Origin of the sequence: Vibrio sinaloensis (assembly GCF_000808535.1) — a bacterium.
GTDB lineage: Bacteria > Pseudomonadota > Gammaproteobacteria > Enterobacterales > Vibrionaceae > Vibrio > Vibrio sinaloensis_D.
Genome location: NZ_JWLV01000021.1, coordinates 1 through 48059 on the forward strand (window position 1 = coordinate 1; position 48059 = coordinate 48059).

General features: G+C 46.3%; 42 protein-coding genes and 11 tRNA genes. 42 read left to right on the plus strand and 11 right to left on the minus strand.

The genetic code is table 11. The features are described from left to right. Positions 1-295: 295 nt before the first annotated feature. The 8 genes from secE to rpoC all read left to right on the plus strand — a co-directional run bounded on the left by secE (position 296) and on the right by rpoC (position 12296). Positions 296-676, plus strand: coding sequence for a preprotein translocase subunit SecE (gene secE / locus RJ47_RS12745; protein WP_038140692.1), 381 nt, complete (start codon positions 296-298; stop codon positions 674-676). 13 nt (positions 677-689) lie between these two features. Further along, positions 690-1238 carry a transcription termination/antitermination protein NusG gene (gene nusG / locus RJ47_RS12750; protein WP_008078233.1) on the plus strand — a complete coding sequence of 183 codons (549 nt, stop codon included), beginning with the start codon at positions 690-692 and terminating at the stop codon, positions 1236-1238. A 144-nt stretch (positions 1239-1382) separates the two neighbouring features. Further along, entirely contained in the window at positions 1383-1811 is a 429-nt protein-coding gene (rplK, locus tag RJ47_RS12755; protein WP_008078231.1) for a 50S ribosomal protein L11, read from the plus strand. Positions 1812-1815: 4 nt separating this feature from the next. Further along, a complete protein-coding gene (rplA, locus tag RJ47_RS12760; protein ID WP_038140688.1) occupies positions 1816-2520 on the plus strand; it encodes a 50S ribosomal protein L1 in 705 nt (234 codons plus the stop codon). Between the two features lie 301 nt (positions 2521-2821). Next, positions 2822-3316 carry a 50S ribosomal protein L10 gene (rplJ, locus tag RJ47_RS12765; protein ID WP_005476296.1) on the plus strand — a complete coding sequence of 165 codons (495 nt, stop codon included), beginning with the start codon at positions 2822-2824 and terminating at the stop codon, positions 3314-3316. 57 nt (positions 3317-3373) lie between these two features. Then, positions 3374-3742, plus strand: a complete 369-nt coding sequence (gene rplL, locus RJ47_RS12770; RefSeq protein ID WP_005476299.1) for a 50S ribosomal protein L7/L12 — start codon at positions 3374-3376, stop codon at positions 3740-3742. A gap of 231 nt (positions 3743-3973) precedes the next feature. Continuing rightward, positions 3974-8002, plus strand: coding sequence for a DNA-directed RNA polymerase subunit beta (gene rpoB, locus RJ47_RS12775; RefSeq protein WP_038140685.1), 4029 nt, complete (start codon positions 3974-3976; stop codon positions 8000-8002). A 91-nt stretch (positions 8003-8093) separates the two neighbouring features. Further along, positions 8094-12296: a DNA-directed RNA polymerase subunit beta' gene (gene rpoC / locus RJ47_RS12780; RefSeq protein WP_005476288.1), complete on the plus strand. Its 4203-nt coding sequence runs from the start codon at positions 8094-8096 to the stop codon at positions 12294-12296. Between the two features lie 149 nt (positions 12297-12445). On the opposite strand, the gene RJ47_RS12785 is transcribed toward rpoC, so the two are convergent. Next, entirely contained in the window at positions 12446-12940 is a 495-nt protein-coding gene (locus RJ47_RS12785) for an Rsd/AlgQ family anti-sigma factor (protein WP_039484236.1), read from the minus strand. 179 nt (positions 12941-13119) lie between these two features. On the opposite strand from RJ47_RS12785, the gene nudC reads away from it, so the two are divergent. The 4 genes from nudC (at position 13120) to RJ47_RS12805 (ending at position 17051) form a co-directional block, all read left to right on the plus strand. Beyond that, complete coding sequence (gene nudC / locus RJ47_RS12790; protein ID WP_039484237.1) at positions 13120-13908, plus strand: NAD(+) diphosphatase; 789 nt, start codon at positions 13120-13122, stop codon at positions 13906-13908. Positions 13909-14168: 260 nt separating this feature from the next. Continuing rightward, positions 14169-15236, plus strand: a complete 1068-nt coding sequence (gene hemE, locus RJ47_RS12795; protein WP_039484240.1) for a uroporphyrinogen decarboxylase — start codon at positions 14169-14171, stop codon at positions 15234-15236. 106 nt (positions 15237-15342) lie between these two features. Then, entirely contained in the window at positions 15343-15978 is a 636-nt protein-coding gene (locus tag RJ47_RS12800; RefSeq protein WP_039484242.1) for a TetR/AcrR family transcriptional regulator, read from the plus strand. Between the two features lie 104 nt (positions 15979-16082). Further along, a complete protein-coding gene (locus RJ47_RS12805; RefSeq protein ID WP_039484244.1) occupies positions 16083-17051 on the plus strand; it encodes an acetyltransferase in 969 nt (322 codons plus the stop codon). A gap of 5 nt (positions 17052-17056) precedes the next feature. Here the strand turns inward: RJ47_RS12805 and RJ47_RS12810 are convergent, their stop codons facing one another. From RJ47_RS12810 to rsgA, 7 genes are all read right to left on the minus strand, one after another. Next, entirely contained in the window at positions 17057-18133 is a 1077-nt protein-coding gene (locus RJ47_RS12810; protein WP_419831539.1) for a murein hydrolase activator EnvC family protein, read from the minus strand. A 258-nt stretch (positions 18134-18391) separates the two neighbouring features. After that, positions 18392-19924: a 2,3-bisphosphoglycerate-independent phosphoglycerate mutase gene (gpmM, locus tag RJ47_RS12815; protein WP_038140675.1), complete on the minus strand. Its 1533-nt coding sequence runs from the start codon at positions 19922-19924 to the stop codon at positions 18392-18394. 237 nt (positions 19925-20161) lie between these two features. Continuing rightward, positions 20162-21049, minus strand: a complete 888-nt coding sequence (locus RJ47_RS12820) for a DMT family transporter (RefSeq protein WP_039484249.1) — start codon at positions 21047-21049, stop codon at positions 20162-20164. A gap of 74 nt (positions 21050-21123) precedes the next feature. Then, complete coding sequence (locus RJ47_RS12825; protein ID WP_038140670.1) at positions 21124-23004, minus strand: methyl-accepting chemotaxis protein; 1881 nt, start codon at positions 23002-23004, stop codon at positions 21124-21126. Positions 23005-23269: 265 nt separating this feature from the next. Next, complete coding sequence (locus tag RJ47_RS12830) at positions 23270-24685, minus strand: SLC13 family permease (protein WP_039484252.1); 1416 nt, start codon at positions 24683-24685, stop codon at positions 23270-23272. A gap of 174 nt (positions 24686-24859) precedes the next feature. Then, positions 24860-25726 (minus strand): archaetidylserine decarboxylase, encoded by an 867-nt coding sequence (asd, locus tag RJ47_RS12835; protein ID WP_039484254.1) that lies wholly within the window; start codon positions 25724-25726, stop codon positions 24860-24862. A gap of 110 nt (positions 25727-25836) precedes the next feature. Beyond that, positions 25837-26892: a small ribosomal subunit biogenesis GTPase RsgA gene (gene rsgA / locus RJ47_RS12840; RefSeq protein WP_039484257.1), complete on the minus strand. Its 1056-nt coding sequence runs from the start codon at positions 26890-26892 to the stop codon at positions 25837-25839. A gap of 114 nt (positions 26893-27006) precedes the next feature. Between rsgA and orn the strand changes: the two genes are divergently transcribed. From orn to RJ47_RS12900, 12 genes are all read left to right on the plus strand, one after another. Further along, a complete protein-coding gene (gene orn / locus RJ47_RS12845) occupies positions 27007-27552 on the plus strand; it encodes an oligoribonuclease (protein ID WP_005476290.1) in 546 nt (181 codons plus the stop codon). A 178-nt stretch (positions 27553-27730) separates the two neighbouring features. Further along, positions 27731-27806: transfer RNA gene (locus RJ47_RS12850), tRNA-Gly, on the plus strand. A gap of 41 nt (positions 27807-27847) precedes the next feature. Continuing rightward, positions 27848-27924 (plus strand) — tRNA-Met (locus RJ47_RS12855). Positions 27925-27944: 20 nt separating this feature from the next. Next, positions 27945-28020 (plus strand) — tRNA-Gly (locus tag RJ47_RS12860). 38 nt (positions 28021-28058) lie between these two features. Then, positions 28059-28135, plus strand: a tRNA-Met gene (locus RJ47_RS12865). Between the two features lie 30 nt (positions 28136-28165). Next, positions 28166-28241 (plus strand) — tRNA-Gly (locus tag RJ47_RS12870). Between the two features lie 41 nt (positions 28242-28282). After that, positions 28283-28359: transfer RNA gene (locus RJ47_RS12875), tRNA-Met, on the plus strand. A gap of 18 nt (positions 28360-28377) precedes the next feature. Next, positions 28378-28453: transfer RNA gene (locus RJ47_RS12880), tRNA-Gly, on the plus strand. Between the two features lie 39 nt (positions 28454-28492). Next, positions 28493-28569, plus strand: a tRNA-Met gene (locus RJ47_RS12885). 18 nt (positions 28570-28587) lie between these two features. After that, a tRNA-Gly gene (locus RJ47_RS12890) sits at positions 28588-28663 on the plus strand. 36 nt (positions 28664-28699) lie between these two features. Continuing rightward, a tRNA-Gly gene (locus tag RJ47_RS12895) sits at positions 28700-28775 on the plus strand. A 165-nt stretch (positions 28776-28940) separates the two neighbouring features. Further along, positions 28941-29016, plus strand: a tRNA-Gly gene (locus RJ47_RS12900). Positions 29017-29625: 609 nt separating this feature from the next. Here RJ47_RS12900 and queG read toward each other — a convergent pair. Continuing rightward, positions 29626-30744 (minus strand): tRNA epoxyqueuosine(34) reductase QueG, encoded by a 1119-nt coding sequence (gene queG, locus RJ47_RS12905; RefSeq protein WP_039484260.1) that lies wholly within the window; start codon positions 30742-30744, stop codon positions 29626-29628. A 201-nt stretch (positions 30745-30945) separates the two neighbouring features. On the opposite strand from queG, the gene tsaE reads away from it, so the two are divergent. The 9 genes from tsaE (at position 30946) to RJ47_RS12950 (ending at position 40296) form a co-directional block, all read left to right on the plus strand. After that, positions 30946-31410 (plus strand): tRNA (adenosine(37)-N6)-threonylcarbamoyltransferase complex ATPase subunit type 1 TsaE, encoded by a 465-nt coding sequence (gene tsaE, locus RJ47_RS12910; RefSeq protein WP_039484262.1) that lies wholly within the window; start codon positions 30946-30948, stop codon positions 31408-31410. Then, on the plus strand, positions 31404-33128 hold the full coding sequence (locus tag RJ47_RS12915) for a LysM peptidoglycan-binding domain-containing protein (protein ID WP_039484265.1): 1725 nt from the start codon (positions 31404-31406) through the stop codon (positions 33126-33128). Before tsaE ends, RJ47_RS12915 begins: the two co-directional genes overlap by 7 nt. Positions 33129-33140: 12 nt before the next feature. Continuing rightward, the gene (mutL, locus tag RJ47_RS12920) at positions 33141-35099 is read left to right on the plus strand and encodes a DNA mismatch repair endonuclease MutL (protein WP_039484269.1); all 1959 of its coding nucleotides are present in this window, start codon (positions 33141-33143) and stop codon (positions 35097-35099) included. After that, positions 35096-36046, plus strand: coding sequence for a tRNA (adenosine(37)-N6)-dimethylallyltransferase MiaA (gene miaA, locus RJ47_RS12925; protein WP_039484272.1), 951 nt, complete (start codon positions 35096-35098; stop codon positions 36044-36046). The genes mutL and miaA overlap by 4 nt, the downstream gene beginning before the upstream one ends. Before the next feature lie 188 nt (positions 36047-36234). Then, positions 36235-36501 (plus strand): RNA chaperone Hfq, encoded by a 267-nt coding sequence (gene hfq, locus RJ47_RS12930; RefSeq protein ID WP_005476744.1) that lies wholly within the window; start codon positions 36235-36237, stop codon positions 36499-36501. Between the two features lie 44 nt (positions 36502-36545). Next, positions 36546-37835 carry a ribosome rescue GTPase HflX gene (gene hflX / locus RJ47_RS12935; RefSeq protein WP_005476746.1) on the plus strand — a complete coding sequence of 430 codons (1290 nt, stop codon included), beginning with the start codon at positions 36546-36548 and terminating at the stop codon, positions 37833-37835. A gap of 45 nt (positions 37836-37880) precedes the next feature. Beyond that, positions 37881-39071: an FtsH protease activity modulator HflK gene (gene hflK, locus RJ47_RS12940; protein WP_038192838.1), complete on the plus strand. Its 1191-nt coding sequence runs from the start codon at positions 37881-37883 to the stop codon at positions 39069-39071. Between the two features lie 2 nt (positions 39072-39073). Further along, positions 39074-40048: a protease modulator HflC gene (gene hflC / locus RJ47_RS12945; protein ID WP_038141563.1), complete on the plus strand. Its 975-nt coding sequence runs from the start codon at positions 39074-39076 to the stop codon at positions 40046-40048. A gap of 62 nt (positions 40049-40110) precedes the next feature. Beyond that, positions 40111-40296, plus strand: coding sequence for a DUF2065 domain-containing protein (locus RJ47_RS12950; protein WP_005476758.1), 186 nt, complete (start codon positions 40111-40113; stop codon positions 40294-40296). A gap of 6 nt (positions 40297-40302) precedes the next feature. Here the strand turns inward: RJ47_RS12950 and RJ47_RS12955 are convergent, their stop codons facing one another. Beyond that, the gene (locus RJ47_RS12955) at positions 40303-40530 is read right to left on the minus strand and encodes a SlyX family protein (protein ID WP_005476762.1); all 228 of its coding nucleotides are present in this window, start codon (positions 40528-40530) and stop codon (positions 40303-40305) included. Between the two features lie 2 nt (positions 40531-40532). Continuing rightward, positions 40533-41513: a WD40 repeat domain-containing protein gene (locus tag RJ47_RS12960; RefSeq protein ID WP_038141566.1), complete on the minus strand. Its 981-nt coding sequence runs from the start codon at positions 41511-41513 to the stop codon at positions 40533-40535. Between the two features lie 131 nt (positions 41514-41644). On the opposite strand from RJ47_RS12960, the gene fkpA reads away from it, so the two are divergent. The 9 genes from fkpA to RJ47_RS20865 all read left to right on the plus strand — a co-directional run. Beyond that, positions 41645-42433, plus strand: a complete 789-nt coding sequence (fkpA, locus tag RJ47_RS12965) for an FKBP-type peptidyl-prolyl cis-trans isomerase (protein WP_038217550.1) — start codon at positions 41645-41647, stop codon at positions 42431-42433. 183 nt (positions 42434-42616) lie between these two features. After that, positions 42617-43339, plus strand: coding sequence for a helix-turn-helix transcriptional regulator (locus RJ47_RS12970; RefSeq protein WP_038141572.1), 723 nt, complete (start codon positions 42617-42619; stop codon positions 43337-43339). Beyond that, positions 43336-43731, plus strand: coding sequence for a sulfurtransferase complex subunit TusD (tusD, locus tag RJ47_RS12975; RefSeq protein ID WP_039484277.1), 396 nt, complete (start codon positions 43336-43338; stop codon positions 43729-43731). Before RJ47_RS12970 ends, tusD begins: the two co-directional genes overlap by 4 nt. Then, a complete protein-coding gene (gene tusC / locus RJ47_RS12980) occupies positions 43728-44084 on the plus strand; it encodes a sulfurtransferase complex subunit TusC (protein WP_038192846.1) in 357 nt (118 codons plus the stop codon). Before tusD ends, tusC begins: the two co-directional genes overlap by 4 nt. Positions 44085-44093: 9 nt before the next feature. Beyond that, a complete protein-coding gene (tusB, locus tag RJ47_RS12985; RefSeq protein WP_038141583.1) occupies positions 44094-44369 on the plus strand; it encodes a sulfurtransferase complex subunit TusB in 276 nt (91 codons plus the stop codon). A gap of 176 nt (positions 44370-44545) precedes the next feature. After that, a complete protein-coding gene (gene rpsL, locus RJ47_RS12990; RefSeq protein WP_004399892.1) occupies positions 44546-44920 on the plus strand; it encodes a 30S ribosomal protein S12 in 375 nt (124 codons plus the stop codon). Positions 44921-45020: 100 nt separating this feature from the next. Further along, positions 45021-45491, plus strand: coding sequence for a 30S ribosomal protein S7 (gene rpsG, locus RJ47_RS12995; protein ID WP_004415829.1), 471 nt, complete (start codon positions 45021-45023; stop codon positions 45489-45491). Positions 45492-45647: 156 nt separating this feature from the next. Then, entirely contained in the window at positions 45648-47747 is a 2100-nt protein-coding gene (gene fusA / locus RJ47_RS13000) for an elongation factor G (RefSeq protein WP_038141586.1), read from the plus strand. A gap of 154 nt (positions 47748-47901) precedes the next feature. After that, positions 47902-48059 (plus strand): GTP-binding protein (locus RJ47_RS20865; RefSeq protein WP_231565951.1); only part of this gene is annotated, 158 nt, incomplete at its 3' end.

A 48059-nucleotide genomic window follows, 5' to 3' on the forward strand; every position in this document is an offset into this window, starting at 1 on the left:
GCTAAGATCTTCGACTAATTCTTTACGAATAGCTGAAGTCTTCGGAAAAATCTTTGAATAAGATTTGACGAACCAGTAGCAAAAAGGGCATCATTTGATGCCCTTTTTCTGCACTAAATATAATGTTTGCCGATTTCTTGTCCAAGCAAGCATTAAGCAGGATTTTTTGGTCGTGATGTTATGTCTCGATCAATGAAAAGAGTACGTCAATCGATTACGATTGTCGTTTCATGGATTTGCCCTGCAACAGCGGGGTTGTTTTCGTCTATATTAAGACTTGTGACAGGTTGGTTTTATGAAAGCTAATAATGCTGAAACTCCTGATAGCTCAAATGGCGCAGATATCTTCAAGTGGATTGTCACTTTTGCTCTGCTAGCTGCCGCTGTTGTGGGTAATTACCTGTATGGTGAAATGTCTGTAGTGGTTCGCGCTGCAGGCGTTGTTGTACTTATTGCTGCGGCACTAGGTGTTGCTGCTACAACAACTAAAGGTAAAGCTGCGATCGATTTTGCTAAAGAATCTCGTATGGAAGTTCGCAAAGTGGTTTGGCCAACGCGTCAAGAAACTATGCAAACAACTTTGATCGTTTTAGCTGTAAGTATTGTAATGGCTCTAGCGCTATGGGGCATTGACGGCATTATGGTTCGTCTTGTCGCTTTAGCGACTGGGGTATAGAGGGTTTTTATACATGAGTGAAGCTCCAAAAAAACGCTGGTATGTGGTTCAAGCCTTCTCTGGATTTGAAGGTCGTGTAGCTCAATCTCTTCGCGAGCATATCAAAATGCATAGCATGGAAGAGCTATTTGGTGAAGTTTTAGTCCCTACTGAAGAAGTAGTGGAAATGCGCGCAGGTCAACGTCGTAAATCTGAGCGTAAATTCTTCCCAGGTTACGTCCTAGTTCAGATGATCATGAACGATGAATCATGGCACCTAGTACGCAGTGTGCCGCGTGTCATGGGCTTCATTGGTGGTACCTCTGACCGTCCAGCTCCTATCACTGATAAAGAAGCTGACGCTATTCTTAACCGTCTTGAGAAAGCGAGTGAAGCTCCTCGTCCACGTACTATGTACGAAGCGGGTGAAGTGGTACGTGTTACAGATGGTCCATTTGCTGACTTCAACGGTACTGTTGAAGAAGTGGATTACGAGAAGAGCCGCCTGAAAGTGTCTGTGTCGATCTTTGGTCGTGCAACACCAGTTGAGCTTGAATTTGGTCAGGTTGAAAAACTTGATTAAATAACGACCTTTTTAGGGTTGTATAAGGCGCGAATTATGACTATAATTTCGCGCCTTTTTACTTCTGATGAAGTAAAAAGAATTTTACGTAAACGGGGAGCTGATCAGTCGATTGGCGTTTGAACCCAAAACTTAGGAATTATCATGGCTAAGAAAGTTGAAGCTTACATCAAGCTACAAGTTGCAGCTGGTATGGCGAACCCAAGTCCACCAGTTGGTCCTGCACTAGGTCAACACGGTGTTAACATCATGGAATTCTGTAAAGCGTTCAACGCGAAAACAGAATCTATCGAGAAAGGTCTACCTACTCCAGTTGTTATCACAGTATACAACGACCGTTCTTTCACGTTCGTAACTAAGACTCCACCTGCTGCTGTTCTTCTTAAGAAAGCTGCTGGCGTTAAGTCTGGTTCAGGCCGTCCAAACACTGAAAAAGTGGGTACTGTAACTGACGCTCAAATCCAAGAAATCGCAGAAACTAAAGCTGCTGATATGACTGGTGCTGACATCGAAGCAATGAAGCGTTCAATCGCTGGTACTGCTCGTTCAATGGGCCTAGTGGTAGAGGGTTAATAAGATGGCTAAACTAACTAAGCGCATGCGCGTAATCCGCGAAAAAGTTGACGTAACTAAAGAATACGAAATCAACGAAGCTGTAGCTCTTCTTCAAGAACTAGCGACTGCTAAATTCGTTGAGTCTGTAGACGTTGCTGTTAACCTAGGCATCGATGCTCGTAAATCTGACCAGAACGTACGTGGTGCAACTGTACTACCTCACGGTACTGGCCGCGAAATCCGCGTTGCAGTGTTCACTCAAGGTGCAAACGCTGAAGCAGCTAAAGAAGCTGGCGCAGACATCGTTGGTATGGAAGATCTTGCTGAGCAAGTGAAGAAAGGCGAAATGAACTTCGACGTAGTTGTTGCTTCTCCAGATGCAATGCGCGTTGTAGGTCAACTAGGTACTATCCTAGGTCCTCGCGGTCTAATGCCAAACCCTAAAGTTGGTACTGTAACTCCTAACGTTGCTGAAGCGGTTAAGAACGCTAAAGCTGGTCAGGTTCGTTACCGTAACGACAAAAACGGCATCATCCACACTACTATCGGTAAAGCAAACTTCTCTGCTGAGCAGATCAAAGAGAACCTAGAAGCTCTTCTAGTTGCTCTGAAGAAAGCTAAGCCATCTTCAGCGAAAGGTACTTTCCTGAAGAAAGTAAGCATCTCTACTACAATGGGTGCTGGTGTTGCTGTTGATCAGGGTAGCCTGAACACTCAAGCAAGCTAATAAATTTGCTTAGGCGCAAAATTAGTGTATAATTCTGCGCCTAATATTTGTGGTTGGGGCTGAACTTTGGTTCATTAAATTCTTTTTGAATTTAGTCTGAATTATGACCCAGTCTCCGTCCAAGACCGTAGGTGTTTGAATTTGTTTTACAAGTTTAAACTTAATATTTCCTACGTAGATGGTGCCCGAACTGACAGAAAGCTCTATGTAAATAGTTAACTTTCTTCTGGGAAGCACCTAAATAACTCTCACTGTCGTGATGATAGTGAGCGGTGTAACGACAACCAGGAGTAAATCCAAGATGGCTTTAAACCTTCAAGACAAAAAAGCAATTGTTGCTGAAGTCAACGAAGCTGCCAGTGGTGCACTTTCTGCAGTTGTAGCTGATTCTCGTGGCGTAGAAGTAGGCGCTATGACTTCACTACGTAAACAAGCTCGTGAAGCTGGTGTTTACGTACGTGTTGTTCGTAACACGCTTATGCGTCGTGCGGTTGCAGGTACAGACTACGAATGTCTAACTGAGACATTTACTGGTCCTACTCTAATCGCATTCTCTAACGAGCACCCAGGTGCTGCAGCGCGTCTTTTCAAAGACTTCGCTAAAGAGAACAAAGACTTCGAGATCAAAGCTGCTGCATTTGAAGGCGCGCTAACTGACGCTGAAGTACTAGCGACACTACCAACTTACGACGAAGCTATCGCACGCCTAATGATGTGCATGAAAGAAGCTTCTGCAGGCAAGCTGGTACGTACTATCGCTGCACTACGCGACCAAAAAGAAGAAGCTGCTGCTTAAGCCTTGCTTTTCACTGGTTGCTATTTAAACTTATTGTTGATTTAAAAGAGAATTGTTATGTCTATCACTAACGAGCAAATCCTAGACGCAGTTGCAGAAATGTCTGTAATGCAAGTTGTTGAACTAATCGAAGCAATGGAAGAGAAATTCGGTGTTTCTGCTGCTGCTGCTGTTGTAGCTGGCGGCGCTGCTGCAGGCGAAGCTGCTGCTGAGCAAACTGAATTCGACGTAATCCTAGAATCTGCTGGCGGTAACAAAGTTGCTGTAATCAAAGCAGTACGTGGCGCAACTGGCCTAGGTCTTAAAGAAGCTAAAGCTCTAGTAGACGGTGCTCCAGCACCTCTTAAAGAAGGCATCGAGAAAGACGAAGCTGAAGCTCTTAAAGCTCAGCTAGAAGAAGCTGGCGCAACTGTTGTTGTTAAGTAATTATTACTTAAGCTTCTTAGCCTAACGGCTATGGCTGGTGGTTTTATAACCACCGGCCTTTTTGCGCTGTAGGGGTTAGGTGATTTTTCCGCTGTTTAGGCGCCTACCTCCAAGCAAAAAACATTTCATTATCTCTTAACGAAATGTCACTACAGTTAAACAGTTGTTCAGTCACTGTCTCATAACGATTGGAGACAGTTTGGGTCACTTATCAGCGAGCTGAGGAACCCCATGGTTTACTCTTATACCGAGAAAAAGCGCATCCGTAAGGACTTTGGTACTCGTCCACAAGTTTTGGACATTCCATACCTGCTATCGATCCAGCTCGATTCGTTCGAAAAATTCATCGAACAGGATCCTGAAGGTCAATACGGTCTTGAAGCTGCTTTCCGTTCTGTATTTCCAATTCAGAGCTACAACGGCAATTCCGAGCTGCAATACGTTAGCTACCGTCTTGGTGAGCCAGTTTTTGATGTTAAAGAATGTCAAATCCGCGGCGTAACTTATTCAAAACCTCTACGCGTTAAACTACGCCTAGTTATCTTTGATAAAGACGCGCCAGCAGGTACTGTAAAAGATATTAAAGAACAAGAAGTCTACATGGGCGAAATTCCGCTTATGACAGACAATGGTACCTTCGTAATCAATGGTACCGAGAGGGTTATCGTATCCCAGCTGCACAGAAGCCCTGGCGTATTCTTCGACAGCGATAAGGGTAAGACCCACTCATCAGGTAAAGTTCTTTATAACGCACGTGTTATTCCTTACCGTGGTTCATGGCTTGATTTCGAGTTTGATCCTAAGGATAACCTATACGTACGTATCGACCGCCGTCGTAAGCTACCAGCATCTATCATTCTTCGCGCACTAGGTAAGACGACAGAAGAGATCCTGGACATCTTCTTTGAGAAGGTGAACTTCGAAGTTAAAGATCAAACTCTACTTATGGAGCTTGTTCCTGATCGTCTACGTGGTGAAACTGCGTCATTCGATATCGAAGCAAACGGCAAAGTTTACGTTGAAACTGGTCGTCGTGTAACTGCACGCCACATCCGTCAGCTTGAAAAAGATGGCGTTGATCATATCGAAGTACCTGTTGAGTACATCGTAGGCAAAGTTGCATCGAAAGATTACATCAACGAAGCGACTGGCGAGATCATTGTTGGTGCAAACCAAGAGATCAGTCTTGAAGCACTAGCGAACCTTTCGCAAGCTGGCCATAAAGCACTAGAAGTTCTATTTACGAACGATCTAGACCACGGTCCATTCATGTCAGAAACGCTACGTATCGACAGCACTGTTGATCGTATTTCTGCACTGGTAGAAATCTACCGCATGATGCGCCCTGGCGAGCCACCAACGAAAGAAGCTGCTGAAGCACTATTCGAAAGCCTATTCTTCTCTGAAGAGCGTTATGATCTATCGACTGTTGGTCGTATGAAGTTCAACAGCTCTATCGAACGTGAAGATGCCCAAGAGCAAGGCACACTTGACGAGCAAGATATCGTTGAAGTGATGAAGAAGCTTATCGCTATCCGTAACGGCATCGGTGAAGTGGACGATATCGACCACCTAGGTAACCGTCGTATCCGTAGCGTTGGCGAAATGGCAGAAAACCAATTCCGCGTAGGTCTAGTACGTGTTGAGCGTGCTGTTAAAGAGCGTCTAAGCCTTGGTGACCTTGATGCAATCATGCCTCAAGATCTTATCAACGCTAAGCCTATCTCTGCTGCGGTTAAAGAATTCTTTGGCTCTTCACAGCTGTCTCAGTTCATGGACCAAAACAACCCGTTATCAGAAGTTACGCACAAGCGTCGTATCTCTGCATTGGGTCCTGGCGGTCTAACTCGTGAACGTGCTGGCTTCGAAGTACGTGACGTACACGTAACACACTACGGTCGTCTATGTCCTATCGAAACGCCTGAAGGTCCAAACATCGGTCTGATCAACTCTCTATCTGCGTTTGCGCGTTGTAACGAGTACGGTTTCCTAGAGACTCCATACCGTCGCGTAGTAGATGGCGTAGTAACAGACGAAGTAGATTACCTATCTGCTATTCAAGAAGGTCAGTACGTTATCGCTCAGGCGAACACGGTTCTGACTGAAGAAGGCACATTTGCTGAAGAGCTAATCACTGCTCGTCAGAAAGGTGAATCTGGCCTACACCCACGCGAACATGTTGACTACATGGACGTTGCAACTAACCAGGTTGTATCTATCGCTGCATCGCTTATCCCGTTCCTAGAACACGATGATGCGAACCGTGCATTGATGGGTGCGAACATGCAACGTCAGGCTGTTCCAACACTTAAGGCTGACAAGCCTCTCGTTGGTACTGGTATCGAGCGTAACATCGCCGTTGACTCTGGTGTTACAGCGGTAGCGAAACGTGGTGGTGTAATCCAGTCTGTAGATGCTTCTCGTATCGTTGTTAAAGTTAACGAAGACGAGCTGATCCCTGGTGAAGCGGGTATCGATATCTACAACCTAACTAAATACACTCGTTCTAACCAAAACACGTGTATCAACCAGCGTCCATGTGTGATGCCGGGTGAACCAGTAGCACGTGGCGACGTTCTTGCTGATGGTCCTTCAACAGACCTTGGTGAGCTAGCGCTTGGTCAGAACATGCGTATCGCATTCATGCCTTGGAATGGTTACAACTTCGAAGACTCGATCTTAGTATCTGAGCGCGTAGTTCAAGAAGACCGTTTCACTACGATCCACATCCAAGAGCTATCTTGTGTGGCGCGTGATACTAAGCTTGGTGCTGAAGAAATCACAGCTGACATTCCAAACGTAGGTGAGTCTGCTCTGTCTAAACTAGACGAGTCAGGTATCGTTTACATCGGTGCGGAAGTGAAAGGCGGTGACATCCTTGTAGGTAAAGTAACGCCTAAAGGTGAAACTCAGCTAACGCCTGAAGAGAAGCTACTACGTGCTATCTTCGGTGAGAAAGCGTCAGACGTTAAAGATACGTCTCTACGCGTACCAAACTCTGTATCAGGTACGATCATCGACGTTCAAGTATTTACTCGTGACGGTGTTGAAAAAGACAAACGTGCACTTGAAATTGAACAGATGCAGCTTAAAGAAGCGAAGAAAGACCTTACTGAAGAATTCCAGATTCTTGAGGGGGGCCTTCTAAACCGTGTTAAAGCTGTACTCATCGACGGTGGTTACACTGAAGCGAAACTAGACGCTATTGATCGTAAGAAGTGGCTAGAGCTAACGCTTGAAGACGATGCACAACAATCACAGCTTGAGCAACTTGCTGAGCAGTGGGATGAGCTAAAAGCTGACTTCGATAAGAAGTTTGAAACTAAGCGTCGTAAGATCACACAAGGTGATGATCTAGCACCTGGCGTATTGAAGATCGTTAAGGTTTACCTAGCGGTTAAACGTCGTATCCAGCCTGGTGATAAGATGGCGGGTCGTCACGGTAACAAGGGTGTAATCTCTAAGATCAACCCTGTTGAAGACATGCCTTACGATGAGAAAGGTCAGCCGGTTGACATCGTACTAAACCCACTGGGTGTACCATCGCGTATGAACATCGGTCAGATCCTAGAAGTACACTTAGGTCTGGCAGCGAAAGGTATCGGTGACAAGATCAACCAGATGGTGAAAGAGCAGCAAGAGCTTGCTAAGTTCCGTGACTTCCTACAGAAGGTTTACGATCTTGGTGAAACTCGTCAGAAAGTAGACGTAGCGTCTCTATCTGATGATGAAGTTCGTACGCTGATCAAGAACCTACGTGGTGGTCTACCGATCGCGACTCCAGTATTTGACGGTGCTTCTGAGCAATCAATCAAAGAGCTTCTGAAACTGGGTGATCTTCCAGAATCAGGTCAGCTTAAGCTGTTTGATGGTCGCACTGGTGACGAGTTTGAGCGTCCAGTAACTGTTGGTTACATGTACATGCTGAAACTGAACCACCTTGTTGATGACAAGATGCACGCTCGTTCAACTGGTTCGTACAGCCTAGTAACTCAGCAGCCACTTGGTGGTAAAGCTCAGTTCGGTGGTCAGCGTTTCGGTGAGATGGAAGTATGGGCACTAGAAGCATACGGTGCTGCTTACACGCTTCAAGAAATGCTAACGGTTAAGTCGGATGACGTTAACGGCCGTACTAAGATGTACAAGAACATCGTAGATGGTAACCACAGCATGGAACCTGGCATGCCTGAATCGTTCAACGTATTGTTGAAAGAGATTCGCTCGCTAGGTATCAACATCGAGCTAGAAGACGAAGAGTAATCCCTTCTTTCTAAATAGAAAAAGAGATTATTTGGTAGAAGGTGCTCACTTTTGCGGGTGAGCTCCTTTTAACTCCTTACAGGAGCTGATTGTGAAAGACTTATTAAACTTTCTAAAAGCGCAGCATAAGACCGAAGAATTTGATGCAATCAAAATCGGTCTATCTTCACCAGACATGATCCGTTCATGGTCTTTCGGTGAAGTTAAAAAACCTGAAACGATCAACTATCGTACGTTCAAGCCTGAGCGTGATGGTCTGTTCTGTGCGCGTATCTTTGGTCCAGTAAAAGACTACGAATGTCTTTGTGGCAAATACAAGCGTCTGAAACACCGTGGCGTTATCTGTGAGAAGTGTGGCGTTGAAGTTACACAAACTAAAGTTCGTCGTGACCGCATGGGCCACATCGAGCTTGCATCACCAGTTGCTCACATCTGGTTCCTAAAATCACTACCGTCTCGTATCGGTCTACTAATGGATATCCCTCTACGTGATATCGAACGTGTTCTTTACTTCGAAATGTACGTAGTAACTGAACCAGGTATGACGGATCTAGAAAAATCTCAGATGCTTACTGAAGAAGAGTATCTGGATCGTCTAGAAGAGTGGGGTGATGAATTCACGGCTAAGATGGGTGCGGAAGCGATCAAAGACCTACTTGCGTCTATGGATCTTCCAGCTGAAATCGAAGAAATGCGTGAAGAGCTTCAGTCTACTAACTCAGAGACTAAGCGTAAGAAGATCACTAAGCGTCTGAAGCTAGTTGAAGCGTTCGTTCAATCTGGTAACAACCCAGAGTGGATGATCCTAACTGTGCTTCCGGTACTTCCGCCAGATCTACGTCCTCTAGTTCCACTAGACGGCGGTCGCTTCGCGACTTCTGATCTGAACGACCTATACCGTCGCGTAATCAACCGTAACAACCGTTTGAAGCGTCTTCTAGAGCTAGCGGCTCCGGACATCATCGTACGTAACGAAAAACGTATGCTGCAAGAGTCTGTTGATGCACTTCTAGATAACGGTCGTCGCGGTCGTGCGATCACAGGTTCGAACAAACGTCCTCTGAAATCTCTTGCTGATATGATCAAGGGTAAGCAAGGTCGTTTCCGTCAGAACCTTCTAGGTAAGCGTGTAGACTACTCTGGCCGTTCTGTAATCACAGTAGGTCCATACCTTCGTCTACACCAGTGTGGTCTTCCTAAGAAGATGGCACTTGAGCTATTCAAACCATTTATCTACAGCAAGCTAGAGACTCGTGGTCTTGCGACGACAATCAAAGCGGCTAAGAAGATGGTAGAGCGTGAAGAAGCGGTTGTTTGGGATATCCTAGACGAAGTAATCCGTGAACACCCAGTACTATTGAACCGTGCACCTACACTTCACCGTCTAGGTATTCAGGCGTTCGAACCAGTACTGATCGAAGGTAAAGCGATCCAGCTACACCCACTAGTGTGTGCGGCATACAACGCCGACTTCGATGGTGACCAAATGGCGGTTCACGTGCCTCTAACTCTAGAAGCACAGCTTGAAGCTCGTACACTGATGATGTCGACAAACAACATTCTGTCGCCAGCGTCAGGTGATCCGATCATCGTACCTTCTCAGGACGTTGTATTGGGTCTTTACTACATGACTCGTGACAAGATCAACGTGAAAGGCGAAGGTATGTACCTTGCTAGCCCAGCTGAGGCTGAGAAGGCATACCGTACTAAGACTGCTGAGCTACACGCTCGCGTTAAAGTTCGTATCACTGAGACTGTTAAAGACGAAGATGGCAACAGCACTACAGAGACTAAGCTAGTTGATACAACTATCGGTCGTGCAATGCTATGGCAAATCGTGCCAGCTGGTCTTCCGTACAGCATCGTTAACCAAAAGCTAGGTAAGAAGCAAATCTCTAACCTACTTAACGAGGCGTACCGTAAGTTAGGTCTTAAGGACACAGTAATCTTCGCTGACCAAATCATGTACACAGGTTTCGCTTACGCGGCACTTTCTGGTGTCTCTGTTGGTATCGACGACATGGTTGTACCTGCAGCTAAGTACACTGAGATCGAAGAAGCGGAAGCAGAAGTTCGCGAAATTCAAGAGCAGTACCAATCTGGTCTTGTAACTGCGGGTGAGCGCTACAACAAAGTGATCGATATTTGGGCATCGACCAACGATCGCGTAGCGAAAGCGATGATGGAGAACCTATCTTCTGAAACTGTTGTTAACCGCGACGGTGATGAAGAGCAGCAAGAGTCATTCAACAGCATCTACATGATGGCTGACTCGGGTGCTCGTGGTTCTGCAGCTCAGATTCGTCAGCTAGCAGGTATGCGTGGTCTGATGGCGCGTCCAGATGGTTCAATCATCGAAACGCCGATCACTGCGAACTTTAAAGAAGGTCTAAACGTCCTTCAGTACTTTATCTCAACGCACGGTGCTCGTAAGGGTCTTGCGGATACGGCACTGAAAACAGCGAACTCGGGTTACCTGACTCGTCGTCTAGTAGACGTTGCTCAAGACGTTGTAGTTACAGAGCACGACTGTGGCACTCACGAAGGCGTTCACATGATGCCTCACATCGAGGGTGGTGATGTTAAGGTTGCTCTTACTGAACTTGCTCTTGGTCGTGTAGTTGCTGAAGACGTTCTTAAGCCAGGTACTGAAGATGTTCTGATCCCACGTAATACTCTAATTGATGAGAAGTGGTGTCAGATCATGGAAGAGAACTCTGTAGACAGCATGAAAGTGCGCTCAGTTGTAACATGTGACACTGACTTCGGTTGTTGTGCACAGTGTTACGGCCGTGACCTAGCACGTGGTCACCTAGTGAACCAAGGTGAAGCAGTCGGTGTTATCGCTGCTCAGTCTATCGGTGAACCAGGTACACAGCTAACGATGCGTACGTTCCACATCGGTGGTGCAGCATCTACTGCAGCAGCAGAGAACAGCATCCAAGCTAAGAACACAGGTACTGTTAAACTTCACAACGCGAAGTTTGTAACGAACAAAGACGGTAAGCTTGTTATCACTTCTCGTGCATCTGAACTAACCATCATTGATGAGTTCGGCCGTACGAAAGAGAAACACAAACTGCCTTACGGTTCTCTACTGACTAAAGGCGACAACGACGCAGTTGAAGCTGGTGAAACAGTAGCTAACTGGGAAGCGCACACTATGCCAATCATCACTGAAGTGGCAGGTCGCATCCAGTTCGTAGACATGATCGATGGCGTAACAGTTTCTCGCCAAACAGATGACCTAACAGGTCTATCTTCAAGCGAAGTCACTGACGCAGCAGCTCGTCCATCTGCAGGTAAAGATATGCGTCCAGCTATCAAACTTGTTGATGCAGCAGGCAACGACGTAATGATTCCTGGTACTGAAATGCCAGCTCACTACTTCCTACCTGGTAAAGCGATCGTGAACATCGAAGACGGCGCAGAAGTAGGTGTGGGTGATACACTTGCACGTATTCCTCAGAAGTCTGGCGGTAACAAAGATATCACCGGTGGTCTTCCACGCGTTGCGGACCTATTCGAAGCACGTAAGCCAAAAGAGCCTGCGATTCTTGCTGAGAAGACGGGTACTGTTAGCTTCGGTAAAGAGACCAAAGGTAAGCGTCGTCTAGTTATCACTCAAGAGAGTGGTGAAGCGTACGAAGAGATGATTCCTAAGCATCGTCAGCTTAACGTTTTCGAAGGTGAAAAAGTTGAGTGTGGTGATGTAATTGCAGATGGTCCAGAGTCTCCACATGACATTCTACGTCTACGTGGTGTACACGCTGTGACTGAATACATCGCGAACGAAGTTCAAGAAGTATACCGTCTGCAAGGCGTTAAGATTAACGATAAGCACATTGAGACTATCGTTCGTCAGATGCTACGTAAGTGTACAATCACATTTGCTGGTGATTCTGAGTTCCTAGCAGGTGAGCAGGTTGAATACGCGAACGTTAAAGTTGCTAACCGTCAACTAGAAGCAGAAGGCAAAGAGCCAGCACGCTTCGAACGTGAACTACTAGGTATCACGAAGGCGTCTCTAGCGACTGAATCGTTCATCTCTGCAGCATCGTTCCAGGAGACAACTCGCGTACTAACAGAAGCCGCGGTTTCTGGTAAGCGTGATGAGCTACGTGGTCTGAAAGAAAACGTAATTGTTGGTCGTCTAATCCCAGCAGGTACAGGTTTCGCATACCACCAAGAGCGTCAAGCTAAGCGTGTAGAAGAGCAAGAAGGTCCTTCAGCTGAACAAGCGACAGACAACCTTGCAGCACTGCTTAACGCAGGTTTCTCATCTGACGAGTAATCGCAGATAAAGAAATGACAAAAGGCACCTTCGGGTGCCTTTTTTGTGTCTATATCATGGGACTTTTGTTGCTGATAGCAGTGCCTGGAGGAAAGCATGGGGTCAACGTGTTTACGTTAACCCGTCGTGATGGCAAGTTATTTTCCTGGTTATGCGCCCGGTGGGATGGCTAAGCTGTCAGCGATCAACTGAATTAAGCTGTCTTCTACCTCAAAACGCATTTCTAACACTTCACCAACTGAGGACATGTCGGCTTCGAAGTCAGGCAGTTCATCTTCTGCGCTGACATTAACGTACTTGTCGTTGAATTCCAAAAGTGGGTCGGTAGTGAGTACAATCTTGGCGTAGGCGGCATCAATCTCGTTGTTTGTCTTAAAGCCGGTAGCTTGCCACTTTTCCATCACCATGTCGTAAATTTTGAAATGGCCTTCGGAGATGTAGTCGACAACGTGATCGCAAAAAGAGCTAATTTGCTTAGGAGAAGGGAGTTCAGCCACGTTACTGTGCCCATTGACGGGCTGGAGAGAACCGAGTTTACAGTATTCAACAATCAGTGATTGTCGAGTTTCTAGCCAATGGTCAATGACTTCACTTGAGCCACCCCACTGTTCTTGTGTTCTTTTTAGTTTATTTAGCATGACCATGCCCTCATGATCGGATCACACTCCGGTGATCATTACGCTTTGTAGTAACAAAGCTGTTCTAGAGATACAACCTCTTGTCCTTACTAGAATTTATAGCCAGAAAATTGCCTTACTACAAACTCTGGTATGAATTTAGATTGCCAGTAAAATGGTTTGACTGCAAGTGAAGAGGATGGACAATGTTAAATAAAGGTGACATCAACCCTATGCATAACTGTTACTGGTGTGTTGTGTCTGGGAGTGACATTTGGTTGTTAGACGGAAGATTACCCAAAGGCAGCAGCCATGAATTAGATCTACCTCTAGAGCTTGCCACTGAAGTGGGCGTCTATAAAGGGATACCAGTGATGTGGCTTAATGAAGCGGATTTGAGCTGCGACTATGTGCTAACGTCACTGCGAGATTGTTTGCATTTTCCTGAGCCCTTGTTTTTGCTGATGAGCAAAGCCATTCAATATGGCCATATGAACCAATCAATGCGCTTTTGTCCCCAATGTGGAGGCCGTAATCACCTCAATCACAATCAACTGGCCATGCAATGTGGTGATTGTCGGACATTGCATTATCCAAGAATTTTTCCATGCATCATCGTTGCTGTCCGTAAAGACAGCCAACTGCTGCTTGCCCAACATCCAAGGCATCGTAATGGTATGTATACCGTCATTGCGGGCTTCTTGGAGGTAGGAGAAACCCTAGAGCAATGTGTTGCCCGCGAAGTCAAAGAAGAAACCGGTATTGAGGTGACCAACATTCGCTACGTTGGCAGTCAGCCATGGGCGTTTCCATCCAGTATGATGATGGGATTTCTTGCCGATTATCAATCTGGCACGTTAAAGCCGGATTATAGTGAGCTGAGTGACGCTCGTTGGTTCCACCCTAACGATATGCCGCCAGTCGCCCCCAAAGGGACGATTGCTCGTGAACTTATTGAAACGACATGCCAGCTAATAAATGACTTAGAGTCTTGAAAAATAGGCAAAAAAAACCCTCCGAGAAGGAGGGGGTAAGTAAGATGTCGTTATGAGATGCCAAGCACTGAGTGCTCGGTTTATAATTGTAGTTTTCGCTAGCAAACAAATTTTTAACACCCTTACTGAATGGGTGCAAATTAAGCACTGATTTTATAGTTAATAACTTGATCTAGGTTGCAAAGCACACAGCTTTTGCGAGCCAAACAGTGTTAGAATAACGGCCACAAAAAGTGAGTCTAAAGAATCGGATATACGGAATGACAGAATTAAAAAATGATCGTTACCTGCGCGCTCTGCTCAAGCAGCCAGTCGATTACACACCAGTATGGATGATGCGCCAAGCAGGTCGATACCTTCCAGAATATAAAGCAACGCGTGCTGAAGCCGGTGATTTTATGTCACTGTGTAAAAACGCTGAGCTCGCGTCAGAGGTAACTCTTCAGCCACTGCGTCGTTTTCCTTTGGATGCTGCGATTCTATTCTCTGATATTCTAACTATCCCAGATGCAATGGGCCTTGAACTTCGTTTCGCTGCCGGTGAAGGTCCAGTATTCGACAAGCCAATTACCTGCAAAGCGGACGTAGAAAAGATCGGTATTCCCGATCCTGAAGGTGAACTGAAGTACGTAATGAACGCTGTGCGTCAGATCCGTAAAGATCTGAACGGTGGTGTCCCATTGATCGGTTTCTCTGGCAGCCCATGGACGCTCGCGACTTACATGGTTGAAGGTGGTAGCTCTAAGGCCTTCACTAAGATCAAAAAGATGATGTACGCTGAGCCACAAACGCTACATCTGTTGCTTGATAAGTTAGCAGATAGCGTGATTGAGTACTTAAACGCGCAGATCAAAGCGGGTGCGCAATCTGTGATGGTATTTGATACTTGGGGTGGCGTGCTGACTCCTCGTGACTACAACCTATTCTCGCTGCAATACATGCACAAGATTGTCGACGGTCTAATCCGTGAAAACGACGGTCGTCGTGTTCCTGTTACCCTATTCACTAAGAATGGTGGCATGTGGCTGGAGCAGATTGCAGCAACGGGCTGTGATGCGGTAGGTCTAGACTGGACTATCAACATTGCAGACGCAAAAGCGCGTATCGGCGATAAAGTGGCTCTACAAGGTAATATGGACCCATCAATGCTTTACGCTTCACCAGAGCGTATCCGTGAAGAAGTCGCGGGTATTCTAGAAGGCTTTGGTGATGCAGGTACTGGTCACGTGTTCAACCTAGGTCACGGTATCCATTTGGATGTGCCGCCAGAAAACGCAGGCGTATTTGTTGAAGCCGTACATGAGCTATCTAAGCCGTACCACAAATAACTAAGTAACTGATTGAAAGCGCCTGATATGACCAGGCGCTTTTTTGTTATGGGTTACACTAACCGCTATACTGCACAAGAGAAATGGAAGAGGGTACGGAATAATAATGAAAACACGCGACAAAATAGTGTTGGCAGCGTTAGAACTATTTAATCAACACGGTGAACGTAACATCACCACGAATCACATTGCTGCGCATATCGACATCAGTCCGGGAAACCTTTATTACCACTTCCGCAACAAGCAAGAGATCGTCCGCGAGATTTTTGCACTTTATTCGAATGAGCTTCTAGAGCGCTTCACCCCAATCCAAGCTCAGCAGGAAAGTCTAGTGATGCTCAAGCATTATCTGGATTCTATTTTTACTTTGATGTGGAAATACCGATTCTTTTACGCCAACTTGCCAGAGATTCTGCAGCGAGACGAACAGTTGCATGAGGAATACATTCAGGTACAGGAAAAGTTACAAACCAATCTAGTTAACATTATGCGAGTCTTTGTCGGGTTGGAGCTGCTGAATGTCGAAGAGAACGAAATGAAGCCTCTCGTCACGACACTGCATCTGATTGCGTGCAGCTGGCTAGGCTATCAAGCCGCGATGTCACCAAAGACTCAAATCACGGAGCAAGTCATCCACCAAGGTATGTTGCAAATGATCGCCGTGGTGAAGCCCAAAGCGACCGAACAAGGTCTTGAGCAACTACAGCTGCTAGAAGATGGAGTGAAAGCAATCCACGCATAAGTGCTTGTCTCGCATCGAATCTTACCTAAGATATAACCAATTCAAATTGTCCTCAGTTTTCGAACCCATTAAAGTGTAGTCAGATACTTTGATGGGTTTATTCTATGCACTACGATGTTTTTAATGGCGATGCGGATGGCATCATCGCTCTGTTGCAACTGCGCTTGGCTCAGCCCATGGAATCCACGTTAGTGACGGGAGTTAAGCGAGATGTTCAACTGCTAAAGACGTTGTCGGTATCTGCCGGTGATACTCTTACCGTTCTTGATATCTCTATGGCTCAGAACCATGCTGAACTTCGTCAGGCGTTGGCTAGCGGCGCTCGAGTGTTTTACGCGGATCACCATAAAGCAGGAGAGATTCCTGACCATCCGAATCTAGAGGCGCATATTGACCTAGACGCAAACACTTGTACCGCACTGATAGTCGATGAGCTGTTAAACGGCCGCTTCCATACTTGGGCGATTACCGCTGCATATGGTGACAATCTGGTAGCTAAAGCGGAACAACTGGCTGACAAGGCGGGTTTGAGCGTATTGGAGAAAGCGCAACTCAAAGAGCTAGGAACCCTGATCAACTACAATGGATATGGCGCGAATGTTGGCGATCTTCATTATGCTCCGGATGATCTTTTTAAAGCGCTGTTAGCTTACGATACCCCCTTTGCGTTACTTGCTGACAAATCATCGCCATTCTACGTACTTCAGTCAGCGTATCAGCAGGATATGGACCTAGCGTTAACGACCAAAGCGCAATATCAAAGTGAGGTGTTAGGTGTGTTCGCACTGCCTAATTGTGCCGCCTCAAGAAGAATCAGTGGTGTGTATGGCAATCTCTTAGCCAACCAGTCTCCCGATCGTGCGCATGCCGTATTGACCCAAAACAGTGATGGAACGTATACCGTCTCATTGAGAGCACCATTGAATAACAAGCAAGGTGCCGGAGATATTTGTTCTCAGTTCGTCACTGGCGGTGGTCGCGCAGCCGCCGGCGGTGTGAACGCTTTACCTAAAGAGCAGCTTGAGCACTTTATTGAGATTGTTGAGGCTTACTATCGTGGCCAGTCCATTTAAGCAAATTAGCGGGTTAACCACGATTTAGGGTTTTGGGTTTTGCTGTTTCGGCGAATCTCAAAGTAGAGTGATGGTCTTGATTGTCCGCCAGTATCTCCCACGAGGGCGATGGTTTCTCCCGCAGTGACCTTGTCGCCTTCTTTCTTTAGCAGGCTTTGATTAAAGCCGTATAGCGTCATATCGCCTTTGCCGTGGTCAAGCAAAACAACCAAGCCATAGCCACGTAGATAATCCGCAAAGACCACTGTGCCTGAATAGACGGCTTTCACTGACTGACCGTAGTTGGCGTTGATGACCATACCTTTCCAGTTAAGCTGGCCAGTTTGTTTTGTCCCGTAATTATGTAGCACTCTACCTTTGACCGGCCAAGGCAGTTTGCCTTTTTGGCGAGCTAAACCGTCCATAGGCACCGCATTTCGCTTCGCGGCTTTGGCGATTTCTGCTTTTAGGCGAGTTTCATTGCGCTGAAGTTCTGACAGGTACACTTTGTCGTTTGAAATGCTCTTCTTAATTTTCGAGACCGTTCCTTTGCGCTGCGATTGTGTTTTTGTTAATTGATCGCTTTTTTGGGTTTGTTGCGTTAGGAGTGCCGTTATCTCTTGTTGCTCAAGTTTGAGTTGCTGATGGCTGAGTTCAAGTTGCTCGACCGTTTGCTCTAGCTCATGAATTGTCTCAGCGCGTTGTTTGGCTAAGTGTTGAAAATACTGACTTATCCTATCTTCTTCGACACCATGATTGAGTATGTTAGAAGAGGATTTAGCGCGTTGGGTGATGTAATAGGTCTGGACTAACTCTGCAAGCTTGTCGCTTTGCGCTTTCTTCTGCGCTTCTAAGCGCGAGATGTTCTCTTGCAGGGACTCGATGTTCTGATTGGTTTGGTCGAGTGATGCCTTCGTCTTTTTGATATCACTGCGTAAACGCGCAATTGTGGTTTCCTGATTGCGGAGTGACTTTTGTAGGTCGTCGAGCTTTTTTTGTTGGCTACTTAAGGATTGTTTTTGGCGCGATATTTCACCACTCACGCCCTTCAATTCTGCGTCTGAGGCCGCATAACTGATAGAGGTTGAACTCAGGGAGAGGATGAACCCAAGCGCGCACAACGTGAAATACGCAGAAACAGTCCTTGGTCGAATCACTATCTATATCCTATCTGAGCCATATCTTTGAGAGAAAAACAGTATACCCAAACCTTTTGTGGGGAAGAAAGGAGAATGTGAAAAGTTGCACGTCGGCTATCTCGTTATTGTTTGAATTGACTATGTTCTAATTCAAGCGCACTAAATCGGTGGGCACAAAAAACCCGAGCAAAGCTCGGGTTTGTATTCGTCATTCTAGAAGGTTTACTTCACAAGAACCGTACCAGTCATTTCAGCTGGGATCTCTAGACCTGTTAGCGCTAGCATTGTTGGTGCTAGGTCAGACAGTTTACCGCCTTCTTTGAACTCAACGTCTTTGTCACCAACGTAGATTAGCGGCACTGGTAGGTTAGTGTGCGCAGTGTGAGTGCCACCTGTTTCTGGGTCTACCATCATTTCTGCGTTACCGTGGTCAGCAGTGATCAGCATTTGACCGCCGACTTCTTCGATAGCTGCTGTTACTTTAGCTACACACTCGTCCATTGCTTCAATTGCTTGAACGGCTGCTTCGTAAACGCCAGTGTGGCCAACCATATCTGGGTTCGGGTAGTTACAGATGATGGTGTCATACTTACCAGACTTGATAGCCGCAACCATCTTCTCAGTCAGTTCAGCTGAGCTCATCTCTGGCTGTAGGTCGTAAGTTGCTACTTTTGGTGAAGCAACAAGTTGACGCTCTTCGCCTTCGAACTCGTTCTCAACACCGCCGTTGAAGAAGAAAGTTACGTGCGCGTATTTCTCAGTTTCAGAGATACGTAGCTGAGTTTTACCTTGCTTAGATAGCCACTCACCGTAAGTGTTGTCTAGAGACGCTGGTGGGAATGCGATCGCTAGTGGGATATCTGCTGCGTATTGCGTTAGCATCACAAAGTTGATTGCAGGGAATACAGCGCGCTCAAAGCCATCAAACGCAGGTACGAAAGTACGAGTGATTTGGCGAGCACGGTCAGCGCGGTAGTTCATGAAGATTACTGCATCGCCGTCTGCGATTACTGCATCTTCTTGACCTTCTGCTTTGATTGCTGTCGCTTTAACGAACTCATCATTTTCGTCACGAGCGTAAGCCGCTTCAAGGCCTGCTACAGCTGAATCGAACGTGAATTCTGCTTTCGCTTGAGTTAGAAGATCGTAAGCAACTTGTACGCGATCCCAGTTGTTGTCACGGTCCATAGCGTAGTAACGACCAACTAGAGAAGCCACACGGCCTTTGCCTAGTTTAGCGAATAGCTCGTCAAAGCGTTTTAGTGAGTTTTCTGCGCTGCGTGGTGGCGTGTCACGGCCGTCTAGGAAGCAGTGTAGGTAAATCTTCTCTGCGCCACGTGCTGCTGCCATTTCTACGGCTGCGTAGATGTGATCTTCGTGAGAGTGTACGCCACCTGGAGACATCAGACCCATGATGTGGACTGCTTTGTCCGCTTTAACCGCTGAATCAATCGCTTCTACGATAGCTGGAGTTTCAGCAAACTCACCGTCAGTAATAGATTTAGTGATGCGAGTTAGGTCTTGGTATACCACGCGGCCTGCGCCGATGTTAGTGTGGCCAACTTCTGAGTTACCCATTTGACCGTCAGGTAGGCCAACATCCATGCCAGAAGCAGAGATTAGAGTGTTTGGTTTATTAGCAAACAGGCTGTCTAGGAAAGGAGTTTTCGCGTTTGCGATTGCGTTGCTTGCTGTATCTTCACGGTGACCGTAACCGTCAAGAATAACTAGAGCCATAGGCTTCTTAGCTGTCATAGTGATGACCTCGTCAAATTTCAAAGTAACTTTGGAAACTAAATTAGCGTAATTTTACTACACTTTTTAACCAAAACTGTAGGTTAAGATCAAATATTGTTTGTGAAATATTGTTGTTATCTTTCACCCTATAATTTGTATGTATACGTTTGCCCAGTGCGTTTTACTCTTTTTCAAGTATGATTCTCCCTCAATGGTAGAGAAAGAAAAGCAGATATCACCGATTTCTGTAATAGGTTATTGAACCAAAATTCCGGTGCCGATAACGGCTACGATTGCCCCAATCCATGCAAAGCGATTGGGGCGTTTACCTGAGTAAATCCAAAGTATAGGCAATAACATGATCGGAGTTGTAGAGGACAGTAACGCCACCATGCCGACATTACCTTCTTGCAGTGCATAGAGAATTAGTGTCATGCCGACAGCCATGGCAAGAAAACCGTTGATGGCGGTAATTGAAAATATCTTGATGTTCATAGGTTGAGTGGCTCGAGCGAGTTTTGCGCCACTTAAGAAAAACAGACAATGGGCGGCAAAAGCGGTCATCATTCTCATGGCTGAGGCAGCAACAGGATCAATGTCTGTTTGCATGATGGGTTTGGCAATGATGCCACCGAGTGCTTGGCAAAGTGCCGCGACTAATCCTAGGCCAACGCCAATCCAAACTTTACCTTTGATTGCTTCCAATTGGTTGTCGGTTTGCCCTTTTCGACCAAAGAAAATCGCAGTGATTACGCCAGTGAACACAAGCAGAGAGCCCAGTAGCTCCATATTGGTCATGGTTTCACTAAACAGGAAGTAACCCAAAATCGCTGAAAAAACGGCGTGACAAGAGAAAAGAAGACCAGCTTGTCTTGGTCCCATGCGGTTCAGGCAAGCAAAGAGCGCAGTGTCGCCAATGAATATACCAATGACACCTGACAGCATCATCGCCGAAATTGCCGATGTTTCGACGGTTGACCATCCGCCGGTAACCATCGCCATCGTCCCCAAAATGAGCGATGTGCAGCCCATTCGCCATCGGCTGTAGGCAAAGGTGCCTAAATGTTGTGCGGGAGTGACCGAAAGTAAGCTGGCGACAGCCCATAAAAATGCTGCCGCCAAGGCCAGCCATTCAAAGCCCATTGACACGATATCCTTGTGACTAGGTAAAGGGAATGGCTGACAATATGCATCAAATTATCGTTAAAACAAAGCGTTTACACTTTGAAGCGTCCAACCTCCATACGCATGGTTTCAGCGGAGTCACGCATTTGATTGGCGCTATCGCTACTTTGAACCGCTTGTGAAGCCAACATATCCGACGCGTCTTTGATGCCTTGCGTGTTACGGCTAATGTCTTCACTTACTGCGCGTTGCTCTTCCGCCGCACTGGCGATTTGTAGCGCCATGTCATTGATTTCATTGATGGCGGAGGTGATGGTGTTCAAACTCTGTGAGGCTTTTTCGGCGTATTCAACACTGGTGTCGGCAAGCGAAGTACTTGCCTGCATACTATTTACGGCCAGTTTAGTGTTGTTTTGCAGCGTCTCAATCATGTTGCGGATCTCTTCCGTTGAGCCGTGCGTACGTTGACTCAGTACTCGGACTTCATCCGCGACCACGGCGAAGCCACGGCCTTGCTCACCTGCACGAGCTGCCTCAATCGCGGCATTGAGTGCAAGTAAGTTGGTTTGCTCGGCGATTTCTTGAATGGTGGAGAGTATCTGGTTGATGCTTTGAGTATTGTTTTCCAATTCTGAAATAATGCCTGATGCAGAAGAGACTTGTTCAGCCAAATCAACAATCGCACCGCGGTTTTTCTCAATCACGAGCTGGCCATCTTCACATGCTGATGCTGACCCTTGAGAGGCCGTTGCGGTCATTTCTGCATGGCTGGCCACTTCCGCTGCGGTAGCGGACATTTCGTGGATTGCCGTTGCAATTTGGTTGACATCATTTTGCTGAGTTTCAACTTGTTGAGAGGCTTGTTGTGACAGTTGGTTCGCTTGTGCTGCTTGACTGGCTAACTGCTCACTGTGAGTGATGATGTTGGCGATCATGGCCTGCATTTGACTTAGGAACTGGTTGACGTGGGTCGCGAGCTCACCGATTTCATCCATACGACGAATTTCGATGCGTTGCGTTAAGTCTCCCTCACCTTCTGCGAGATCAGATAGGGCTGCTGATAATGTTTGCAGCGGTTTAAGCAAGCGAGTGACCACATAAGTACTGACCGTCGCGATCACTAGGTAAAGTAGAATCGATGCAATGGCCGTAAATTGAATCTGCTCTGATACCGAGGCAAAAGCCAGCTCTTTGTCGACGACAATACCAAGTGACCAATCGGTGGAAGGAATATTGGCGACGAAAATCAGTTTGTCACCTTGCTCTGGCCAAGTGATGGTAGAGATGTAGGCGGTGTCGATCAATTGGCTAATCTTTTGAGCGCTAAGAGACGGGTTGAGCTGAGTGAGTGGCTTCTGGCTGAGTTTCTCATCTTGGTAAGCAACGATGTTATTGTTACCGTCGACTAAAAAGGTAAAGCCGTCGTTATCCAATGAAACATTGAGTACTTCGTCAATGATGTTAGTGACCGTCAGATCCGCGGCTAGCACGCCCTCTTTTGCGCCACGGAATGCTTTGGCAAAGCTGATGACGATGCTGCCATCAAAATCTTGGTAAGGCTCTGTGATGATTAAACCACTGCTCGCCATGGCATCTTGATACCAAGGGCGCGTACGAGGGTCGTAATCGGCTGGCCAATCTTCGGTTTTATCGCCATAGGCAATGGAGCCATCTTCAAAGCCAGCATAAACAGATAGAAAGTTACCCGCACGCTTGGTCACGAGCATCTCTCGGTCTGCATCGCTTGCTTCAAGAATGTTCTTTTCATTCGCAAGCATCATGTCGCTGCGAATCTCAAGCCAGTCTGAGACATAACGTGCAGTCGCATGGCTGATATTAGCCATTTCGCTGTTCAACGCGGACGTTGTTTCCTGCTTGAGTTGGCTGACGGATATCCAAGCCTGAACCCCACTGACAACCGCAATGATGATTGCAATGGCGATTTGAATTTTAAGTTTTATTGTGTATTTCATTGCCTTTCCTTCATAAATTAGACAACAAACTGAAAGTAAAAAACCTTTGCTTTCTAGAAGATTCACCTACGGAGTTCGCCCAGAGAGTGGCAAAAGTAAAATATTTAGTGGGCTGATTAGATTATCACTCTGATGGTATAGAAAGTGGCCAGTTATATGTTTGATCTATATTGTTATTCAGAGAGTGGAATATCGACGTTTCTAAACCTTTTATTGGAAGTGTGACTTCCTACCCAAAACACAGAGTAGGAAGTCTGAAGTGGGATTAGGTGATAATCAGTGCGGCGGCGTAAACAATTAGCAAGCCAATGACACCGATGATGACTCCTGTTTTCGCCATATCTTTGCTTTCAATCAGCCCCGTAGAGTAAGCCAAAGAGTTTGGTGGAGTAGAAACGGGTAAAATCATACCGAGTGAAGCCGAGAAGGCGACCACGACAAGCAAACCTTGTAGTCCGCCGACAGCAGATAGGCTCTCCATTGAGGCTCCGATTGCTGCTGCGATGGGCATCAATAAGTTGGCTGTCGCCGTGTTTGACATAAAGTTTGCCATCAACCAGCAGACAATCGACATGGTAATCACAACCGCGACAGGGGAAAGAGCCTCATAATCAATCGCGTGAGCGAGGGCGGCGGCTAATCCTGTCTTGTCTAGGCCAATACCAATCGCGATCCCGCCGGCAACCAGCCAAAGTACATCCCAGTTTATCTGCTTTAACTCTGGCTTACCCATGATGCCCGTTAATGTGAATACTGCTAATGGAATGATCGAGACAACATAGGTGTTCATACCGTGCAGTTTAGTTGTCATCCAAAGCAAAATGGTGGCAGCAAAAGTGATGTATACAACGATAGCGCGCCAGTTTTTTTGGAACTGTCCGTCGAGCTTCAGTGTCATCGTCGCTTGAGAAGAAGGGAATAATTTCTGCAACAAGAACCATGCGATAGTCAATTGAACAACCACAAATGGAAGCCCCATCATCATCCAGCTCAGAAAGTCGATGCTATTCTCTCCCGTCAAATATTGCAGTGCGATTGCATTGGGAGGGGTACCGATAGGGGTCGCAATACCACCAGTATTAGCAGCAATCGGTATGCAAAGCACTAAGGCTTTAATCCCAAGATCACCTTTGGGCGCAGAGGCAACAATAGGGCCCAACAATGCGAGCATCATGACCGTGGTCGCTGTGTTCGACATAAACATGGAAAACACAGCCGTGATCAGCATTAAGCCAAGCATGATAAACCTAGGCTGGTGGCCGAAAGGCTTGAGAAGCACGCGAGCGAGGTTGTTATCGAGTTCATACTTGGATGCCGCTATCGCCAGCGCAAAACCACCCATAAAAAGAATAATAATGGGTGACGAGAAGGCGCTAAAAATATCGGTGTATTGCATCAACTCACCGAGATCATGCCCCGCAGGAGGCGTTCGGAACCAATGTAGCCCCTTGTCTGAAATCATGATCAGCTCTAGCGCGATGATCAATATCGAAGTCGCAAAAACGGGCACCGGCTCAAGGACCCAAAGCAGTGCAGCGAGCAGAAAGATCGCCAGCAGTCGGTGCTGAATGAACGTCAGATCGTCGATCGGAATTGCATCGATGGGCATAAACAGGACCCCAATAGGTAAGCTAAAACAAATCAGTAGCTTCACCAAGATCCCATGATCGATTTTGGGCATAGAATGATTCACCTTGTAACAGAGTTTTGATGACAAGGATAATTAATAATCGAATTAGGGTCTTAGACTGAGGTTGAAGTTTTGCAAGCTGGTTAAAAATGTTGCATTTGAATTGTTTTCGGTCAAAAAAAGCCCCGAGTAATCGAGGCTTAGTGTATGAAAATGGTGTTTTAATTACTTATCATGCTTTAAATGCGCGTAAGGTGTGCCCATTACTGTCGTTTGACCATTTTGCATTGTTTCATCAAACGTAATTGCGTCTTTCGCGAATAGGTTAATCACGGTAGAACCAAGTTTGAATCGGCCCATTTCCTCACCTTTCTTCAAGATAACCGCTTTATCACCTTCCGCAGGGTAATTCCATTTGTAAACGCTGTTGCCGCGAGGTGGTGTCACTGTACCTGCCCAAACTTGTTCAATGCTACCAACGATTGTCGCTCCAACAAGCACTTGTGCCATTGGGCCAAATTCAGTATCGAAAATACACACAACACGCTCATTACGAGCAAACAAGTTAGGAACGTTTTCTGCTGTCAGTGGGTTCACAGAGAATAGGTCACCTGGAACGTAAATCATTTGGCGAAGCGTTCCATCGCATGGCATGTGTACGCGGTGGTAGTCGCGAGGAGATAAGTACAACGTCGCAAATTCACCATCAGCAAATTCTGCCGCCAGGTTTGCATCGCCACCTAAGAGTTCCTGCGCGGTATAGTCATGGCCTTTTGCTTGAATAAGCTTACCGTCAGTAATTGGGCCAAACTGACTGACACAGGCATCGGCTGGGTGAGTCACTACATTTTCACCTTCAGCGATAGGGCGCATGCCATCTTTGAGCTCGCGCACGAAGAATTCGTTGAATGTCTTGAAGTGCTTAGGATCGGAATGCAGTGCTTCATCCATATTCACGTTGTACTGTTTGATAAACCAGCGAATGATAGCAGTAGTTAGACCGCCAGCTTTAGCGGAAGCAAGTTTACCGACTAAGCGGGTTAGACCGTGCTGGGGGATCCAGTATTGCAGTCCAACTTTAATCTTATCCATTGTCGTCTTTTCCAATGTTAACTAGATGTTGTTTACTTTTGGGCGCGGAATGTTACTCAAAAACGCATCAAAAGTCAGTATAAAGCGTGGTTCAATTGTGCAATAAGGCGTTACAAGTCTGCTTTTTTGTTACGCGAATACTGACGGTTTGCTTTGTTTTCAACCATGCTTTCCAAAATTCGGTGGTAGTTTTCAAAGCGAATTTCACTGATGTCACCTCGTTCAACCGCCTCAACTAAGATACAGCCAGGGTCATCGAGATGTTTGCAGTCTCGGAACTTGCAGCCGCCAAGGTAGGGTTGAAATTCCACAAACGCTTTGGTGACTTCTTCGGCTTCCAAATGCCACAAACCGAACTCTCGTACTCCTGGTGAATCAATCAAATCACCGCCTGTAGGAATGTGGTAGAGGCGTGACGCGGTGGTGGTGTGTTGGCCAAGACCTGAGTTCTCAGAAATCTCACCTTCCTCAACATTAAATTGAGGCATAAGCGCATTGACCAAGCTCGATTTACCGACGCCAGATTGGCCAACGAAGATATTGATACGGTCACTTAACTCGGCTTCTAGCGCAGCGATACCTTCGCCAGTTTGCTTACTGACAAACAGGACTTTATAGCCGATACGCTCATATTCAGCGAGCCACGTTTTGTACTGCTCGAGTTGTTCGGTTTCCAATAAGTCTATTTTGTTGAGCACGATCAGCGGCGCTATCTGCAAGGTTTCCGCCGCGACTAAGTAACGATCAATGATGTTCAAAGATAGTTCGGGAAGCACAGAAGAGACGATAATCATTTGATCAACGTTGGCTGCGACAGGTTTTAAACCGTCATAGTAGTCAGGTCGAGTTAGGACTGAAGTGCGAGTTTCAACCGCCTCGACCACGCCTGAAATGCCATCCATTGACTCCAAACCCGCTCGCCAGATCACCTTATCGCCAGATACGAGAGACTCTATGCCGCGGCGCAGGTTGCAACGGTGAACGTCGCCACTTTCCAAGTCTTCGATGTCCGCGTGTTGGCCAAAACGAGTAATCACCAAGCCTTTTTGAGTACCGCCGAGCATGGATTCATCCCATTGCACGGATTCTTCATTTTTCAGCTTGCGTTTTTGGTTGCTGCGTACGCGTCTTACTTGACCTTTGGTGAGCTTTTTTTTCTTTGCCACAATCGTCTACTTAACTCATTTATCGTCTTACATGGATCCTCGATGATAGCTATCTTGAGGATCGGAATTTGGGTATAGTACCTTTTTTATCAGAAAACCAATAGGCACCGATTTATGTCCTTTAGCGATCAAAACTTAATTTGGATGGATCTGGAGATGACCGGACTGGACCCGGAAACCCACAAAATTATCGAAATCGCGACCATTGTAACTGACAGTGAGCTAAATATTTTAGCTGAAGGACCAGTACTTGCCATTCACCAGCCAGAGTCCGAGCTCGAAAAGATGGATGAGTGGTGTACAACCACTCATACGGGCAGCGGCTTGGTTGCTCGAGTACGAGCTAGCCAAGTTACTGAGCAAGACGCGATTCGCCAAACCATTGAGTTTCTTGAGAAGTGGGTGCCGAAAGGGAAATCACCGATTTGCGGCAATAGCATCGGCCAAGATCGTCGCTTTTTGTACAAGCACATGCCTGAGTTAGAAGAGTACTTCCACTACCGATATGTCGATGTGAGTACTTTGAAAGAGCTGACTCGCCGCTGGAAGCCGGAAGTACTAGACGGTTTTTCAAAGTCAGGCAGTCATTTGGCGTTGGATGACATCCGAGAATCTATTGCAGAGCTAAAATACTACCGTCAAACGATTTTTAACATTTGATAGCCAAGCCGTTTCGTGACTCTAGAGGGGCTTGGCGTCAATTTTGAGCGATTAATATTCAGTTCTGTGTGCTTTTTCATCAAACGGAAAAAAAACAACTTTTTTTTGCATGAAGGACTTGCATCACAAAAAAATGCTCTTATAATTCGCAGCCCTGAACGACGGAAACGTTGTTGATGCGACACTAGCTCAGTTGGTAGAGCGCAACCTTGCCAAGGTTGAGGTCACGAGTTCGAACCTCGTGTGTCGCTCCAAATTGATAGGCTTTCATCATGCCTCAAATGGTGAATACGGACGCGGGGTGGAGCAGCTTGGTAGCTCGTCGGGCTCATAACCCGAAGGTCGTCGGTTCAAATCCGGCCCCCGCAACCAATTTCTCTTCAAGAGAATATGCGACACTAGCTCAGTTGGTAGAGCGCAACCTTGCCAAGGTTGAGGTCACGAGTTCGAACCTCGTGTGTCGCTCCAATTTTAAAGTTGTCATCGTACTTAACGGTGAATACGGACGCGGGATGGAGCAGCTTGGTAGCTCGTCGGGCTCATAACCCGAAGGTCGTCGGTTCAAATCCGGCTCCCGCAACCAAATTTCATCAATAGCATTAGCTGTTGATATGCGACACTAGCTCAGTTGGTAGAGCGCAACCTTGCCAAGGTTGAGGTCACGAGTTCGAACCTCGTGTGTCGCTCCAAATTGATAGGCTTTCATCATGCCTCAAATGGTGTATACGGACGCGGGGTGGAGCAGCTTGGTAGCTCGTCGGGCTCATAACCCGAAGGTCGTCGGTTCAAATCCGGCCCCCGCAACCAATTCTCTTTCGAGAATATGCGACACTAGCTCAGTTGGTAGAGCGCAACCTTGCCAAGGTTGAGGTCACGAGTTCGAACCTCGTGTGTCGCTCCAATTTGATAGCTCTCATTGTGCTTAACAATGAAATACGGACGCGGGATGGAGCAGCCTGGTAGCTCGTCGGGCTCATAACCCGAAGGTCGTCGGTTCAAATCCGGCTCCCGCAACCAATTCTCTTTCGAGAATATGCGACACTAGCTCAGTTGGTAGAGCGCAACCTTGCCAAGGTTGAGGTCACGAGTTCGAACCTCGTGTGTCGCTCCAATTTATAGTCCTCATCGTACTCAACGATGACAAGAAGCGACACTAGCTCAGTTGGTAGAGCGCAACCTTGCCAAGGTTGAGGTCACGAGTTCGAACCTCGTGTGTCGCTCCAATTTACAGTCCTCATCGTACTTAACGGTGATAAAGATGCAACACCCGCTCAGTTTGATTGAGCGCAACCTTACCAAGGTTGAGGTCACGCCTTTTTGTTTATGAATAGGGAACCTCGTGTGTCGCTCCAATTTATAGTTCTCATCGTACTTAACGATGACAAAAAGCGACACTAGCTCAGTTGGTAGAGCGCAACCTTGCCAAGGTTGAGGTCACGAGTTCGAACCTCGTGTGTCGCTCCAAATTTTAGAGTGCTTGGCTTACACGAGGAACCTCGTGACTGAATCCAGCCGAGACGCTCCAAATCTCCTTCAAATGACGCAATCATTTGAAACGGTCATTGAGACCACCGCTCTTTATCTAATGCTGAGAAGCATCAACCAAAACATAATCGAGTCCTCCTGAAGTCAGGTGGGCGTTTTTATGTCTCTAATTTCTATCCAGCACGGGATGTGCTCAAGTAAAAAATCATGGTGAGCCTAGGTGAACTAGGGGTTTCGACATCCATTAACAGACTTATCCACAATTTAAACGATGTGGATAACTTGGTGGGTAACCTGAATTTACGCTATGTATAACCGCTTTTTTATAGGATCTTTCTTTTACTGAAACTTTCTTTCCAATGACGCAGTTTAATCTAAGTTGTTGTTTTTGCTATATTTTGATGGATTTTTACCACCGTTAATTGAGGTGGTAGATGATCATTAAGTGACTGTTTTTTGATCCTAGTCATTTGTTGGTATTGTGATTAACTTTTCCATCTGTAAGAAAACAAGCAATCCTCTCGTCTTTTTTCCACATTTCCATTTTTAGAGCTAAATCAAATTGCGCATAGGGCACATAGGCAAGTTTTATGCATCTCTAGGCAGTCCTTTCTCTACAATACGTATCAACCGTTGCAGCTTCGTATCAGTGCCAGCGATCGATTCTCGGCCTAGTTGCTGCTCAATCGCCCAATCAATATGGACGTCAAGAACGTCGTGTATGCCTGCTCGAGCTCTGAGAGCGTCAATAATGCGTGGAGAGAAAGGGGCATTTCCCATGGCGATAGATAAGTTTCTCATCCACTGAATATGACCAATACGCCTGATCGCTGAACCTTCCATGTTTTTTAGAAACGTGGCTTCATCCCACAAAAATAATTGGACGAGGTCTGCGTTAGTGAGTGTACTGCGTCTGTGAAAATCGCTTTGTTCCGTGATGTCTGAGAATCGATTCCATGGGCAAACAAGTTGGCAATCATCGCAGCCATAGATACGGTTCCCCATTGGCTTACGAAACTCTTCTGGTATTACACCGTCAAATTCAATCGTCAGATAGGAAATACAGCGACGGGCATCAACAACGCCTTCCGAAATGATGGCTGAGGTCGGACAGGAAGTGATACATGCTTTGCACTTCCCGCATGCCTCTTCGCTAGGCGTATCAATTGGAAGAGGCAGGTCAATTAGCAGCTCACCCAAGAAAAACCACGAACCGCACTCTTTATCTAAGATAAGTGAGTGTTTACCAGTCCAGCCTAAGCCTGCTTTCTGGGCGAGTGGACGCTCTAGAATTGGCGCAGAGTCGACAAAAGGACGATAGCCAAACTGGCCAACTTCTTCTTCAATGCGTTGACCTAACTTCTTGAGTTGATTGCGAACCAATTTGTGGTAGTCGCGACCCAACGCGTATCGACTGATATATGCTTGGGTGGTATCTGACAGATTTGAGGCAAACTGAGCTTCTGGAGGTAGGTAGTTCATGCGAGCACTGATGACGCGAATGGTCCCAGGTAACAGCTCGTTAGGTCTTGCTCTCATCATACCGTGGCGTGCCATCCAGTCCATTTCCCCGTGATAACTAGCATCGAGCCATTTCTGAAGCTCGGCTTCGTGCTCGCTTAAATCAACGTCACAGATACCAACTTTTTGAAAACCGAGCTCTTGAGCCCAAATTTTGATCTTGTCGGCGAGCTCTTGATAGTTCATGCTGATCGCTCTGGTTAAATGGGGGCGGGATCTTAACGGATCTTAAACTCTGGATCTAGCCAATGATCCTAACTATTACAGCAAGATTTTGCTTATTTTTGGCTTTTACTTACACAACAACGCTTGTCTCTTAAAACCAACCCAGTTTACTATTCTTGTTCTTTTAAGTTTTACACAGACACGACGTAGAGAATGATCTTCATGAGCACCAAACAATTTGCCCTTAAAGATGAACAAGCGACGATTTTGCTAGGAACAGCTTTAGCGAAACTTTGTTCACAGCAAACCACTATCTACTTGCATGGGGATTTGGGCGCGGGGAAAACGACATTTAGCCGTGGCTTCGTACGTGCTCTTGGTCACGACGGCAATGTGAAGAGTCCAACTTACACGCTAGTGGAGCCGTATCAACTCGACGCTTGGCAGGTGTACCACTTTGATCTCTACCGTTTGGCGGATCCTGAAGAGCTTGAGTTTATGGGGATTCGTGATTACTTCACGCCTGATGCAATTTGTTTGGTTGAATGGCCTGAAAAAGGTCAAGGCTTGCTGCCATCGGCAGATTTGGACATTGAATTACGTTATAACGGTGAACAGCGTGTCGCCGAGCTGACCGCCAATAACACATATGGGTCTCAATTACTTCAACAGTTGGAGTTATGTTAATCAGTAAACTGTTACGAGCTGCATTCTTCCCTTTTCTCATAGCTCTTACTCTATTTTCTGCCAATGTTTTCGCCAACGCGCTCGAAGGGGTGCGCGTTTGGCCGTCGCCAGATGAAACTCGTGTTGTTATCGATCTGAAGTCTGAAGCTGAGTACAGCTATTTCACGCTCAGCAGTCCAGAGCGATTAGTGGTAGATTTGAAGCAAACGACGTTAGGTACCAAGTTGCCTATCAATGTGTCGGATAGCCCAGTTCTTAAAAAAATTCGTAAAAGTTCACCCCCGGCAAAAGGCACCTATCGATTGGTGTTTGAGCTAAAAAAGAAAACCACTCCGCAAATATTCAAACTAGCGCCAACACCTGGTGGACAATATGGTCACCGTTTGGTGATTGATATCCCGCATAGTGCATCGGACACGACACCTAAAGCCAGCGATACCTCTTCGAAACCAAACGCTGTCAGTCGAGATGCTTCTCAACTTGCCGGCAGTGCGGATATTGTCGTGGCGATCGATGCTGGTCATGGTGGTGAAGACCCTGGTTCAATTGGTCCAACACGAAAGTATGAAAAGCACGCAACGTTAGCGATTTCGAAAAAGATTGCCGATCAAATTAACGCGGTACCGGGTATGAAAGCGGTACTGACACGTCGTAGTGACTACTACGTGAATTTGAATAAACGCTCTGAAATCGCGCGTAAAAACAAAGCGCACTTGTTGGTGTCTATTCACGCCGACGCATTTCATTCGCCGAAACCTCGTGGTGGTTCTGTCTTTGTTTTGAATACGCGCCGCGCCAACTCAGAAATCGCACGTTGGGTAGAAAACCATGAAGAGCAGTCACAGCTTCTGGGCGGTGCTGGAGAAGTGTTGGCGAAAAACAATAGCGACAGAAACGTCAGTCAAACTCTGCTTGATTTGCAGTTTAGTCATTCCCAGAAAGAGGGTTACAAGGTCGCGACGAAGATTTTACGAGAGATGTCGCGAGTTGGTGTGCATTTACACAAGAAAGAGCCAGTTAATGCGAGTCTAGCGGTACTCAAGTCACCAGATATACCTTCGGTACTGGTTGAAACTGGGTTTATCTCCAACCCGACAGAAGAGAAGCTGCTATTCCAGCGCAGTCATCAAGACAAGCTAGCACGCTCTCTATCTAAGGCGATCGTGCAATATTTTGAAGCCAATCCTCCAGAAGGCACTCTATTTGCAAATCGTGGCAAAGCGATTAAACACAAGGTTTCACGAGGTGAGTCGCTCTCTCTGATTGCGAAGAAATACGGCTCTTCAACTAAGGCGATAATGCAAGCGAATAAGCTTAAGAGCAGTAATATTGCGATAGGTCAAATTCTCACAATCCCTGGTTCGTCAGGCGCAATACCTGTGCCTGTGGTGACTAACCCTGTTGAGACAAAAACGATCACTCACGTGGTTCAACGCGGTGAATATTTAGGAAAAATCGCCGCTCGATACAAAGTGGCGGTGGCTGATATTAAGCGTGAAAACAAGCTGAAATCAGATACGTTGAAGTTGGGTCAGAAACTCAAAATTACCGTAAGCATGAAAGATCAGCCATTGCGTAAGCACAAGGTTCAGCGTGGTGAATTCTTAGGCAAAATAGCGAGTAAGTATGGGGTGAGTGTTAAAAGTCTTCGAGAGGCGAATAACCTGCGCAGTGATGAGCTTGCGATTGGCCAAGTTTTAATTATTCCCAACAACTGATGGTGATGGGCTATGACAATTAAAATTCTTCCAGCACGTTTGGCAAACCAAATTGCCGCGGGTGAAGTGGTTGAGAGACCGGCTTCCGTTGTTAAAGAGCTGGTTGAAAATAGCCTTGACTCAGGTGCCACTAGAATCGATATCGATATCGAAAAAGGTGGAGCCAAGCTGATCCGAGTCCGTGATAATGGCAAAGGTATCGTCAAAGATGAACTCGGTTTGGCGTTAAGCCGCCATGCTACCTCCAAAATACACACCTTAGATGATCTTGAAGCCATCATCAGTTTAGGCTTTCGCGGTGAAGCACTGGCCAGTATCAGCTCTGTTGCGCGTTTGACCATGACCTCTCGCCCAGCTACCCAAGAGCAAGCTTGGTCTGCCTATACCGAGGGCAGGGAAATGGCTGTGAAGCTTCAACCTACCGCACATCCGATTGGTACGACTGTCGAGGTTCTTGATCTTTTCTTTAATACCCCAGCTCGTCGTAAATTTCTTCGCACAGAGAAGACCGAGTTTTCTCATATTGATGAGCTGATCAAACGAATCGCCCTTAGCCGTTTTGATGTGACGATCAATCTTCGTCACAACGGTAAGATGGTTAAGCAATATCGAGCGGCGAAAACCGAAGTACAAGCTGAGAAGCGCATTGCCACGGTTTGCGGGAGTGCGTTTGTCCGTAACATGCTTAAGATTGAACTTGAGCATCAAGGGCTTAAGTTACACGGATGGATCACAACTCCAGAGGGCGCCCGTCAACAAAGTGATTTGCAGTATTGTTACGTCAATGGCCGGATGATGCGTGACAAATTGATCAATCACGCCATTAGGCAGAGCTACGAAACCAGCCTCAAACCAGAGCAGTTTGCTACTTACGTTCTGTTTATTGAGCTTGACCCGCATCAGGTAGATGTCAATGTCCACCCAGCAAAACATGAAGTTCGCTTCCATCAAGCTCGTTTGGTGCATGATTTTATCTATCAAGCGCTCAGTGATGCACTCGCCCAAAGTGCGCATATTGATAAACCGGAGATCACGGCGTCTGCTTTCCATACACAAGAGCCGTCAAATGACTTTGATAAAGGGCTAAATAGTGATTCGACTCATCAGTCAGTCAGTGAGCGTGTTTATGACGCTGTAGAAAAGATTCCCTCATATCCCGGAAGGACTGATTACAACGAGCGCCGCTCTGAAGTTCGCGAGGCTTCTGTCCGCAGTGAGTGGATCGAATCAAAACCTCAGCCTAACAAAGCAAAGACCTCTGAGCGATATGCTGAACCAGCCCCGAGTAAGCAAGAAGTACGAGCCTACCAAGAGTTACTCAAAACGCCAGATCTAGAGCCTATTTCTGCGCCTGTCGGACAGGATCGGAACGCTGAAGAAAATGAACCTTCGCCAGCTGCGGTCGTCGAATCATTAGGTAAAGCGATTTGTATGGCATCAGGGCGTTATGTCGCGATGGGCAACAAGCAAGGGGTACACTTAGTTAGCCTAGCGAAAGCGGAATGGTTACGTGTGAATGGCCAATTGTCGACGCGCAATGGTTCATTGAAAAGTCAGCCATTGCTTGTCCCACTGTCATTAAAACTCGATCCTGAGCAGATTCAGGTAGCCGAGAGGCTTGAAAATTTATTGCTGACATTTGGCATTGAGCTAAAGAAGCGCAACCATCAAGCAATGATGGTCATGGGTGTACCACAGCCGCTGCGCCAACAAAACTTACAACAATTGCTACCAGATCTGTTATCTTACGCGGCTTCGTCTTTGGCGGAGCAAGCCAATCTCGAGCCTTCTCGATTGGCAAATTGGTTAAGTAGCCATATCACTCAAGTGAAAAGCGACTACACTTTGTCGGAAGCGATTCAAATCATTGCTGATATCGAACAGCTCTGGCAGGGGAACCTTCCGTTAAACGATCAAACGTTTGTAAAACCGGTCGATTTCTCTGCGACCATTGCAGCATTAGAATTATGAAAAATAAACAACTACCTTTGGCTCTATTTTTGATGGGACCAACGGCATCTGGAAAGACAGAGTTGGCGATCCGCTTGCGCCAAAAATATCCCGTAGAAATTATTTCGGTCGACTCCGCGTTGATTTACAAAGGAATGGATATAGGCACCGCCAAGCCTGACGAGCGTGAGCAAATGCTGGCACCGCATCGTCTGATCGACATACTTGATCCAAGCGAGGCTTATTCAGCTGCAGACTTTCGTCGCGATGCCTTAAATGAAATGAACAAGATTGTAGAACAAGGCAAGATCCCACTTCTTGTTGGTGGAACCATGCTTTACTACAAAGCGTTGTTGGAAGGTTTGTCACCACTTCCAGCTGCAAACCCTGAGATTCGTCAGCAAATTGAACAAGAAGCGTTGACTCTTGGTTGGGACGTGCTGCACGATCAACTGAAAGAAATTGATCCTGTATCAGCTGAGCGAATCCACCCAAACGATCCACAAAGATTGTCACGGGCATTGGAAGTTTATCGAATTTCAGGTAAAACTCTTACTGAACTGACTAAAACAAAAGGCGATTCGTTGCCATTTAGGGTTAAGCAGTTTGCTATAGCTCCCAAGGAAAGGGCTGAGCTCCATCGCCGAATTGAGCTTCGATTTGAGAAAATGATGGAAGCGGGGTTCGAGGATGAGATGCGAGCATTATATGCTCGTGACGATCTTCACCCTGATCTACCGTCTATTCGATGTGTCGGCTACAGGCAGATGTGGGACTATTTGGATGGGAATTGTACGCTTGATGACGCTATTTTTAAGGGCGTTTGTGCAACCCGCCAGTTGGCCAAGCGACAAATTACCTGGTTACGCAGCTGGGATAATTTAACTTGGTTAGATAGTGAGAACATTGACGAAGCATTGGAAACTGTTTCAAATGCAATAGCATCTGACGGTTTTAGCTGTGTATAATGTGATCGCTTTTGCGTGAATGTACCCTGTAAAGGATCTGTTACTTGAAATTTCGACTCAAAGTCGTCATAACAGGTAATGACAGGGCGTTTTTTTATACGTTTAGCTCAGATTCAAAAGCCGCATCCTTTATGCAGCGCACCACTAGCTAAATAACTAAAACAAAATTACAAAATAAGGAAAATAAAATGGCTAAGGGGCAATCTCTACAAGACCCATTCTTAAATGCATTACGTCGTGAACGTATTCCAGTGTCTATCTACCTTGTAAACGGAATTAAACTACAAGGTCAGATCGAGTCTTTCGACCAATTTGTTATCTTGCTGAAAAACACAGTAAACCAAATGGTATACAAGCACGCAATTTCTACTGTGGTACCTGCTCGTCCAGTGAGCCACCACAGCGGTGACCGTCCACAAGGCGGTGAGCGTCAGCAAGAGAAGTCAGAAGATTAATATCCTGACTGCTAATTCGAGCATTATTTTAAGGAGTTGATTGCTTGTTTGACCGTTATGAAGCCGGTGAGCGAGCCGTACTTGTTCATATCAACTTTACGCAAGAAGGGGAGTGGGAAGATCTCAGCGAGTTTGAAATGCTGGTCTCTTCAGCTGGAGTTTCTTCGTTACAAGTCGTAACCGGAAGCCGCCAGTCACCACACCCTAAATACTATGTCGGAGAGGGTAAAGCTCAGGAAATTGCACAAGCTGTGCAGTTAGCTGGCGCTGATATTGTGATTTTTAATCACGCCCTCTCTCCTGCCCAAGAACGTAACCTAGAAGCGTTGTGTAAATGTCGAGTGTTAGACCGCACTGGTCTGATTTTAGATATTTTTGCTCAGCGTGCCCGAACTCACGAAGGTAAGCTACAGGTCGAATTGGCCCAGCTTCGCCATATCTCTACTCGACTGATTCGTGGTTGGACTCACCTAGAGAGACAAAAAGGTGGTATCGGTTTACGGGGGCCAGGTGAAACTCAGCTAGAAACTGACCGACGTTTATTGCGTGTACGTATCAAAACGATATTACGCCGTTTAGAAAAAGTCGCTAAGCAGCGTGAACAAGGTCGCCGTGCTAGAAGTCGAGCGGAAATCCCAACCGTCTCCCTAGTTGGTTATACCAACGCAGGGAAATCAACACTGTTCAACCGAATTACCGAAGCGGGTGTTTACGCTGCGGATCAATTGTTTGCTACTTTGGACCCAACTTTACGTAAGATCGAGTTATCAGATGTTGGTCCTGCTATTTTGGCGGACACGGTAGGGTTTATTCGTCACCTACCACACGATCTGGTAGCGGCGTTCAAAGCAACGCTACAAGAAACGCAAGAAGCTGACATTTTGTTACATGTTGTCGATGCCAGTGATGAGCGTTTTCGTGAGAATATTCAGGCTGTTCATGATGTTCTTGAAGAAATTGAAGCGAATGAAATCCCCGCTTTGATCGTCATGAACAAGATCGATAACCTCGATGGTCAGAACCCAAGAATTGAGCGTGACGACGAAGGCGTTGTGCAAACGGTTTGGGTTTCAGCAATGGAAGGTAAAGGCATTGAGCTTTTATTTGAGGCATTAACCGAGCGGTTAGCCAGTCAAATGGTTCAGTACCAAATGCGAATTCCGCCACAACATCAAGGCAGACTTCGTAGTACATTCTTCCAGATGAAGTGTATTCAACATGAAGAATATGACCAAGACGGTAACTTGTTGATTGATGTTCGAATGCAGCAAGTAGATTGGTCTAGACTTGAAAAAAGAGAAGAGGCAGTTTTACGTGACTTTATAGTTACTTAAATGACTGCTACAGTATAACGTCATATCAAATGATGGAGCTTTCTAATGGCGTGGAATGAGCCTGGTAATAACAACGGCAACAACGGCCGCGATAATGACCCATGGGGTAACAACAATCGTGGCAACAAAGGTGGCCGTGATCAAGGACCGCCAGACTTGGACGAAGTATTTAATAAACTGAGTCAGAAACTGGGTGGAAAGTTTGGTGGAAAAGGCGGCAACGGCCCTTCTATTGGCGGTGGTGGTAGCGTTCTAGGTCTAGGCGTTATTGCAGCAATCGCAATAGCAATTTGGGTCTTTGCTGGTTTTTACACTATCGGTGAAGCTGAACGTGGCGTAGTTTTGCGCCTCGGTAAATACGACCGTGTGGTCGATCCAGGTCTAAACTGGCGTCCTCGCTTCATTGATGAAGTGACACCGGTTAACGTTCAGGCGATTCGCTCACTACGTTCATCAGGTCTAATGCTGACTAAAGATGAAAACGTAGTGACGGTTGCGATGGATGTTCAGTACCGTGTTGCGGATCCATACAAGTATCTATTCCGCGTAACAAACGCAGATGACAGCTTACGTCAAGCTACCGACTCTGCGCTCCGTGCTGTAATCGGTGACTCGCTGATGGATAGCATCCTGACAACGGGTCGTCAGCAAATTCGTCAAAGCACTCAGGAAACTCTAAATGAGATCGTAGATAGCTACGATATGGGTGTTGTCATTGTCGATGTCAACTTCCAATCAGCGCGTCCGCCTGAGCAAGTTAAAGACGCTTTCGATGATGCTATTGCGGCTCGTGAGGATGAAGAGCGTTTTGAGCGTGAAGCAGAAGCATACCGAAACGATATTCTTCCAAAAGCGACAGGTCGAGCTGAGCGTTTGAAGAAAGAGGCATTGGGTTACTCTGAGCGCGTTGTTAACGAAGCTCTTGGTCAAGTAGCACAGTTTGAGAAGCTACTTCCTGAATACCAAGCTGCACCTGAAGTTACTCGTAACCGTCTATACCTAGACACGATGGAAGAAGTTTACAGCAACACCTCTAAGGTTCTGATTGATTCTGAATCTAGCGGCAATCTGCTTTACTTACCTATCGACAAGTTAGCGGGTGAAGGTAACACTCCAACCAAACGTAGCACGAAGTCGTCTTCAGCTTATGACCAGATTGAGCTAGAAACTCAGTCAACTGAAACCACTTCAGACTCGCAATCTCGTTCAACTGGTTCACGTCAAGGGAGATATTAAGAATGCGTAAGTTAATGATCCCTGTATTGGTCGTTACTATTGTTCTACTGCTAATGTCAGTATTTGTCATTCAAGAAGGCGAGCGTGGATTGGTAATTCGATTTGGTCGTGTTCTTGATGACAACGGTGTGTCTAAGATTTACGAACCAGGTCTGCATTTCAAGATGCCGCTGTTCGACAGAGTGAAAACATTGGACGCGCGTATCCAAACAATGGATGGCCGTTCTGACCGTTTCGTGACATCTGAGAAAAAAGACGTACTGATCGATACTTACGTCAAATGGCGTATCTCTGATTTCGGTCGCTACTACCTAACAACAGGTGGTGGTAATGCCTTGACAGCAGAAGCGTTACTTGAACGTAAAGTAACAGACGTGCTGCGTTCTGAAATCGGTGCACGTGAGATTAAGCAGATTGTTTCCGGTCCGCGCAACAAAGACGTTTTGCCTGATAGCGACAGTGAAGAAGTAACAACCGAAGCGGCTCTTGAAGCGTTAGAGGTTGACGGTGAACGTGACCAAATTATGGAGAACGTTTTGGTCGGTACAACGGACAGTGCAATGAAAGATTTGGGTGTCGAGATTGTTGATTTCCGTATGAAGAAAATCAACCTACCTGATGAAATCAGTGAGTCTATCTATCGTCGTATGAGAGCTGAGCGTGAGTCTGTTGCTCGTCGCCACCGTTCTCAAGGTCGTGAAAAAGCAGAAGTTATCCGTGCGCAAGCCGATCTAGAAGTGGCAACTGTTCTAGCAGAAGCGGACAAGACTGCGCGTGTAACACGAGGGGAAGCGGATGCGAAATCTGCGAAAATCTACTCGGATGCTTACAACAAAGACCCAGAGTTCTTCAGCTTTATGCGTTCTCTAAAAGCATACGAGAAATCGTTCAGCAACAAGAGTGACATTCTTGTATTGGATCCGAAGAGTGACTTCTTCCAGTACATGAATAACGCTGCTGGTGCAGAAGCTAAGTAATTGAAATTAAGATAGGTTAAAGGCTCCCATGTGGAGCCTTTATTTTTTGTTCTGAGGTAGTTATGTCGAATTCACTTTGGTTTGCGTTAGGTTTGGTGCTTATCGTCGAAGGGTTAGGTCCCTTGATTGCTCCAAACGGTTGGCGCAATATGGTGGCAGAGCTCAGTCGCCAGCCTGATAATCAATTACGCCGTATAGGCGGCTGCCTAGTGGTTGCTGGTGCAGTAATCGCGTATGTATTCGGCTAGAGGCGATCAGTAGTGAGGAGGTGGCGTCTCTTCAGATTGGTCTGCAAGGTTGGATGAATCCATGTTTTTGACTTTGCCGACAACATACTTCATCTGATCTTGCATTTTGGTGATCAAAAGCTGCTGCTGACTCAATGCTTCGTTGAGCTCTTCGATTGTCTGCTCTTGAAACGCGAGTTGACACTCAAGGTCATTCACGCGATTTTCCAACTGTTCAACTCGCTTATCTGTCATTTCTAGTAATCCACATTCCAAGCTTGGGCTATACCAGCCGAGGTTGCCGAAATGATACGGCTTTGGCTGTCAAAGGCTGCATCATACACCACTGCGCGTGGAGGGCGAGTATCTTTTAATGGTTCTACGTCATAGCGGTCGATGCGTTTGCCAGTGAGGCTGTTCCAAACCATTAAACGACCCGACGGAGTGCCTGTCGCGAGATATTGGCCGTCATCAGAAAAGCGGGCGGTGGAAAAGATCAATTGTCTTGAGAAGCTGCTCAGCTCTGACAGGGCTTTACCTGTTGTTAAGTCCCACACTATGGCTTGATTCCCTCCGTCTGAGGTAAAGGCATATTTACCATCTCTTTGCAGCGCGACGCGGTTTACGCGTTGTTCATGTTCAAACGTATGCAATATCTGTCCGGTATTGGTGTCCCATAGGTAAGCCTTATAGTCATTTCCTCCAGATAGCGCAAAACGACCATTAGGTGAAAGGGAGACTGAATTGACTTTTTCATTGTGAGCAAGGAACTCTAATCGTCGTCCGGTGACTAAGTTGACGTAGATGGCTTTACCATTGGATAAACCAAGTAGTACTTGGTCACCATTACTTGCGATATCAACATCTCGAATTAGGCCATCTGAAATTGACCAAAGCCCCTCAGCCTGAGTCCATGCAAGATCCCAAACGGCAAAGTTGATTTGAGTGGCGGTGATCGCGAAGCGGCCATTGTCGGAAATGCGGATTCGGGAAACGGTGCTTGCTTGAGGGTCTTGTTCGCCTAATGAAGCCAATTGTTGGTTTTCAAAAAGATCCCATAAAACGAGTTGGTGCTCTTTTGAGTAAAGCAGGGCAAAGCGAGCATCACGACTCAATGCGAAGCTGGTGGTGCCTTTAAGTTCGATATCCCAACGTTGAACATCTTGGTTGGAGAAAAAGCAGCCATTTAACGTTGTGATGACAATCGTAATAAGTAGAGTGTTAAAAATTATTCGCATCAAGTCCAATTATCCACTTGGTTTACGTTTATTTCAGACGCATATTGGTTATATTGGTACAACATGCGAATGCACACCAGTCTTTCTTAAAGATTTGTGCACAAAGACAAAAGTCTCAATTGGAGAGTTCAATGAAATCAATTTTTAAAGTGTCACTGCTTGCTGCAACTGTTGCGCTAGCTGTTGGCTGCCAAAAAGAAGAAGAGCCAAAGACAGAAGCTGCTCCAGCAGTAGAGCAAGTTCAAGCAGAAGCAGGTAAAGCGGTTCACTTTAAAACCGAAGATGACAAAGCTGCTTACGCCATCGGTGTCTCTTTTGCTAACTACTTAAGCACTAGCCTAGACAAGCCAAGCGAGATTGGTATTACGCTCAACAAAGAGTTGGTTCTTAAAGGCATTGAACATGTCTTTGAAGGCAAAGCAGAGCTAAACGAAGAAGAGACGCGTGCTGCGCTAGAATCTCTAGATAAGCGTGTTGCTGAAACGATGCAAAAGCAGGCCGCTGAGAAAGCAGAAGCGGCTAAAAAAGCGGGTGATGATTACCGCGCTGAATTTGAAAAACAAGACGGTGTTGTGAAGACAGACACGGGTTTGCTTTACCAAGTATTGACCGCAGCGGAAGGTGAACAACCGAAAGATACCGATACGGTACAAGTTCACTACAAAGGTACATTGATTGACGGTACTCAGTTTGACAGCTCTTACGACCGCGGCGAGCCAGCTACGTTCCCATTAAACCGAGTGATTCCAGGCTGGACTGAAGGTGTTCAACTAATGCCAGTTGGCTCTAAGTTTAAGTTCGTCATTCCACCAGAACTCGCTTACGGCCAGCAAGATACACCAACAATTCCTGCAAACTCAACGTTGGTATTTGAAGTTGAGCTTCTGAAAATCGATAACGGTGAAGAAGCGGTTCAATAACGTTTTCTAACGTTCTCATTCTAAAGGCCTGGCATATGTCAGGCCTTTTTCTTTCTTTTGTGTGGCGAACAGCACTCATTTATTTGTCCTAAATCACTAGATAGTCTCTTAGCTAGGTGTGCTCTTCAAAATTTCTGATAAACTTACACCAATTTGTTGATTTTTCGCTCGAAGGCTTAAAAAGTGACAACTACAGAAACAGTAAATACGGATATGTTGCTCGAAATGGAATCTGTCAATGTGATGCCATTTAGTGAGCACGATAAAATTATTCTTCGATCGTATGAAGCGGTGGTCGATGGTATCGCGAGTCTGATTGGTCCATTTTGTGAAATTGTTCTTCACTCATTAGAAGACCTCAATACCTCCGCGATTAAGATTGCCAATGGTGAAAATACAGGTCGTCAGGTGGGCTCGCCAATCACTGATCTTGCGCTAAAAATGTTGCGAGACATAGAAGGTTCTGAGCGTAACTTTTCGCGTTCTTATTTCACACGTGCTAAAGGTGGTGTGTTGATGAAGTCGATCACGGTGGCGATTCGCAATGGCGAAAACCGAGTGATTGGTTTGCTTTGTATCAACGTCAACCTAGATGCGCCATTTTCTCAAGTGCTTCAATCGTTCATGCCAACCGAGGAAGCGAAACAAGCCGCCTCATCGGTTAACTTCGCAAGTGATGTTGAGGAGTTGGTGGATCAAACAGTTGAGAGAACCATTGAAGAGATCAACGCCGATAAATCAGTATCGAATAACACGAAAAATCGTCAGATCGTGATGGAGCTGTATGACAAAGGCATCTTTGATATTAAGGATGCCATCAACCGTGTTGCCGACCGCTTGAACATCTCCAAGCATACGGTGTATCTCTATATTCGTCAGCGTAAGACTGAGGATGAAGAGAGGTGAGTTCTTTGACTTACACGCTTGTTGTTAACGGTTCTGTTTATGGCAGCCAATCAGCGCGCACTGCTTATCAGTTTGCTAAAGCGTTAATTGATCAGGGACACACCTTAGTCAGTGTATTTTTCTATCAAGATGGTGTGACAAATGGCACTGCTTTAGCCGTTCCAGCTAATGATGAATTTGATCTCACCAAAGCTTGGCTTACGTTGTCTCAGACGCATCAAGTAAGATTAGAAACCTGTGTCGCTGCGGCATTGCGTCGTGGTGTGATCAGTGAAGATGAAGCGCAGCAGCATGGTCTAGCGCAAAGCAACCTTGCAAAAGGGTTTGTTCAAGCTGGATTAGGCAGTTTGGCAGAGGCGATGTTAACTCAAGATAGAGTGGTGCAATTTTGAGCCAGTTAACTTACCTATTTCGCAGCGCTCCCCATGGTAGTTCGGCCGGAAGAGAGGGGATTGACGCTTTGCTTGCAGCTTCAGCTTATTGTGAAGACATCAGCGTGATCTTTATGGGTGATGGTGTTTATCAGCTTCTGCAAGGCCAGGCGCCGGCTGATATCTTAAGTAAAGACTACGCGCCGATGTTAAAGCTGTTTGATCTGTATGATATTGAACAAGTGTACGTCTGCGCTGATTCTCTCGCTAAGCGAGGCTTATCTCACGCAGATCTGATGATTGATGCGAAACCGCTATCTTTGACCTCTCTCAAAAGTCAGTTACAACTTGCTGGCAAGCTACTCTCATTTTAAGGGCGCGTTATGCTGCATATTATTAAATCGGTTCAAGCTTTGAATGATGCCGTCAACGCTTGTAGCAAAGACGATGAACTGTTGCTGATTGAAGATGCGGTCTACGCAGCCAACCCTCAGCATCAGGCTTATCCGTTGTTAGATGGGCATTGTTGCTCAGTTCTAAAGCCAGATCTCGATGCCCGAGCAATGATAAATCGCGTCAGTGCGCAACTCGAAATTGTTGACTACAACGGCTTTGTGTCAATGACGGTCAAACACCCGCAATCCCTCACTTGGAATTGACCGCTCGAACGTCATCTTCACTTTACGGATAAAAAGTCCAATTGAACAAAAAAAGATCCGTATATTTCTTGACACACATCCCACTGCTGCATAGAATTTTGCGTCCCTAATTGCCATTGGTGATTAGGGATAGATTTTTCACAAAGCTTACTTTCAAGTAAATCAGGAGCTAGTTAATGGCAACTATTAACCAGTTGGTACGTAAGCCTCGTGCAAAGCAAGTTGTTAAAAGCAACGTGCCTGCACTAGAAGCGTGTCCACAAAAACGTGGTGTATGTACTCGTGTTTACACTACTACACCTAAAAAACCTAACTCGGCACTACGTAAAGTATGTCGTGTACGTCTAACAAACGGTTTCGAAGTAACTTCGTACATCGGTGGTGAAGGTCACAACCTTCAAGAGCACTCAGTTGTTCTAATCCGTGGCGGTCGTGTTAAAGACCTTCCGGGTGTACGTTACCACACAGTACGCGGTGCACTAGACTGTGCTGGCGTAAATGACCGTAAGCAAGGTCGTTCTAAGTACGGTGTGAAGCGTCCTAAGTCTTAATGGTATCCGTTAAGTAAGGCCAAACACTAAATTATTTTTAATTTTTTGAAAAAACTGAAAAGTTTTGGATAAAACCTGAAGAAGACAACGGAGAAAATCCATGCCACGTCGTCGCGTCATTGGTCAGCGTAAGATCCTTCCAGATCCAAAGTTCAAATCTGAACTGCTGGCAAAATTCGTTAACATCCTAATGGTTGACGGTAAGAAATCTACTGCAGAGAAAATCGTTTACACTGCACTAGATGCTATGGCTGAGAAATCTGGTAAAGATCACTTAGCTGTATTTGAAGAAGCTCTTGAAAATGTTCGCCCAGCGGTAGAGGTTAAATCTCGCCGTGTAGGTGGTTCAACTTACCAAGTTCCTGTAGAAGTTCGTCCGGTTCGCCGTAACGCACTTGCTATGCGTTGGTTGGTTGAAGCTGCGCGCAAGCGTGGTGAAAAATCTATGGCTCAACGCCTAGCTGCTGAAATGCTAGACGCGTCTGAGAACAAAGGTACTGCGGTTAAGAAACGTGAAGACGTTCACCGCATGGCTGACGCAAACAAAGCGTTCGCACATTACCGTTGGTAATACCTTTCTGTGCCGCAGGAATCCCTGCGGCGCTGCTCTAGTTCCTATGCGCAAGCCTAGGAACTATTGCTATATCTAGGGGTAGGGAAAATTGCGTTGAGCAGTCCTAAAATTATCTAGAAATAGCAATAGTCCCTAATTCAAGAGGATTCAATCGTGGCTCGTAAAACACCTATTGAGCGCTACCGCAATATTGGTATCGTCGCTCACGTAGACGCAGGTAAGACAACCACAAGTGAACGTATTCTGTTCTACACTGGTCTTTCTCATAAAATCGGTGAAGTTCACGATGGCGCTGCTACCATGGACTGGATGGAGCAGGAGCAAGAGCGTGGTATCACAATCACCTCAGCTGCAACTACAACTTTCTGGCGTGGTATGGAAGCGCAATTCCAAGACCACCGCATCAATATCATCGACACCCCTGGACACGTAGATTTCACTATCGAAGTAGAGCGCTCATTGCGCGTACTTGATGGTGCGGTTGTTGTGTTCTGTGGTTCATCGGGTGTTGAACCTCAATCTGAAACTGTATGGCGTCAAGCTGACAAATATCATGTTCCACGTATGGTATTCGTCAACAAGATGGACCGTGCAGGTGCCGACTTCCTACGTGTTGTTGATCAAATCAAAAACCGTCTTGGTGCGAACCCTGTTCCTATTCAACTTAACGTTGGTGCGGAAGAGGACTTCAAAGGTGTTATCGACCTGATCAAGATGAAGATGATCAACTGGAATGAAGAAGACCAAGGTACAACCTTTACTTATGAAGATATCCCAGCAGATATGATGGAGCTTGCTGAAGAGTGGCGCAACAACCTAGTTGAGTCAGCAGCAGAAGCAACAGAAGAGCTGATGGATAAGTACCTGGAAGAAGGCGAACTGACGGAAGCAGAGATTAAACAAGCTCTACGTACTCGTACACTAAACAACGAAATCGTACTGGCTACTTGTGGTAGTGCGTTCAAAAACAAAGGTGTTCAAGCAGTACTAGATGCAGTTGTTGAATACTTGCCTTCACCAGTAGATGTTCCAGCGATCAAAGGTGTTGACGACAACGACAACGAAGTTGAGCGTCACGCAGACGATAACGAACCGTTTGCAGCGCTGGCATTTAAGATCGCCACTGACCCATTCGTGGGCACGCTAACCTTTATGCGTGTTTACTCGGGTGTGGTTAACTCTGGCGATGCAGTTTACAACTCTGTTAAGCAGAAAAAAGAGCGTTTTGGTCGTATCGTACAGATGCACTCGAACAAGCGTGATGAAATTAAGGAAGTTCGCGCGGGCGATATTGCCGCAGCAATCGGCCTTAAAGACGTAACAACAGGTGATACGCTTTGTGATGCTAACCACAAGGTTATTCTAGAGCGTATGGAATTCCCTGATCCGGTTATTCAGATCGCCGTTGAACCTCGCTCTGTTGCTGATCAAGAGAAGATGGGTATCGCACTAGGTAAACTAGCAGCTGAAGATCCATCTTTCCGTGTCGAAACGGACGACGAAACAGGTCAGACTCTGATCTCTGGTATGGGTGAGCTTCACCTAGATATCATCGTTGACCGCATGAAGCGCGAATTCAGCGTCGACTGTAACGTAGGTAAACCACAGGTTGCTTACCGTGAAACTATCCGTGGCAGCGCGGAAGTGGAAGGTAAATTTGTTCGTCAATCTGGTGGTCGTGGTCAGTACGGTCACGTATGGATCAAACTGGAGCCTTCTGAACCTGGCGAAGGTTTTGTCTTTGTTGACGAAATTGTGGGTGGTGTGGTTCCTAAGGAATACATCAGCTCGGTATCGAAAGGTATCGAAGAGCAAATGAACAGTGGTGTTCTAGCGGGTTACCCGGTTCTAGATATTAAAGCAACGCTGTTTGATGGTTCTTACCACGATGTTGACTCTAACGAGATGGCGTTTAAAATCGCCGGCTCGATGGCATTCAAGAAAGGTGCACTTGAAGCACAGCCTGTGCTTCTAGAACCTATGATGAATGTTGAAGTAACTACGCCTGAAGATTGGATGGGCGATGTTGTTGGTGACCTTAACCGTCGCCGCGGCATGATCGAAGGTATGGATGAAGGTGTGGCCGGTATTAAGATCGTCCGCGCACAAGTACCTCTATCTGAGATGTTTGGTTACGCAACTGATCTACGCTCTGCTACTCAAGGCCGTGCGTCTTACTCTATGGAGTTTAACGAGTACGCTGAAGTACCGAAAAACTTCGCAGAGAAAATCATTGCGGACCGTGGTTACTAATAAAACGTCTTGATCGAGAAAAAAGTCGAGCTTTTTTTTAAGATCAATACGTCCAAATATTGCGCTGACCGACGTTGGCGCATAAAATAGCAAATTCTGGCGCGTCGTGATCAATAACGTTCGCGGCGAATCATAACTAGGAAGGAACACGATCGTGTCTAAAGAAAAATTTGAACGTACTAAACCGCACGTTAACGTTGGTACTATCGGCCACGTTGACCACGGTAAAACAACTCTAACTGCTGCAATCTGTACTACTCTAGCTAAAGTGTACGGCGGTGAAGCGAAAGACTTCGCATCTATCGATAACGC

Bases quoted from the DNA above. Each gene is read 5' to 3' on its own strand.
- hemE (WP_039484240.1), top strand. From the start codon at position 14,169: ATGACAGAATTAAAAAATGATCGTTACCTGCGCGCTCTGCTCAAGCAG.
- tusB (WP_038141583.1), top strand. From the start codon at position 44,094: ATGCTGCATATTATTAAATCGGTTCAAGCTTTGAATGATGCCGTCAAC.
- RJ47_RS12950 (WP_005476758.1), top strand. From the start codon at position 40,111: ATGTCGAATTCACTTTGGTTTGCGTTAGGTTTGGTGCTTATCGTCGAA.
- RJ47_RS12820 (WP_039484249.1), bottom strand. From the start codon at position 21,049: ATGGGCTTTGAATGGCTGGCCTTGGCGGCAGCATTTTTATGGGCTGTC.
- RJ47_RS12805 (WP_039484244.1), top strand. From the start codon at position 16,083: ATGCACTACGATGTTTTTAATGGCGATGCGGATGGCATCATCGCTCTG.
- rpsL (WP_004399892.1), top strand. From the start codon at position 44,546: ATGGCAACTATTAACCAGTTGGTACGTAAGCCTCGTGCAAAGCAAGTT.
- hflC (WP_038141563.1), top strand. From the start codon at position 39,074: ATGCGTAAGTTAATGATCCCTGTATTGGTCGTTACTATTGTTCTACTG.
- queG (WP_039484260.1), bottom strand. From the start codon at position 30,744: ATGAACTATCAAGAGCTCGCCGACAAGATCAAAATTTGGGCTCAAGAG.
- nusG (WP_008078233.1), top strand. From the start codon at position 690: ATGAGTGAAGCTCCAAAAAAACGCTGGTATGTGGTTCAAGCCTTCTCT.
- rpsG (WP_004415829.1), top strand. From the start codon at position 45,021: ATGCCACGTCGTCGCGTCATTGGTCAGCGTAAGATCCTTCCAGATCCA.
- fkpA (WP_038217550.1), top strand. From the start codon at position 41,645: ATGAAATCAATTTTTAAAGTGTCACTGCTTGCTGCAACTGTTGCGCTA.
- hflK (WP_038192838.1), top strand. From the start codon at position 37,881: ATGGCGTGGAATGAGCCTGGTAATAACAACGGCAACAACGGCCGCGAT.
- asd (WP_039484254.1), bottom strand. From the start codon at position 25,726: ATGGATAAGATTAAAGTTGGACTGCAATACTGGATCCCCCAGCACGGT.
- orn (WP_005476290.1), top strand. From the start codon at position 27,007: ATGTCCTTTAGCGATCAAAACTTAATTTGGATGGATCTGGAGATGACC.
- rplA (WP_038140688.1), top strand. From the start codon at position 1,816: ATGGCTAAACTAACTAAGCGCATGCGCGTAATCCGCGAAAAAGTTGAC.
- RJ47_RS12800 (WP_039484242.1), top strand. From the start codon at position 15,343: ATGAAAACACGCGACAAAATAGTGTTGGCAGCGTTAGAACTATTTAAT.
- secE (WP_038140692.1), top strand. From the start codon at position 296: ATGAAAGCTAATAATGCTGAAACTCCTGATAGCTCAAATGGCGCAGAT.
- RJ47_RS12830 (WP_039484252.1), bottom strand. From the start codon at position 24,685: ATGCCCAAAATCGATCATGGGATCTTGGTGAAGCTACTGATTTGTTTT.
- miaA (WP_039484272.1), top strand. From the start codon at position 35,096: ATGAAAAATAAACAACTACCTTTGGCTCTATTTTTGATGGGACCAACG.
- hfq (WP_005476744.1), top strand. From the start codon at position 36,235: ATGGCTAAGGGGCAATCTCTACAAGACCCATTCTTAAATGCATTACGT.
- rplK (WP_008078231.1), top strand. From the start codon at position 1,383: ATGGCTAAGAAAGTTGAAGCTTACATCAAGCTACAAGTTGCAGCTGGT.
- tsaE (WP_039484262.1), top strand. From the start codon at position 30,946: ATGAGCACCAAACAATTTGCCCTTAAAGATGAACAAGCGACGATTTTG.
- rpoB (WP_038140685.1), top strand. From the start codon at position 3,974: ATGGTTTACTCTTATACCGAGAAAAAGCGCATCCGTAAGGACTTTGGT.
- RJ47_RS12785 (WP_039484236.1), bottom strand. From the start codon at position 12,940: ATGGTCATGCTAAATAAACTAAAAAGAACACAAGAACAGTGGGGTGGC.
- mutL (WP_039484269.1), top strand. From the start codon at position 33,141: ATGACAATTAAAATTCTTCCAGCACGTTTGGCAAACCAAATTGCCGCG.
- RJ47_RS12955 (WP_005476762.1), bottom strand. From the start codon at position 40,530: ATGACAGATAAGCGAGTTGAACAGTTGGAAAATCGCGTGAATGACCTT.
- RJ47_RS12915 (WP_039484265.1), top strand. From the start codon at position 31,404: ATGTTAATCAGTAAACTGTTACGAGCTGCATTCTTCCCTTTTCTCATA.
- RJ47_RS12960 (WP_038141566.1), bottom strand. From the start codon at position 41,513: ATGCGAATAATTTTTAACACTCTACTTATTACGATTGTCATCACAACG.
- gpmM (WP_038140675.1), bottom strand. From the start codon at position 19,924: ATGACAGCTAAGAAGCCTATGGCTCTAGTTATTCTTGACGGTTACGGT.
- RJ47_RS12825 (WP_038140670.1), bottom strand. From the start codon at position 23,004: ATGAAATACACAATAAAACTTAAAATTCAAATCGCCATTGCAATCATC.
- rplJ (WP_005476296.1), top strand. From the start codon at position 2,822: ATGGCTTTAAACCTTCAAGACAAAAAAGCAATTGTTGCTGAAGTCAAC.
- rplL (WP_005476299.1), top strand. From the start codon at position 3,374: ATGTCTATCACTAACGAGCAAATCCTAGACGCAGTTGCAGAAATGTCT.
- nudC (WP_039484237.1), top strand. From the start codon at position 13,120: ATGTTAAATAAAGGTGACATCAACCCTATGCATAACTGTTACTGGTGT.